The sequence below is a fragment of the Azospirillum sp. UENF 312511 genome (genome assembly GCF_058780635.1).
This window is the reverse complement of the sequence record NZ_JBSNCG010000002.1, coordinates 229,676-283,734: the sequence shown is the minus strand read 5'-3', so window position 1 is coordinate 283,734 and position 54,059 is coordinate 229,676. Positions and strand designations below refer to the sequence as shown.

General features: G+C 70.0%; 55 protein-coding genes and 1 pseudogene (2 of these 56 running past the window's edge). 20 read left to right on the top strand and 36 right to left on the bottom strand.

Going from position 1 to position 54,059, the window contains the following annotated elements; translation table 11 throughout:
- The 7 genes from ACWPN7_RS09710 to ACWPN7_RS09680 all read right to left on the bottom strand — a co-directional run.
- Positions 1 to 719, bottom strand: partial view of a flagellar biosynthetic protein FliR gene (locus ACWPN7_RS09710; protein ID WP_492273262.1) — the 5' portion only. 55 nt of this gene lie to the left of the window's left edge; the window shows 719 of its 774 coding nt (coding positions 1-719); its start codon is at positions 717 to 719; the stop codon falls past the left edge of the window.
- Positions 720 to 729: 10 nt separating this feature from the next.
- Entirely contained in the window at positions 730 to 2,823 is a 2,094-nt protein-coding gene (flhA, locus tag ACWPN7_RS09705; RefSeq protein ID WP_014199657.1) for a flagellar biosynthesis protein FlhA, read from the bottom strand.
- Positions 2,824 to 2,893: 70 nt separating this feature from the next.
- Positions 2,894 to 3,664, bottom strand: coding sequence for a lysozyme family protein (locus ACWPN7_RS09700; RefSeq protein WP_459197263.1), 771 nt, complete (start codon positions 3,662 to 3,664; stop codon positions 2,894 to 2,896).
- Between the two features lies 1 nt (position 3,665).
- Positions 3,666 to 3,932 carry a flagellar biosynthesis protein FliQ gene (gene fliQ / locus ACWPN7_RS09695; protein ID WP_014199655.1) on the bottom strand — a complete coding sequence of 89 codons (267 nt, stop codon included), beginning with the start codon at positions 3,930 to 3,932 and terminating at the stop codon, positions 3,666 to 3,668.
- Positions 3,933 to 4,078: 146 nt separating this feature from the next.
- On the bottom strand, positions 4,079 to 4,444 hold the full coding sequence (fliE, locus tag ACWPN7_RS09690; RefSeq protein ID WP_459197262.1) for a flagellar hook-basal body complex protein FliE: 366 nt from the start codon (positions 4,442 to 4,444) through the stop codon (positions 4,079 to 4,081).
- 13 nt (positions 4,445 to 4,457) lie between these two features.
- Positions 4,458 to 4,877 (bottom strand): flagellar basal body rod protein FlgC, encoded by a 420-nt coding sequence (gene flgC, locus ACWPN7_RS09685; protein WP_040137944.1) that lies wholly within the window; start codon positions 4,875 to 4,877, stop codon positions 4,458 to 4,460.
- A gap of 20 nt (positions 4,878 to 4,897) precedes the next feature.
- Positions 4,898 to 5,290, bottom strand: a complete 393-nt coding sequence (locus tag ACWPN7_RS09680) for a flagellar basal body rod protein FlgB (RefSeq protein ID WP_041814267.1) — start codon at positions 5,288 to 5,290, stop codon at positions 4,898 to 4,900.
- A 125-nt stretch (positions 5,291 to 5,415) separates the two neighbouring features.
- Between ACWPN7_RS09680 and fliI the strand changes: the two genes are divergently transcribed.
- Both fliI and ACWPN7_RS09670 read left to right on the top strand, forming a co-directional pair.
- Complete coding sequence (gene fliI, locus ACWPN7_RS09675; RefSeq protein WP_459197261.1) at positions 5,416 to 6,756, top strand: flagellar protein export ATPase FliI; 1,341 nt, start codon at positions 5,416 to 5,418, stop codon at positions 6,754 to 6,756.
- Entirely contained in the window at positions 6,753 to 7,352 is a 600-nt protein-coding gene (locus ACWPN7_RS09670; RefSeq protein WP_459197260.1) for a hypothetical protein, read from the top strand. Before fliI ends, ACWPN7_RS09670 begins: the two co-directional genes overlap by 4 nt.
- Positions 7,353 to 7,358: 6 nt before the next feature.
- On the opposite strand, the gene ACWPN7_RS09665 is transcribed toward ACWPN7_RS09670, so the two are convergent.
- The gene (locus ACWPN7_RS09665) at positions 7,359 to 8,231 is read right to left on the bottom strand and encodes a LysR family transcriptional regulator (protein WP_459197259.1); all 873 of its coding nucleotides are present in this window, start codon (positions 8,229 to 8,231) and stop codon (positions 7,359 to 7,361) included.
- Between the two features lie 312 nt (positions 8,232 to 8,543).
- On the opposite strand from ACWPN7_RS09665, the gene ACWPN7_RS09660 reads away from it, so the two are divergent.
- Positions 8,544 to 9,740 carry an MFS transporter gene (locus ACWPN7_RS09660; protein WP_451996003.1) on the top strand — a complete coding sequence of 399 codons (1,197 nt, stop codon included), beginning with the start codon at positions 8,544 to 8,546 and terminating at the stop codon, positions 9,738 to 9,740.
- A gap of 24 nt (positions 9,741 to 9,764) precedes the next feature.
- Here the strand turns inward: ACWPN7_RS09660 and ACWPN7_RS09655 are convergent, their stop codons facing one another.
- From ACWPN7_RS09655 to ACWPN7_RS09625, 7 genes are all read right to left on the bottom strand, one after another.
- Positions 9,765 to 10,799, bottom strand: a complete 1,035-nt coding sequence (locus tag ACWPN7_RS09655) for a hypothetical protein (RefSeq protein ID WP_014199647.1) — start codon at positions 10,797 to 10,799, stop codon at positions 9,765 to 9,767.
- Between the two features lie 88 nt (positions 10,800 to 10,887).
- Positions 10,888 to 11,682, bottom strand: coding sequence for a DUF1217 domain-containing protein (locus ACWPN7_RS09650; RefSeq protein ID WP_201043611.1), 795 nt, complete (start codon positions 11,680 to 11,682; stop codon positions 10,888 to 10,890).
- Positions 11,679 to 12,056, bottom strand: coding sequence for a FlaG family protein (locus tag ACWPN7_RS09645; protein ID WP_040137938.1), 378 nt, complete (start codon positions 12,054 to 12,056; stop codon positions 11,679 to 11,681). Before ACWPN7_RS09645 ends, ACWPN7_RS09650 begins: the two co-directional genes overlap by 4 nt.
- Positions 12,057 to 12,060: 4 nt before the next feature.
- On the bottom strand, positions 12,061 to 12,498 hold the full coding sequence (locus ACWPN7_RS09640; protein ID WP_040137937.1) for a flagellar biosynthesis repressor FlbT: 438 nt from the start codon (positions 12,496 to 12,498) through the stop codon (positions 12,061 to 12,063).
- A complete protein-coding gene (gene flaF, locus ACWPN7_RS09635; RefSeq protein WP_040137936.1) occupies positions 12,488 to 12,880 on the bottom strand; it encodes a flagellar biosynthesis regulator FlaF in 393 nt (130 codons plus the stop codon). Before flaF ends, ACWPN7_RS09640 begins: the two co-directional genes overlap by 11 nt.
- A gap of 124 nt (positions 12,881 to 13,004) precedes the next feature.
- Positions 13,005 to 14,249 (bottom strand): flagellin N-terminal helical domain-containing protein, encoded by a 1,245-nt coding sequence (locus ACWPN7_RS09630; protein WP_014199642.1) that lies wholly within the window; start codon positions 14,247 to 14,249, stop codon positions 13,005 to 13,007.
- A 383-nt stretch (positions 14,250 to 14,632) separates the two neighbouring features.
- Positions 14,633 to 15,421 (bottom strand): response regulator transcription factor, encoded by a 789-nt coding sequence (locus ACWPN7_RS09625; RefSeq protein WP_149649348.1) that lies wholly within the window; start codon positions 15,419 to 15,421, stop codon positions 14,633 to 14,635.
- A gap of 355 nt (positions 15,422 to 15,776) precedes the next feature.
- Here ACWPN7_RS09625 and ACWPN7_RS09620 point away from each other — a divergent pair, with 355 nt between their 5' ends.
- The 8 genes from ACWPN7_RS09620 to msrQ all read left to right on the top strand — a co-directional run bounded on the left by ACWPN7_RS09620 (position 15,777) and on the right by msrQ (position 22,782).
- Positions 15,777 to 16,250: a hypothetical protein gene (locus ACWPN7_RS09620; protein WP_149649347.1), complete on the top strand. Its 474-nt coding sequence runs from the start codon at positions 15,777 to 15,779 to the stop codon at positions 16,248 to 16,250.
- Positions 16,251 to 16,417: 167 nt separating this feature from the next.
- Positions 16,418 to 17,371, top strand: a complete 954-nt coding sequence (locus ACWPN7_RS09615; RefSeq protein WP_040137934.1) for a DMT family transporter — start codon at positions 16,418 to 16,420, stop codon at positions 17,369 to 17,371.
- Positions 17,372 to 17,517: 146 nt separating this feature from the next.
- Positions 17,518 to 18,456, top strand: a complete 939-nt coding sequence (locus ACWPN7_RS09610; RefSeq protein ID WP_459197258.1) for a sugar kinase — start codon at positions 17,518 to 17,520, stop codon at positions 18,454 to 18,456.
- 22 nt (positions 18,457 to 18,478) lie between these two features.
- Positions 18,479 to 19,240: a GntR family transcriptional regulator gene (locus ACWPN7_RS09605; RefSeq protein WP_103041260.1), complete on the top strand. Its 762-nt coding sequence runs from the start codon at positions 18,479 to 18,481 to the stop codon at positions 19,238 to 19,240.
- On the top strand, positions 19,237 to 19,872 hold the full coding sequence (gene eda, locus ACWPN7_RS09600) for a bifunctional 4-hydroxy-2-oxoglutarate aldolase/2-dehydro-3-deoxy-phosphogluconate aldolase (RefSeq protein WP_014199635.1): 636 nt from the start codon (positions 19,237 to 19,239) through the stop codon (positions 19,870 to 19,872). The genes ACWPN7_RS09605 and eda overlap by 4 nt, the downstream gene beginning before the upstream one ends.
- A gap of 5 nt (positions 19,873 to 19,877) precedes the next feature.
- Complete coding sequence (locus ACWPN7_RS09595) at positions 19,878 to 20,906, top strand: Gfo/Idh/MocA family protein (protein ID WP_451995996.1); 1,029 nt, start codon at positions 19,878 to 19,880, stop codon at positions 20,904 to 20,906.
- 285 nt (positions 20,907 to 21,191) lie between these two features.
- Positions 21,192 to 22,139: a protein-methionine-sulfoxide reductase catalytic subunit MsrP gene (msrP, locus tag ACWPN7_RS09590; RefSeq protein ID WP_459197257.1), complete on the top strand. Its 948-nt coding sequence runs from the start codon at positions 21,192 to 21,194 to the stop codon at positions 22,137 to 22,139.
- Position 22,140: 1 nt separating this feature from the next.
- Positions 22,141 to 22,782 (top strand): protein-methionine-sulfoxide reductase heme-binding subunit MsrQ, encoded by a 642-nt coding sequence (gene msrQ / locus ACWPN7_RS09585; protein ID WP_040137930.1) that lies wholly within the window; start codon positions 22,141 to 22,143, stop codon positions 22,780 to 22,782.
- Here msrQ and ACWPN7_RS09580 read toward each other — a convergent pair.
- The 3 genes from ACWPN7_RS09580 to ACWPN7_RS09570 are packed head-to-tail and all read right to left on the bottom strand — an operon-like array spanning position 22,770 to position 25,625.
- Positions 22,770 to 23,588 carry an ABC transporter ATP-binding protein gene (locus tag ACWPN7_RS09580; RefSeq protein ID WP_040137929.1) on the bottom strand — a complete coding sequence of 273 codons (819 nt, stop codon included), beginning with the start codon at positions 23,586 to 23,588 and terminating at the stop codon, positions 22,770 to 22,772. The two genes, msrQ and ACWPN7_RS09580, sit on opposite strands and share 13 nt — an antisense overlap.
- On the bottom strand, positions 23,585 to 24,670 hold the full coding sequence (locus tag ACWPN7_RS09575) for a FecCD family ABC transporter permease (protein ID WP_459197256.1): 1,086 nt from the start codon (positions 24,668 to 24,670) through the stop codon (positions 23,585 to 23,587). Before ACWPN7_RS09575 ends, ACWPN7_RS09580 begins: the two co-directional genes overlap by 4 nt.
- Complete coding sequence (locus ACWPN7_RS09570; protein WP_492273261.1) at positions 24,594 to 25,625, bottom strand: iron ABC transporter substrate-binding protein; 1,032 nt, start codon at positions 25,623 to 25,625, stop codon at positions 24,594 to 24,596. Before ACWPN7_RS09570 ends, ACWPN7_RS09575 begins: the two co-directional genes overlap by 77 nt.
- A 357-nt stretch (positions 25,626 to 25,982) precedes the next feature.
- On the opposite strand from ACWPN7_RS09570, the gene ACWPN7_RS09565 reads away from it, so the two are divergent.
- Together ACWPN7_RS09565 and purT are read left to right on the top strand one after the other, a co-directional pair.
- Positions 25,983 to 26,480, top strand: coding sequence for a hypothetical protein (locus tag ACWPN7_RS09565; protein WP_459197254.1), 498 nt, complete (start codon positions 25,983 to 25,985; stop codon positions 26,478 to 26,480).
- A gap of 90 nt (positions 26,481 to 26,570) precedes the next feature.
- On the top strand, positions 26,571 to 27,740 hold the full coding sequence (gene purT / locus ACWPN7_RS09560) for a formate-dependent phosphoribosylglycinamide formyltransferase (RefSeq protein ID WP_040137926.1): 1,170 nt from the start codon (positions 26,571 to 26,573) through the stop codon (positions 27,738 to 27,740).
- Between the two features lie 92 nt (positions 27,741 to 27,832).
- Here purT and ACWPN7_RS09555 read toward each other — a convergent pair.
- The 10 genes and pseudogenes from ACWPN7_RS09555 to ACWPN7_RS09510 all read right to left on the bottom strand — a co-directional run.
- A pseudogene (locus tag ACWPN7_RS09555) lies at positions 27,833 to 28,533 on the bottom strand (SDR family NAD(P)-dependent oxidoreductase); the annotation flags it as partial.
- Between the two features lie 26 nt (positions 28,534 to 28,559).
- Positions 28,560 to 29,273 carry an ABC transporter ATP-binding protein gene (locus ACWPN7_RS09550; RefSeq protein ID WP_459197350.1) on the bottom strand — a complete coding sequence of 238 codons (714 nt, stop codon included), beginning with the start codon at positions 29,271 to 29,273 and terminating at the stop codon, positions 28,560 to 28,562.
- On the bottom strand, positions 29,260 to 30,009 hold the full coding sequence (locus ACWPN7_RS09545) for an ABC transporter ATP-binding protein (RefSeq protein WP_459197252.1): 750 nt from the start codon (positions 30,007 to 30,009) through the stop codon (positions 29,260 to 29,262). Before ACWPN7_RS09545 ends, ACWPN7_RS09550 begins: the two co-directional genes overlap by 14 nt.
- A gap of 38 nt (positions 30,010 to 30,047) precedes the next feature.
- Entirely contained in the window at positions 30,048 to 31,307 is a 1,260-nt protein-coding gene (locus tag ACWPN7_RS09540; RefSeq protein WP_459197251.1) for an ABC transporter substrate-binding protein, read from the bottom strand.
- The gene (locus ACWPN7_RS09535) at positions 31,304 to 32,308 is read right to left on the bottom strand and encodes a branched-chain amino acid ABC transporter permease (protein WP_198129195.1); all 1,005 of its coding nucleotides are present in this window, start codon (positions 32,306 to 32,308) and stop codon (positions 31,304 to 31,306) included. Before ACWPN7_RS09535 ends, ACWPN7_RS09540 begins: the two co-directional genes overlap by 4 nt.
- 5 nt (positions 32,309 to 32,313) lie before the next feature.
- Positions 32,314 to 33,171 (bottom strand): branched-chain amino acid ABC transporter permease, encoded by an 858-nt coding sequence (locus ACWPN7_RS09530; RefSeq protein ID WP_103041252.1) that lies wholly within the window; start codon positions 33,169 to 33,171, stop codon positions 32,314 to 32,316.
- Between the two features lie 100 nt (positions 33,172 to 33,271).
- Entirely contained in the window at positions 33,272 to 34,549 is a 1,278-nt protein-coding gene (locus tag ACWPN7_RS09525; RefSeq protein WP_459197250.1) for a metal-dependent hydrolase family protein, read from the bottom strand.
- 124 nt (positions 34,550 to 34,673) lie between these two features.
- The gene (locus ACWPN7_RS09520) at positions 34,674 to 35,069 is read right to left on the bottom strand and encodes a DUF1636 domain-containing protein (protein WP_149649330.1); all 396 of its coding nucleotides are present in this window, start codon (positions 35,067 to 35,069) and stop codon (positions 34,674 to 34,676) included.
- Positions 35,069 to 35,833 carry an alpha/beta fold hydrolase gene (locus ACWPN7_RS09515; RefSeq protein WP_149649329.1) on the bottom strand — a complete coding sequence of 255 codons (765 nt, stop codon included), beginning with the start codon at positions 35,831 to 35,833 and terminating at the stop codon, positions 35,069 to 35,071. The genes ACWPN7_RS09520 and ACWPN7_RS09515 overlap by 1 nt, the downstream gene beginning before the upstream one ends.
- 50 nt (positions 35,834 to 35,883) lie before the next feature.
- Complete coding sequence (locus ACWPN7_RS09510; RefSeq protein ID WP_103041248.1) at positions 35,884 to 36,765, bottom strand: fumarylacetoacetate hydrolase family protein; 882 nt, start codon at positions 36,763 to 36,765, stop codon at positions 35,884 to 35,886.
- Between the two features lie 222 nt (positions 36,766 to 36,987).
- Between ACWPN7_RS09510 and ACWPN7_RS09505 the strand changes: the two genes are divergently transcribed.
- On the top strand, positions 36,988 to 37,764 hold the full coding sequence (locus ACWPN7_RS09505; protein WP_051658740.1) for a FadR/GntR family transcriptional regulator: 777 nt from the start codon (positions 36,988 to 36,990) through the stop codon (positions 37,762 to 37,764).
- A 33-nt stretch (positions 37,765 to 37,797) separates the two neighbouring features.
- Here the strand turns inward: ACWPN7_RS09505 and ACWPN7_RS09500 are convergent, their stop codons facing one another.
- From ACWPN7_RS09500 to ACWPN7_RS09465, 8 genes are all read right to left on the bottom strand, one after another.
- Complete coding sequence (locus ACWPN7_RS09500) at positions 37,798 to 38,073, bottom strand: cytochrome C oxidase subunit IV family protein (protein WP_149649328.1); 276 nt, start codon at positions 38,071 to 38,073, stop codon at positions 37,798 to 37,800.
- A gap of 4 nt (positions 38,074 to 38,077) precedes the next feature.
- Complete coding sequence (locus ACWPN7_RS09495; protein WP_149649327.1) at positions 38,078 to 38,680, bottom strand: cytochrome c oxidase subunit 3 family protein; 603 nt, start codon at positions 38,678 to 38,680, stop codon at positions 38,078 to 38,080.
- A 138-nt stretch (positions 38,681 to 38,818) separates the two neighbouring features.
- Positions 38,819 to 38,992, bottom strand: a complete 174-nt coding sequence (locus ACWPN7_RS09490) for a hypothetical protein (RefSeq protein ID WP_160174881.1) — start codon at positions 38,990 to 38,992, stop codon at positions 38,819 to 38,821.
- Positions 38,993 to 39,067: 75 nt separating this feature from the next.
- The gene (locus tag ACWPN7_RS09485) at positions 39,068 to 40,273 is read right to left on the bottom strand and encodes a CoA transferase (protein WP_459197249.1); all 1,206 of its coding nucleotides are present in this window, start codon (positions 40,271 to 40,273) and stop codon (positions 39,068 to 39,070) included.
- Between the two features lie 142 nt (positions 40,274 to 40,415).
- The gene (locus ACWPN7_RS09480) at positions 40,416 to 41,168 is read right to left on the bottom strand and encodes a glucose 1-dehydrogenase (RefSeq protein ID WP_040137916.1); all 753 of its coding nucleotides are present in this window, start codon (positions 41,166 to 41,168) and stop codon (positions 40,416 to 40,418) included.
- Positions 41,169 to 41,288: 120 nt separating this feature from the next.
- Positions 41,289 to 42,248, bottom strand: coding sequence for a LysR family transcriptional regulator (locus ACWPN7_RS09475; protein ID WP_014199620.1), 960 nt, complete (start codon positions 42,246 to 42,248; stop codon positions 41,289 to 41,291).
- Between the two features lie 112 nt (positions 42,249 to 42,360).
- Positions 42,361 to 44,061 carry an acyl-CoA dehydrogenase family protein gene (locus ACWPN7_RS09470; RefSeq protein ID WP_459197248.1) on the bottom strand — a complete coding sequence of 567 codons (1,701 nt, stop codon included), beginning with the start codon at positions 44,059 to 44,061 and terminating at the stop codon, positions 42,361 to 42,363.
- A 42-nt stretch (positions 44,062 to 44,103) separates the two neighbouring features.
- Positions 44,104 to 46,773, bottom strand: a complete 2,670-nt coding sequence (locus ACWPN7_RS09465; RefSeq protein WP_459197247.1) for a 2-oxoglutarate dehydrogenase E1 component — start codon at positions 46,771 to 46,773, stop codon at positions 44,104 to 44,106.
- Between the two features lie 389 nt (positions 46,774 to 47,162).
- On the opposite strand from ACWPN7_RS09465, the gene ACWPN7_RS09460 reads away from it, so the two are divergent.
- The 6 genes from ACWPN7_RS09460 to ACWPN7_RS09435 form a co-directional block, all read left to right on the top strand.
- Positions 47,163 to 48,248 (top strand): TRAP transporter substrate-binding protein, encoded by a 1,086-nt coding sequence (locus tag ACWPN7_RS09460; protein ID WP_040137914.1) that lies wholly within the window; start codon positions 47,163 to 47,165, stop codon positions 48,246 to 48,248.
- 103 nt (positions 48,249 to 48,351) lie between these two features.
- Positions 48,352 to 48,999: a TRAP transporter small permease subunit gene (locus ACWPN7_RS09455; RefSeq protein WP_247887661.1), complete on the top strand. Its 648-nt coding sequence runs from the start codon at positions 48,352 to 48,354 to the stop codon at positions 48,997 to 48,999.
- Positions 49,000 to 49,006: 7 nt separating this feature from the next.
- Positions 49,007 to 50,959: a TRAP transporter large permease gene (locus tag ACWPN7_RS09450; RefSeq protein ID WP_103041245.1), complete on the top strand. Its 1,953-nt coding sequence runs from the start codon at positions 49,007 to 49,009 to the stop codon at positions 50,957 to 50,959.
- 25 nt (positions 50,960 to 50,984) lie between these two features.
- Positions 50,985 to 51,968: a ketopantoate reductase family protein gene (locus ACWPN7_RS09445; protein WP_459197246.1), complete on the top strand. Its 984-nt coding sequence runs from the start codon at positions 50,985 to 50,987 to the stop codon at positions 51,966 to 51,968.
- Between the two features lie 153 nt (positions 51,969 to 52,121).
- Positions 52,122 to 53,576, top strand: coding sequence for an aldehyde dehydrogenase family protein (locus ACWPN7_RS09440; protein ID WP_459197245.1), 1,455 nt, complete (start codon positions 52,122 to 52,124; stop codon positions 53,574 to 53,576).
- A gap of 29 nt (positions 53,577 to 53,605) precedes the next feature.
- Positions 53,606 to 54,059, top strand: partial view of an FAD-binding oxidoreductase gene (locus tag ACWPN7_RS09435; RefSeq protein ID WP_459197244.1) — the start only. 1,016 nt of this gene lie beyond the right edge of the window; the window shows 454 of its 1,470 coding nt (coding positions 1-454); it begins with the start codon at positions 53,606 to 53,608; its stop codon lies beyond the right edge, outside the window.

Genomic DNA, 54,059 nt, shown 5'->3' with positions numbered 1-54,059 from the left:
CGGTGACCATGGCGCCGGCCGTCACCAGGAAGACCAGCATCCCGCCGCCGACCATCGCCGGCGTGGCGACGAAGTAGACGGGCATGGAGGGCATCACCCGGTTGACCAGGGCCAGCGCCATGTTGGCGATCATGCCGAACACCAGGAACGGCGCCGCCATCTGCACCCCCAGCCGGAAGGCTGACGCCGACGAGCTGGGCGTAGCGCCCCGCCACCATGCCGGGATCGGGCAGCGTCGCCGCCGGCCAGCTTCCGTAGGAGCGCACCAGCGCGTCGATCATCAGGTAATGCAGGTCGAGCGCGAACAGCAGAGCCAGCCCGGCGATGACCAGCGTGCCCGACAGGATCGACCCGCTCTCGAACCCCGCCGCGTCGGTGCCGAAGGGGTTGGCGAGGCCCATCGCCTGGGCGGCGATGTTGCCGGCGACCTGAAGCGACGCCAGGAACAGCTTGGCCCCCAGCCCGAGGAAGGCGCCGGCCACCGTCTCCGCGAAGATCTGCTCCAGCATCACCGCGGCGTCGGGCGGCAGGCGGTCGGGCAGGCCGGGCACCGTCGGGGTCAGCGCCAGCGCAACGGGAATCGCGATGCACAGCCGCACCCGCGGCGGCACCGCCAGCTCACCGAAGCCGGGCAGCAGGCTGACCGCCGCGGCGACGCGGGCGAAGACCAGAAAGGCGCGGTAGACCTCCAGGCTGAGCAGGTCGGCGAGCGTGTCCATGACCTTTCCTTCAGACCTGGTCGATCGTCTTGACGGACACCTTGCGGTGCAGTTCGGCGTGGCTGATGACCGGGGTCATCGGGCTGACCCGCTCCAGCAGGGAGCGCACGAAGGGCCGCACCTCCGCCCCGACCAGCAGGGCCGGCCAGACCTGCGGCGTGGCGTGCTTCTGGATGGTGATGCGCAGCGCGGTCAGGAATTCCTGCACCTGGGTCGGCGGCATGGCGAAGCGGCGGTCCTCGCCCTCGGCGATGACGCTCTGCTGGAGCGCCTGCTCCCAGCGCGGGGTCAGGACGATGACCGGGACGAAGCCGTCGGGCGCGGTCAGCGACTGGCAGATCTGTTGGCCCAGACGCGCCCGCACATGTTCGGTGACCAGCGTGATGTTGCGCGTCCAGTTCACCGCCTCGGCGATGGCCTCGACGATGGCCGGCAGGTTGCGGATCGACACCCGCTCCGCCAGCAGCGCCTGGAGCACGCGCTGCACCACCACCAGCGTGATGCGCGACGGCACCATGTCGGCGATCAGCTTCTGGTACTCCCGCCCCAGCCCATCCAGCAGCTTCTGCATGGCGGCGAAGGTCAGCAGGGTCGAGAGGTGGTCCTTGATGACCTCGGTCAGGTGAGTGGTGATGACGCTTTCCGGGTCGACCACCGTGTAGCCCTTGGCGATGGCCTCCTCGTGCCGCGCCGGGTCGATCCAGCGGGCCTGGAGGTTGAAGGTCGGCTCCCGCGTCGCCTCGCCGGGCAGGTCGGGGGCTGCCCCGCCGGACGGGTCGATGGCGAGAAGCTGCTTGGGCCGCACCTCGCCGCTCGCCACCTCGACGCCCATGACGCTGACGACGTAGCCCTTGGGCGGCAGGAAGCTGCTGTCCTTGATGCGCACCGACGGCAGGATGAAGCCGAACTCCTTGGCGAAGCGCTTGCGCAGCGTCTTCACCTTGCCGGTCAGCGGCCCGTTCTTGTTGAGGATCAGCGGGACGAGGTGGTTGCCGACCTCCACCTTGACCTCGTCCACCTTCAGCATGTCCTCCACCGCCTCCTCGGCCGGGGCGGTCGGGGCCTTGCGGCTTTCCTCCAGCCGGGCGAGTGCCGCGCGACGCATCTTGCCGCGCATCGCGTACCAGCCCGCCGCGCCGAAGCCCCCGCCCAGCAGGACGAAGGGGGCGGCGGGCAGGCCCGGCGTGACGCCCAGCGTGCAGAGCAGCCCGCCCGCCACCATCAGCGCCTTGGGATAACCGCCGAGCTGGGCGAGCACCGCCTGATCGGCGGAGCCGACGTTGCCACCCTTGGTCACCAGCAGGCCGGCGGCCAGCGAGACGACCAGCGCCGGAATCTGCGTCGCCAGACCGTCGCCCACCGTCAGGATGGTGTAGACCGACGCCGCGGATTCGAAGGACATGCCCTGCTGCGCCATGCCGATGGCCATGCCGCCCAGCACGTTGATGGCGGTGATGACCAGCCCGGCCACCGCGTCGCCGCGCACGAACTTCGACGCGCCGTCCATGGCGCCGAAGAAGGTGCTCTCGTCCTCCAGCTCCTTGCGGCGGCGGCGGGCCTCGACGTCGTCGATCATGCCGGCGGACAGGTCGGCGTCGATGGCCATCTGCTTGCCGGGGATGGCGTCCAGCGTGAAGCGCGCCCCGACCTCGGCGATGCGGGTGGCGCCCTTGGTGATGACCACGAAGTTGATGACGATCAGGATGGCGAAGATCACCACGCCGATCACGAAATTGCCGCCCATGATGAACTGGCTGAAGCCCTCGATCACATGGCCGGCGGCGGACGGGCCGGTGTGCCCGTGGCTGAGGATCAGGCGGGTGGACGCGATGTTCAGCGCCAGCCGCAGCACCGTGACGACCAGCAGCACGGTCGGGAAGGAGGAGAAGTCCAGCGGCCGGGAGATCCACAGCGAGACCATCAGGATCAGCACGCTGACCGCCAGCGACAGCGCCAGCCCGAGGTCGAGGAACCAGGTCGGCACCGGCAGGAACAGCACGGCCAGCACCAGCACGATGGCCAGCGCGAACAGCACGTCGCGGTTCGCCAGCCCGGCATCGCCGAGGCTGGTCATCCGGTTCCGAAGGGTGTCCGTGAAAGCCATGCGGGAACTCCAGGGTGCGGCACCGTTGGTACGCTAGCGTCCCGCGGTAAAACCGGCTTTTACGTCGGGGTCAGTCCGCGCCCGGCAGGAGGGGTTTCACCGCCGCGTTGGCGTAGAGGCTGGACAGGAAGGACAAGCGGCCCAGCTCCGCCCGGCCCCAGGCGGGCAGCGCACCGGGGGCGGCTTGGGAAGTGGCCACTTGCGGGCCGGCGGCCAGCGTCTTCAGGTAATCCATGGCGCCGGCCACCCAGCGCCGGTTGCCGCCGACCCGCTCGCGGTAGGCCGCTCCGCGCTCCGACTGGGCGGAATGGTAGCGGGCGATGGCGGCGTCCAGCGATCCCTGCGCGCGGTGCAGGTCGCCCAGGAAGCGCGCGGCGTAGCGGGCGTTGGCGCGCGGGTCGAAGGCGGTCTCCAGGTCGGGAAAGGCGTCGGGGTGCCATTTCAGGTTCACCTGGAGGCAGCCGACGTCGATGGAGCGCGTGCCCCGCGCCTGCGCGGCGCGCACGAAGGCGATGGCCTCCTCGCGCGTCGGAAAGTACTGGGAGGCGCCTTCGGTGTTGACGGTCCAGGGCCAGACGGTGAACAGCCGGTCGGCGGTCATCCGCCCGGCCTCGGTGAAGCCCATGGCGAGGAGCATGTGGTCGGTCACCCCCGCCTCCCGCTCCGCCGCCAGGATGGCGTCGATGCAGGCGGCCTCCGGCGGCAGGCTGCGCACGGGCAGGACGCGCGGCGCGTAGAGAGCGGTGGACCAGGTGCCGATCTGCGCGGCCGGCGGCTTCACCTCCGCGGCGGTCGCGGTTCCGGCCAGGAGCAGCGCCGCCAGTCCGGCCAGCCGACGCATGTCACCGCACCGAGACGATCAGACTGCCCAGCCGGTCGGCGTAGGTGGTCAGCGCGCCGTACATGAAGGGCAGCGCCAGCACGGTGGTGACCAGGATGGCGACGATCTTCGGCACGAAGGTCAGCGTCATCTCCTGCACCTGGGTCAGCGCCTGGACCAGCGAGATCGCCACGCCCACCAGGACCGCGATGACCAGCGGCGGCGCGGCGATCAGCAGCATCGTCCAGATGCCCGTGCGCAGGACTTCCAGCACGTCGGCTTCGTTCATGGGGGTTCTCCTGGGGAGCGGTTGCCCCCACCCTTCCCGCTTCGCGGGCCCCTTCCCTCCCCCGCTTCGCAGGGGAGGGAATTCGGTCCCTCTCCTGCGAAGCGGGGGAGGGTTAGGGAGGGGGCAATGCGTCCCAACACACGCGCTCAAATCGCCATCCGCATGACGTCCTGATAGGCCTGCACCATGCGGTCGCGGATCGACACCACCGTCTGCACGGTCATCTCGGCGGCGAGCACGGAACGCACGACCTCGTGCGTGCCGGCCTTGCCGGCGACGGCGGCGACGGACATGCGCTCGCCCTCGTTCAGCGTCTCCACCGCCTGCGACACCTGACGGTCGAGGAAGGCGCCGAAGCTGCTCTCCGACGCCGAGGCCCCCGTCTCGGCGGACGGCGAGGCCGCAGCCGCCGCGGCGGGCGGGGTGGCGAGCGAGGCGGCGGGCGCCGGCTGGGCCAGGGGCGCGCGGTGGAGGCCGTAGGCGGCGGCGGCGCGGCCGATGGGTTCGATCATGCTCTGGGTCTCCTCAGCCGCGCAGAAGGTCGATCATGCGGCTCATCATGCTGCGCGACTGCTCGATGACGTTGACGCTCGCCTCGAAGGACCGGCTGGCCTCGCGCATGTCCATCATCTCGATCAGCGGCTGGACGTTCGGGCGCTTGACGTAGCCCTTCTCGTCGGCGGCGGGGTGCGAGGGCTCGTAGACGAGTTGGAAGTCGCTGCGGTCGCGCCCGATCTGCTTGACCTTCACGATCTCCGACCCGGCGGCGCGGTCCATCGTGGTCGCAAAAGACACGGTCTTGCGGCGGTAGGGATCGCCGCCCGCGGTCATGGCGGTGGAGTCGGCGTTGGCGATGTTCTCAGCGACCACGCGCAGCCGGGTGCCCTGCGCCTGCAGGCCCGAACTGGCGATCCGCATCGTCGCGGCCAGGGGATCGGTGAGCATGGGAGGGAACTCCGAGGTCGTCAGCCGGCGCGCCAAGCGGCGCGCAGGATCTGCAGGTTGCGCTGGAACAGGCCGGCGGTCAGGGCGAAGGCGTCGCGCGTCTCGCTGCCCTTGGTCATCTCCTGCTCCAGCGACACGGCGTTGCCGTCCGGCGTGGTTTCCCACTGCTCGGGCTTGCGCGCCTCCTGCACCGCGCCGGACGGGTTGAAGCCGGTCAGATGCATAGGCGAGGTGAGCGCGGGCGCCACCGTCTGCGGGCCATCCATCAACGCCGCGAAGGGCTTCAGGTCCTTCGGCTGATAGCCGGGCGTGTTGGCGTTCACGACGTTGGCGGCGATCAGCTTCTGCCGCTCCGCCAAGTAATCGAGCCGCGCGCCGGTCAGCCGAAACACCGAAATATTGCTAAAATCCATTGGAACGGCCCTATCGCAAAGCCGGAAAGCAAGGCAGGGCCAAGATGACGCCCGCCGTTTAAAACCGGATTTAAAATCCTCGTGGCAGGATCACCGCATTCCGACACGGCGGAGACGTCCCGGCGATGCGTGTGCTTTCCAACCTTCTGTCCGAGATCGAGCGGATGCCGACCCGATCCTGGCGCGGCGAGATCCGCAGCGCCGCCGGCATGACGCTGGAGGTCGAGGGTCTGCGCCGTGTGCTGGCGGTGGGCGACAAATGCTGGGCGGAGACGGCGCGCGGCCAGCGCCTGCTGTGCGAGACCATCGGCTTCCGCCAGGGCCGCACGCTGCTGATGGCCTTCGACAACCTCGACGGCGTGGCGGAGGGCTGCGCTGCGGTCACCGACGACACCGCCTTCACGCTGCGCCCCGGCCCCGGCTGGCTGGGCCGCGTGGTCAACGCGCTGGGCGAGCCGATCGACGGGCGCGGCCCCTTGCGCAACGGCCACCACGCCCGCCCGCTGCGCGCCGCCCCGCCGCCGGCCTACGCGCGGCGCCGGGTCGGGGCGAAGATGGACACCGGCGTGCGCGCCATCGACGTCTTCACACCCATTTGCCGCGGCCAGCGCATGGGCGTCTTCGCCGGGTCGGGCGTCGGCAAATCGACGCTGCTGTCGATGGTCGCCCGCCACGCCGGGGCCGACGCCATCGTGATCGGGCTGGTCGGGGAACGCGGGCGCGAGGTGCAGGAGTTCATCCAGGACGACCTGGGGGCGGACGGCCTCGCCCGCTCCGTCGTCGTCGTCGCCACCTCGGACGAGCCGCCGCTGATGCGCCGGCAGGCCGCCTATCTCTGCCTGACCGTGGCGGAGGAGCTGCGCGACCGCGGCCTGCACGTCCTCTGCCTGATCGACAGCGTGACGCGCTTCGCCATGGCCCAGCGCGAGATCGGGCTGGCCGCCGGGGAGCCGCCGACCGCCAAGAGCTACCCGCCCAGCGTCTTCGCCGAACTCCCCAAACTGATGGAGCGCGCCGGGCCGGGACAAGAGGGCCAGGGCGACATCACCGGCATCTTCACCGTGCTGGTGGACGGCGACGACCATGACGAGCCCATCGCCGACGCGGTGCGCGGCATCCTCGACGGCCACATCGTGCTGGACCGCCGCATCGCCGAGCAGGGACGCTACCCCGCCGTCAACGTGCTGCGCAGTGTGTCGCGCCTGCTGCCCGGCTGCCACACGGCGGAGCAGAACACCCTGCTGCACCGCGCGCGGAGCCTCGCCGCCACCTACGACAACATGCGGGAGCTGGTGCGCATCGGCGCCTACAAGCAGGGCACCGATGCGGAGGTGGACGGCGCCGTCGCGCTGAACCCGGCGCTGGAGGAGTTCCTGCGCCAGGGCAAGGACGACGCCACGCCATCCCCCGAGTCCTTTCACATCCTCGACCGTATCCTCGCCGTTCCCGCCGGAGCCACGCCATGACCAACGCCACCGCGCTCGCCACTCGCGCGCTTGCCCCGACCACCGCCGCACGGGACGCCGTGAAAGCTCCGGCAAAGCAGGAGGCGGCGGACCTCAGCCTGGATTTCGGCGACCTGCTGGACGCGGTGAATCCGCTCCAGCACCTGCCGGGGGTGTCGCAAATCTACCGCCACGCCACCGGCGACGACATCGGCCTGCCGGCGCGGCTGGCCGGCGGCTTTCTGTTCGGCGGCCCCATCGGCCTGCTGGGAAGCGCCGCTATGGCCGCCTTCGAGGCGGTGACCGGCGACGACCCGCTGGGCCACCTCGTCGCGCTGGCGGAGGGCGGCGCGGACGAGACGAAGGCCCCGGCGAAGGACGCGCCGGCCAACGCGCCACCCCTGCCCTTCCTCGCCGGTCCGGCGCAAGAGCCGCCGGCGGACCATCGCTCGTCCCCCGCCGTGCTGGCGGAAGCGCTCGCCCGCAAGACGCCAAACACCGATGCTGCGGCGGACGCGCCGGCGCCAAAGGCGGAGCAGCCCGCCCCGCAAATCCTGGCGAAGCTCTATGAGTTGCACGCCACCCAACCGGCCGATCGCCCGGCCGTCCGGCTCTGACCCGGTTCAGCGCAGCGCCTTCGCCAGCGCGTCCATGAACAGGCGCACCTTCGGCGGCACGAAGCGCGCCGAGGGATGGACGCCCCACACCGCCAGCGGTTCCAACGCCCCGTCGGACAGGCGGAGCGCCACCAGCGCGCCGCGCGCCACCTCGTCGCGCACGTCCCACTCGGACAGGACGGCAATGCCGAGCCCGGCGAGGCAGATGTCGCGCAACCCCTCGATGGAGTTGGCGGTGAAGCGGCCGCGCACCCGGATGCGCCGCTCCCGCCCGTCGCCCACGAAGCTCCAGTGGGTCGTGCCGGACAGGCACAGGCACTCGTGCTCCGCCAGATCAGCGACGGTGGCGGGCGTCCCTCGCGCCGCCAGATAGCCGGGCGTGGCGTAGAGCCCCCGCGGGTTGTCGGCCAGCCGCCGCGCGATCAGCGCGCTGTCCTTCAGACTCGCGATGCGGATGGCGAGGTCGATCCCCTGCCCGACGATGTCCACCACCGTGTCGGTCAGCAGCAGATCGACCGAGACCTGCGGATTGTCCGTCAGGAAGTCGGCGACCACCGGCACCACCACCTTGCGCCCGAAGGCGGCGGAGGCGGTCAGCCGCAGCAGCCCCGACGCCCCGGCGGAGGACGGGCGGACACTGGCCCGCGCCGCCGCCTCGTTCTCCAGCATCGCCTGGGCGAAGGGCAGCATCGCCTCCCCCTCCGGCGTTAGGGCGAGGGAGCGGGTGGTCCGCTGCATCAGCCGCGCGCCCATGGCCTCCTCCAGCGCGGCCAGCCGCCGGGTCGCCATCAGCGGCGAGATGCCCAGCCGCCGCGCCGCCCCGGCAAGGCTGCCGGCCTGGGCGGCTTCCACCAGAACGGCGAGTCCGGCGAGGTCCATTGCTTCATATTCCGACATACAGGCCATTCATTCTGCATGACTGATGCGGATTGTGAAAGTGCGATAGGGTCCGGTTCAGAGATCATCGCCTTGGGCCTCACATAACCCTCTCCCCTCTGGGGAGAGGGTGCCCCGCAGGGCCTCTCGCGCTGGCCAGAGGCCAGCGCTGACGGCAGCAGGCGGATGCCTCTGGCATCCGCTGAGAGCCGGTGAGGGGGTTGCGCTTGTGCCGAACGCACCAGCACGCGCAACCCCCTCACCCTAACCCTCTCCCCAGAGGGGAGAGGGGATGTTGCAAAAGGACCGCATGTCATGAGCATCACCGACACAATGCCCCACACATCAACCCACACACCCGACCAGACCCGGCTCGGGCGCGGGTTGACCTTCGCCATGGCGACCGCCGCGGGGCTGGCCGTCGCGAACATCTACTACAACCAGCCCATGCTGGGGCTGATCGAGGGCGACCTGCCCGGCCCGTTGACCGGCATGATCCCGACCGCCACGCAGCTGGGCTACGCCGCCGGCCTGCTCCTGCTGGTGCCGCTGGGCGATCTGGTGGAGCGGCGGCGGCTGATCGTCGGGCAGTTCCTGCTGCTCGCCGCGGCGCTGGTCGCGACAGCGCTGGCGCAGGGGCCCGCCCTGCTGGTCGCCGCCTCGCTGCTGCTCGGCGTCTCGGCGACGGTGGCCCAGCAGATCGTTCCCTTCGCCGCGCATCTCGCCTCGCCGCAGCGGCGCGGGGCGGCGGTGGGAACCGTCATGTCGGGGGTGCTGACCGGCATCCTGCTCAGCCGCACGCTGGCCGGCTTCGTCGGGACGCACGAGGGCTGGCGCGCCATGTTCTGGCTGGCCGTGCCGCTGGCGCTGGCTGCGGCCGCGCTGATGGCCGTCATGCTGCCGCGCAGCCACCCGAACGCGTCCTTGCGCTACCCGGCGCTGATGCGCTCGCTGGTCCATCTGTGGCGGGAGTTCCCGGCCCTGCGGCTGGCCGCCGTCACCCAGGGGCTGCTGTTCGCCGCCTTCACCACCTTCTGGACCATCCTGGCGCTGCGTCTGGCCGAGCCGCGCTTCGGCCTGGGCGCCGACGCCGCGGGGCTGTTCGGCATCGTCGGCGCGGTCGGCATCCTGGCCGCCCCGATGGCCGGGCGGATCGCCGACCGCAGCGGGCCGCACCGGGTGATCCTGCTGGGCACGCTGCTGACGCTCGCCTCCTGGCTGCTGTTCGGGCTGTGGACGTCGGTCGCCGGTCTGGTCGCCGGGGTGATCCTGCTCGACTTCGCGGTCCAGGCGGCGCTGGTGTCGAACCAGCACATCGTCTACGCTCTGCGCCCCGAAGCGCGCGCCCGGCTGAACACCATCTTCATGGGCGGCATGTTCCTGGGCGGCGCGCTGGGGTCGAGTGCGGCGACGCTGGCCTGGAACGCCGGGGGCTGGACCGCGGTGACCGGTCTGGGCATCGCCGTCGCCGCGGCGGCCACCGCCCTCCAGCTCGCCGCGCGGCGCCGGTAGGAGGTCTGTGGAATGCCGGGGGCCTCAGCGCCCCCCACTCCGCGCCGAGCGTTCCAGGGAGCGGATGTGCGACAGGCCCGGCAGGATCTCGGAGCGGATGAACTCCAAGCGGCGGACCGGGCCGCCGCCGCTGGAGAAACGGGCTTTCCACAGGGCCATCTTCACCGCTAGCCCGCACAGCACCCCGCCGATGGTGACGTGATGGTTGGTGATCAGGTCGCGGATGCTGCGGAAGCTCTGGGCGTTGATGTTGCGCCAGAAGTCCTTGGAGCGGTTGTCGAAGCTCTCGAACCGCCCGGTGATCGAGGCGGCGATCTCCGTCAGGTCGCGGCCCACCTCGTCGAGCATCCGGGCGTGACGGGCGTCGCGGCGGACCTCGCTGAAGCCGCGCACCGCGTCCATCCAGGCCAGGAAGGCCTGCACGTCGGGGACGATCTCGTCCAGGCACTGCTTGAAATAGGCCAGCGACAGGAAGATGTCGCCGTACTCCTCCAGGAAGGCCGGGATGTCGGCCATGGCGATGTCCAGCCGGTCGGCCATCATGGTGAGCCGGCGGCGCACCTCCGCCAGATCGGGTTCGGCGAACAGGCGGATCAGGTCCTCGACATTCTGCACCTGCACGTCGTCGCTGCCGTAGACGCTTTCGATCAACGGGCGGGTGAAGACGCGCATGTAGCGGGTGAGCTGGTCCTTCCGGCGCTGCGACAGGCGCAGGGCGGCGTGCTCGTCAACCGCGATCTTCAGGCGGCGCAGCTCGATGCGCAGGGAATAGACGTCGAAGCTGGCGGCCTGGGCGATCTGCCCAATCATCAGAAGGTCGCGGTCCAGCTCGGGCGAACGGTTGCCGAAATGCAGCGGCAACTGGCTGGGCATCACCTGCCCGCTGCCGGCGTGGACGTCGTTGAACAGCTCCACCACCGTCTGGAGCCGGACGTTCTTGATCAGCCGCGCCCGGCGCAGACCCGGAGTCTCCAGCGGCAGGATGGTCATCGGCAGGATATGAAGGGAGTCGCGGGCGGTGTCCTCGTCCCGGTCGTCCGGGCCGGGCAGCAGGGCCACGACGTGCGGCCAGGTGCCCGGCGGCCTGGCCTGTCGGCTCGGCTGCACAGCCAATCTCCCGGAATTCGGCCTGCCGGAACGCCGCCGCTCAGAAGCGCGGGAAGTTCAGCAGCGACATGGTGATGGACGGGTCGATGGCGATGATCGAGGAGCGTCCGCGGCTGTTGATCGGCCCGATGTAGGGGAGGTTCGTGGAGGCCTCGGCGGGCCCGCCGTTCTTCAGGTCGTACATGGCCGAGAAGCGGTCCAGGAACTTCCCGAGCTTGGCCGGGTCCTTGAAATCGGCGATGTCGAAGCGCTTCTTCAGCTTGTCGACCAGCCGGTCGAGGTCGCCCAGCGCCGACTGCTCGGGAATGTCGAGCGCGGTGAAGACCACCTTTTGCAGCGCGCGGTCGGCCATCACCTGATACCAGTTGGTGATGCGCGGCGCCTTGCGGTCGAAGTAGAGCGCCAGACGGACCGCCGGATTGCTCTCCTCCGCCTTCACCTCCAGCGACACGTCGACGTAGCGGTCGACGATGGCCTTGACGATCGCCGGCTCCTTCAGCGTGGCGCCGCCCGTCTCCTTGAAGGACAGGACGGTGGCCATCTCCTTGAACTTGGCGTCGTTCATGCGGTTGGCCAAAGCCTCCGGGTCCTTCACCCCCTGGTCCAGCACCTTGCGGATGAGGGCCCGTGCGTAGGTCTGGCTTTCCAGGTCGAAGGCCACCATGACGAAGCGGTAGAGCTTGTCGTCCTTCAGCAGCTCCTCGGCGCTGGAGATCTTGCCGATGTTGGCCTCGAAATAGGCGATGTTGCGCTTCACGTCGGGACGCGAGCGGATCATCGCGTCGTAGCGGTCCTGGTTGCGGACGATCTGGCGATAATCCTGGAGCGTGCTCATGCCTTCACCTCCGGGGCCTTCGGCCGCCCGCTCTCCTCCGCCGCGTCCTCCGCCGGGTCGGCGTAGGACGGCGGGATGCGCAGGATCACCTCGCCGGTGTGGGTGTCGAGCACCTCGGTGGACAGGCGGCCCGTGCCGGGGTCGAGGTTGACGCGGTAGGGCGGGATGGGGTCGGGCTGGCGGCCGTTGTCGGATTCCGCCGACGCGCGGGTCTCCTCGACCACCTCGGTGGCCTTGATGGCTTCGGCCTGGGCGGCGCGCAGCCGGTCGGCCTGACGCTGGCGGGCTTCGGCGATCAGGTCGGCGCTGGCGGTGCCGCGCTCGCCGTTGACGCCGGACACGCCGCCGGTCAGTCCCTGGATGGGGGCGGGCATGGCGTCACGCCTCCACGCGAGTCTCGGGAACGCGCTCGTCCCGCGGGGAGCGCTGGGCGTTCAGCAGCCCGTCCTCGTAGGCCATCACCGGCCGCAGGCAGGCCAGCGCCTTGTAGTAGTCGCGGTCGCTGACGTTGCGCATCGCCTGCATGATGCGGTCCTGCATCTCCGGATGCATGAAGGCGGTGTAGAGCTTCGCCATCATGCCGGCGACGACGCTGCCGTACTGTTCCGCGGCCTGAGGGTCCAGAAGCATGCTCTGGATCAGGAAGTAAGCGCGGCGGACGGGGGTGTCGGCCTCGTCCTCCTGCATGATGTCGCTGCCGCGGATGATCTGGGCGAAGTTGCTGACGGTCAGGGTGTAGCGGCGGTTCTCGTTCTGCACGACGCAGCCGTTGATGACCACGCGCTCGCAGGGCTTGAGGCGGAGCTTAAGCGCCATAGGACGCCTCCATCGGAGCGGGGGCCTCCGTGCGGGCCACACCCTGCAGGCCGCGCATGACCGACCGGTTGATGTCGATCAGCGTGCCCGCGTCGGCCTCGCCGCGCAGCACCTGGGTGGTCTGGCGCGCCACCGAGAAGGACAGCGAGACCAGCCCGGCGCGCAGCGCCTCGGGCAGGGCGTTGCCGTCCTCCAGCAGGTCGGCGCGCAGCGTGTTCCAGAGTTCCAGGTTGCGCCACAGCGCGTCCTTCAGCGCCGCCGACCGCCAGCCGGCGTCGCGGTTGGTCTCCAGATCCAGGGTGATGCGGAGGAAGACCAGATATTCGATGCGGCGCGGGTCTTCGCACTCGGCCATCGTCTGCTGGTAGGCGGCGATGCTCATGGTCGCACCTTATGCAACGCGCACGGGGGCGCCGGAATGGGGCTGGGGCGGGAAAAAGGGAGCCGGATCGGTTAGGAAAAAGAGGCCGGCGCCCCCTCGGGAGAGGGACGCCGGCCGGACCGGGTTAGCGGAACAGCGAGAGAATGTTCTGCGGACCCTGGTTGGCGATCGACAGCGCCTGGGTGGCGAGCTGCTGCTGGACCTGGAGGGCCTGCAGGCGGCTCGATTCCTCGTTCATGTCGGCGTCCACCAGGGAGCCGATGCCCTTGTTCATCGAGTCGGTCAGCTTCGACACGAAGTCGTTCTGCACCGACACGCGGTTCTCGATGGAACCGATCACCGCGGCCTTGCCGATCGCCTTGTCGAGCAGGCCGTTGATGACCTCGAGCGACTTGGTGGCGTTGGAGGTCACGTCGATCTGCGTCAGGTCGGCCAAGCCGCCGAAGGCGTCGCTTTCCTTCGAACCGACCCACAGGCTGTCCACCTTGGCGGTGAAGTTGCCGTCGGTGTTCAGGTCCTGGTCGGTGAATTCCAGCTTGTCGCCGTTGAAGGCCACCTGGAAGTCGCCGCCGGCCGCGGTCAGGGCCGTGTTGACCGCGGTCTCGATCAGGCCCTGGGTGGTCGCCAGATCCGTGGTGTAGTCGATGCCCGACAGGTCCACCGTCACGGCGGTCTTGGTGCCCGCCTCGTTGGTGACGTTCAGGGTCAGGTTGCCCAGGCCCAGGTTCTGGCCGTCGATGAAGGTGGTGTCCGGCGCACCGATGGCGATGCCGACGCTGGCCTTCAGGTCGTTGGTGGAGTCCACCTGCTGCTCGATCGTGGCCTTGCCGACGATCGAGGTGACCTGCATGTCCTGGCGCTGGAAGCTGATGTAGCTCGGATCGACCGTGCCGGCGCTGCGGCTCAGCGACGCCAGGATGTCGACGTTCTGGTCCTTGGCCGTGCCGTCGTTGGAGTAGGTGATGCGCAGCAGGTTGTCGCCGTTGAAGGAGGCGTCGGCGGCGGCGCCCTTCACCAGCTTGACGAGCTGGTCGATGTCGTTCTGGATCAGCGACTTGTCGACGCCGTTGGTCTGGCCGGCGATGACGCGGGCCTTCAGCGTCTGCAGGTTCTCGACGATGTTCTTGGACGCCACCGACGCGGTGTTGGTCGTGCCCGAACCCAGTTCCAGCGATTCCTTCACCGCCTTGAAGCCGGCGACGTCGGCGCGCATGGTGGTCGCAATCGACCAGTAGGCGGCGTTGTCCTTGGCGTTGTTGACCTTGAGACCGGTCGAGATGCGATCCTGGGTGGTCGCCAGATCGTCGGTCACGCGGCGCAGCGTCTGCAGCGCGGTCATCGCCGAGGTGTTGGTCATGATCGAGGCCATGTGTATCTCCATTCGCGAGATGCAGAGCGCCTTTCTGACGCTGGGGCCGGGTGCGCGGGCCTTCCCACTTGGTTCTTATGGGCGCGCAACCGACCATTCGACTGTGACCGACCCCGTTTAAACCGGAGTAAAAAACCGCAGCCTTTCCAGGGTGACGCAGTCGTCTTTCAAAGATGGGCATCTTTTAAAAGTAATAGCGCATTTTATAAAAATGCGCCCGCTTACAAAAATACGATTGCCGCGCAAAGCGGCTCAGCCGCCGTCCCCCGGAGGGCCGCGGCCGTGGCGTCTTTCAAAATTTGGGGCAAAATGTCGGAAGCAGAAGGTCGGGCGGAACTTTGAAATTAAGGCGCCGTCACTCGGCGGCAGTCACTCGGCGGCAGTCACTCGGCGGCGACGAGACAGCCGGGATGCAGGCCGGACGCGGCGAAGGGGATGGCCGGGAAGCGGCGGGCCGCGGACGCGGCGGCCGGAACGGCCTCTTCATGCTCGGGCGGGGCCTCGAACTTGTAGCCGCGTCCGTAGACGGTCTCGATGTAGCGGGCGCCGCCGGTGGCCTCGGCGATCTTCTTGCGGAGCTTGCAGATGTAGACGTCGATGACCTTGTCCAGCGGGTCGGCGCCGGACAGGCCGTAGACCTCGTCGTAGATGTGCTCCTTGGACACGACGCGGCGGTGGTGGGCGGCCAGCACGCCGAGGATGGCGTGCTCGCGCTGGCTCAGCCGCAGCCGCTCGCCACCGACCTCCGGGTCGCGCCCGTCGAGGAACACCGTGAGCTGGCCCACCCGCACCGCGTTGCTCAGCAGGCCGCGCGAACGCCGCCGCGCCACCTCGATGCGCGCCCGCACCTCGGCGCTGACCACCGGCTTAACCAGCACGTCGTCGGCCCCGGCGTGGAGCAGTTCCACCGTCGTCGCCACGCAGCGCCGGTCGAGCAGGCAGAGGATCGCCGCCCCGACCTGATGCGCCCGCAGCGCCGCCACACAGCGCGCCGGATCGTCGACGCTGCCCAGGACGATGGCGTCGTAGCCGAGTCCTTCCACGCCCTGCTCCCGCAGAAGCTCCTCCAGCCCGGCCCAGTCCTGGCGGTCGTAGCGGATCTTCCCCATGCCGAGCTGACGGCCGAGCGCGTCGGCGATCAGGGGGTTCGGTTCAACCAGGACAGCGCGCATGGGATTCTCCGCAACAGGGGTTTCAACTAGAGGGCGGGAGGACAAGGCACTTAAAATTTTCCTTAATTCCGAGTGCTTTATTTTCTCACACCCTCAGGTAATAGCCTTCCTGTACCGCGAGTCAACCATTCGGCTTACCTCAAGGGATAATGTTACGGCCCGCTTTTATATGACTTTTAATATCCGTTAAGGCGTAGATTCTTGGCTGCTCTTTGCCTCGAAATTCGAAGCATTTTCCTCCCGAGTTGCCCGCAACGCCGCACCTCCCCGGCCCTCCCCGCTCCGGCTTGAACCGGGCTTTAATCCGGCTGTATTTCACTGGTGGCGAGAGGATGCGAACGGGGGAGAGGAACCGATGCCGCGCAACAGACAGGCGATTGCCGGAACCGCCCTTGCGGGCGTCCTCCTGCTGGCGGGCGGCTGCGCGATGACCAGACCGGCACCCGACACCGCCTACCGGCAGGCGCTGGAGGCGGCGGTGGTGGCCGGGCGGTGCGAGGGGCCGACGGTGGAGGCGTTGTGGACCGCCTATGACCGCTGGTTCGCCGTGGCGGCCAGCCTCACCTCCTACCATCGCGGGACGGAGGCCGGCGCCCTGTTGCGGCAAGGAGAGGCGTTCCGCATCCTGGGCTGCCCCGCCGCGGCGCGCGACACCTACGAGACGCTTCTCCAGCGCTTCCCCGATCCCGATTACGAGCTGGAGCGCAACGCCGCCCGCCGCGGCCTGATGGACTTGCCGATCAACCCGCCGACGCCCCTGATGCGCCCGGCGCCGGCCGTAACCTCGGCCCTGCGCGGCAGCGCCGGCACCGACCGCGGCGACGGTTGACCCACGGGCCCGTGTTGTGGATTCACGGGGCCGGGCCGTATGGCTGCCATGACGCTCCGCACCATTGTTCCCAGGCATGATATATCAGTAACCTGACGGTAAACCGGGCGAGAGACCCGGGCCATCCTTCCGCTTGCCGCCCTCCTGCCTGGAAGCGCCCTCCGGCCATGCCCGACTGCTCCCGACCCCCGGAAGGGGTGTCCGCCGCCCAGACCGTGTCGTCCTATGGCCGCGAGCGCCGCGACGATCCCGTGCGCGGGATCCTGATGGTCGTCGCCGCGGTCTTCTTCTTCTCCTGCTCTGACGCGACGGCGAAGTATCTGGCCCAGACGCTGCCCTCCATCGAGATCGGCTGGATGCGCTATGTCGGCTTCACCACGCTGCTGCTGCCGCTGATGATCCGCGGCGGCCCACCGGTGATGAAGACCGCCAGCCCCGGCCTCCAGGTCCTGCGCGGGCTGGGCATGCTGGGCTCGGCGCTGTTCTTCATCATGGGCATGCACTACCTGCCCCTGGCCGAGGCGGCGGCGACCAGCTACGTCTCGCCGGTCTTCGTCACGGTGCTGTCGATCCTGGTGCTGGGCGAGAAGATCGGGCCGCGCCGCTGGGCGGCGGTGCTGGTCGGGCTGCTCGGCGTGCTGATCGTCATCCGGCCCGGCGGGGCGGCCTTCCAGCCGGCGGCCATCTTCCCCATCCTGTCGGCGATGAGCTGGGCGACCGGCGTGGTCATCACCCGCAAGATGACCGGGCAGGAGCACCCCACCACCACCCTGATCTGGTCCGCCCTGACCGGCCTCGCCGTGCTGACCGTGATGCTGCCCTTCAACTTCACCATGCCGACCGCAACGGAGGTGGCGCTGGGCGCCTTGGTCGGGCTGGTCTCGACCATGGGGCAATGGCTGATGGTGCAGGCCTACCGCTTCGGCGAGGCGTCGGTGCTGGCGCCCTGCTCCTACGTGCAGATCGTCTGGTCCACGCTGCTGGGCTTCCTGATCTTCGGTGCGCTGCCCGACCACTGGACCTTCCTCGGCACCGGAATCATCATCGCCAGCGGCCTGTACACCGCCCACCGCGAGCGGCTGCGCAAGAAGCAGAAAAACACCGCAGCGTCCGCGCCATGACCATTGTCCGGCAGGACGAATCCCCGAAAAGCCTTGCTTCCGACATTGATATATTAGTATACTTGCCCTCGGGAGGCACGGGACTAAAAACCCGTGTTGTTCGAACTCTTTAGCACAGACTGGCGGATCGGACCGCCGGACGGGGGATGGCGATGGGTGAGTCCGCACGCCGGGTTGCGGCCCTTGGCGAATGCATGATCGAACTGGTGCGCCGTCCCGACGGGACCTTCACCATGGGCTTCGGCGGCGACACCCTGAACACCGCCGTCTACATGGCGCGGCTGGGCGTGGCAACCGATTACGTGACGGCGCTGGGCGACGACGGCAACAGCGACGCCATGGTCGCCACATGGGAGGCCGAAGGGGTCGGCACCGGTCATGTGCTGCGCGTGCCCAACCGCGTCCCCGGCCTCTACATGATCGAGACGGACGACAGCGGCGAGCGGCGCTTCCTCTACTGGCGCGATTCCGCGCCGGCCCGCGACCTGTTCGTGCTGCCCGACAGCCCGGCGCTGGTCGCCGATCTGGAAGGCTACGACCTGCTCTACATGTCAGGCATCAGCCTGGCCATCTGGGGCGAGCGCGGGCGGGAGGTGCTGTTCCCCATGCTCGACCGCCTGCGCGAGCGCGGCGGCCGCGTCGCCTTCGACACCAACTGGCGCCCCCGCCTGTGGCCTGACCGCGAGACGGCGCAGCGCGCCTACGACGCGATGCTCCGGCGCACCGACATCGCCCTGCCGGGCGTCGAGGACCTGCGCGGCCTCTACGGCGACGCCGATGCCGACACCGCCATGGCCCGCGTGCGCGGCGCCGGGGTGACGGAGATCGTGCTGAAGCTGGAAAAGCCGGGCTGCATCGTCTCCGCCCCCGGCCTTGAGGAGACCGTGCCGTCGGAGAAGGTCGCCAAGGTCGTGGACACCACCGCGGCGGGCGACAGCTTCAGCGCCGGCTATCTCAGCGCCCGCCTGAAGGGCCTCGGCCCCGTGGAGGCGGCGCGCTCCGCCCACCGCATCGCCGCCGTGGTCATCCAGCACCGCGGCGCCGTCATCCCGCGCGACGCCATGGCGTCCGTGCTGGACGGCTGATCCCCTGACGGAGGGACCCTCCATGCCACCAGACCAAATCCTCACGGGCCAAGCCGCCGTCGCTCCCGCCGCCGTCCCCGCCGCCGTCAAGCCGCCCCGCGCGTCGCAACGCGGGACCACGGCGGCGGCGGCGATCTACCGCGACCTGCGGGCCGACATCGTGTCGCTGGCCCGCAAGCCGGGCGACCCGATCGTGGAGAAGCTGGTGGCCGAAGCCTTCGGCGTCAGCCGCACCCCGGTGCGCGAGGCCGTCCTGCGGCTGGCCGACGAGGGGCTGGTGGAGGTCTTTCCGCAGTCGGGCACCTTCGTGGCGCGCATCCCCATCGCCGCCCTGCCGGAAGCCAACCTGATCCGCAAGACGCTGGAGCAGGCGACCGTCCGCTTCGCGGCGGAACGCGCGACGCGCAGCCAGGTCGCCGCCCTCCAAGCCAACCTGGAGCGCCAGCGCGAGGTGGACGCCTCGGGCTGCGCCGACGGCTTCCATCAGGCGGACGAGGCGTTCCACGCGCTGATCGCCGACATCGCCGGCTATCCCGGTTTCTGGCCGATCACCCAGCAGGTGAAGGTGCAGATTGACCGCTGCCGCCACATGACCCTTCCCTATCCCGGCCGCCTGGCGACCGTCATCGCCGAGCACGAGGCCATCGTCGCCGCCATCGCGGACCATGACCCCGACCGCGCGGTGAAGGCGCTCGGCGACCACATCGACGGCCTGCTGCTGACCATCGACGACATGCGGCACGCCACCCCACTGTACTTCTCTCCTGCCGAGGCCCTGACATGACCCACCCGCGTCTTGAACCCTCCCTGTCCGGCCCGCGCATCGTCCCGGTCCTCGTCCTCGACGAGCCGGACACCGCGGTCGCCCTGGCCGAGGCGCTGGTCGCCGGTGGCCTGACCACGCTGGAGGTGACGCTGCGCACCCCCGCGGCGCTGGCTTGCGCGGAGGCCATCGCCGCCCGCGTTCCGGGCGCCCTGGTCGGACTCGGCACGCTGATCCGGCCCGAGCAGTTCGCCCAGGCCCGCGACGCCGGCGCCCGCTTCGTCGTCAGCCCTGGCCTGACCGACCGTCTGGCCGAAGCCGCCAAGACTGCCGGCCTGCCCTATCTGCCGGGCATCGCCACGGTGGCCGAGGCGCTGATCGCCATGGAGCACGGCTTCCGCGAGCTGAAGTTCTTCCCGGCGATGCTGAACGGCGGCGCCCCGGCGCTGCGCGGCATGGCGCCGCTGATGCCGGAGATCCGCTTTTGCCCGACCGGCGGCCTCAAGGCCGAGCATGTGAAGGAGATCCTGTCGCTCCCCAACGTCTTCGCGCTCGGCGGCACCTGGCTGACCCCGGCCGACGCGGTCAAGGAGCGCCGCTGGTCCGAGATCGAGCGGCTGGCCCGCGAGGCCTCCGCCCTCGCCCAGGGCTGAGCCGGATGCGGCGGCGCGTCGGCGTGATCGGGCTGGGCATGGCGGCGACGCCGCACGCCCAGAGCCTGCTGGATCTGGCGGACCGCGTCGAGGTGGCGGGCTGTTTCAGCCCGTCCGCCGAGCGGCGGGCCGCCTTCGCGGCGCGCTTCGGCCTGCCGGCGGTGGACCGGGCGGAGGCAATCCTCGACGATCCCACCGTCTCCGCCGTCCTGCTGCTGACCCCGCCGGACACCCACGCCGACCTCGTCGCCCGCTGCGCAGCCGCCGGCAAGCACGTCCTTCTGGAAAAGCCGCTGGACGCCACGCCGGCCGGCTGCCGCGCCGTGGTGGAGAGCATGGAGCGCGCCGGGCTGACACTCGGCGTCATGCTCCAGCACCGCTTCCGCGCCGCCGCCGAACGGCTGGCGGAACTGCTGCGCACCGGCACGCTGGGCCGCCCGCTGTCGGCCTCCGTCGTGGTGCGCTGGTGGCGCGACGACGCCTACTACGCCCAGCCGGGGCGCGGGATGAAGGCACGCGACGGCGGCGGCGTGCTGCTGACCCAGGCCATCCACACGCTGGACCTCTATGTCAGCCTGCTCGGCCTGCCGCGGGAGGTCGCCGCCTTCGCCAACACCAGCGGCCTGCGCCCCATCGACACCGAGGACGTTGTCTGCGCCGCCCTGCGCTACGACGGCGGGCTGCTCGCCACGGTGGACGCCACCACCGCCGCCTATCCCGGCTATCCGGAGCGCATCGAGATCGCCGGAACCGCCGGCTCCGCCCTGCTGACCGGTGATCGGCTGGAGGTGCAGCTGCGCTCCGGCGAAACGGTGCAGGCGGGGGAGACGGCGGGCACGCTGGGCGGCGGGGCCGACCCCATGGCCTTCTCCAACGCCCACCACCGCGCCGTCCTGGCCGACTTCCTCGACGCGCTCGACCACGGCACCCAGCCGCGCGTGTCCGGGCGGGAGGCGCTGAAGGTCCACCGGCTGATCGAGGCGATCCTCAAATCCTCGGAAAGCGGCGCCGTCACGGCGGTTCCGGAAGGCTGAGACGGATACGTCAACCCCCTCTCCCGCCCCGGGAGAGGGTGCCCGCGCAGCGGGCGGGTGAGGGTCGTGCGAGGATCAGGTGTTGATTCTCGGCAGGCCCCTCACCCTCCCACCGCTTCGCGGCGGGCCCCTCCCTCTCCCGGAGCGGGAGAGGGGCGCGAAGCCTCTTCACCTTTCGCTCACGAACTCGTGTCCCGCGCTTGATTTGCCGGGAGCGGCGACCAAGGCTAGATGAGGGACGGGAGGCGCTGTCGCCTTCCGGCGGCTTTCCTGTGGAGAGTGTTCATGCTCATCAAAGTCCGGAGCGCGTCGCAGGCCAGCGAGAACGAGGTGACGCCCCGCGGCCTGTTCCTGTCCCGGCGTTCGATCATGGCTGGCGGCGCCGCAGCCTTGGCACTCGGCGGCACGGGTGTCCTGCCGGGCACGGCGCTGGCCGCGCCTTTCCAGGCCCCGCTGACGGTCAGCCCGAAGGACCCCAAGATGGACGCCCAGACTCCCATGAAGTCGGCGACCAGCTACAACAATTTCTACGAGTTCGGGACGGACAAGACCGACCCGTCCGAGAACGCCGGCACGCTGCGCACCCGCCCGTGGGAGATCGCGGTGGACGGCGATGTCGGGAAGTCCACCACCTTCAGCATCGAGGACCTGCTGTCCTTCCCGCTGGAGGAGCGCGTCTACCGCCTGCGCTGCGTCGAGGGCTGGTCGATGGTGATCCCCTGGGTCGGCTTCCCGCTGGCCGAGCTGCTGAAACGCGTCGACCCGACCGGCAACGCCAAGTACGTCGCCTTCCAGACGCTGGCCGACCGCTCGCAGATGCCCGGCCTGAAGTATCCCGTGCTGCAATGGCCCTATGTCGAGGGGCTGCGCATGGACGAGGCCATGCACCCGCTGACCCTCCTGGCGGTCGGCATGTACGGCGAGACGCTGCCCAACCAGAACGGCGCGCCGGTGCGGCTGGTCGTGCCGTGGAAGTACGGCTTCAAGTCGATCAAGTCGATCGTCCGCATCACCCTGACGCAGGACCAGCCGCCGACCTCCTGGAACCGCTCGCAGCCGCGCGAGTACGGCTTCTATTCGAACGTGAACCCGGAGGTCGACCACCCGCGCTGGAGCCAGGCGACGGAGCGCCGCGTCGGCGAGTTCTCGCGCCGCAAGACGCTGCCCTTCAACGGCTATGGCGAGGAGGTTGCGTCGCTCTACGCCGGCATGGACCTGCGGAAGAACTACTGAGATGGCCGCAACGTCGAAAGGCCCGGTCGCCCTGGCGCTGTCCTCGCGCTGGGCGAAGCCGGTGGTGTTCGCCCTGGGGCTCGTCCCGCTCGGCTGGATGGTCTGGCTGGGCGTCAGCGGCGGGCTGGGGGCCGAGCCGGTGGCCGAGGCGGTGCGGCAGAGCGGGCTGTGGGCGCTGCGCCTGTTGCTGGTCGCGCTCGCCGTCACGCCGCTGCGCATCCTGACGGGTCAGGCGGGACTGGCGCGGTTCCGCCGGATGATCGGGCTGTTCGCCTTCTTCTACGCGCTGCTTCACGTCTCCGTCTATGTGGGGGTGGACCAGTTCTTCGACTGGGCGGCGGTGTGGAAGGACATCGTGAAGCGGCCCTACATCACCGTCGGCATGGGCGCCTTCGTGATCCTGACGGGGCTGGCCGCGACCTCGACCAACGGCATGGTGCGGCGGCTCGGCGGGCGGCGCTGGAAGGCACTGCACAAGGCGGTGTTCGTCGCCGGGGCGGCGGGCTGCGTCCACTACGTCATGCTGGTCAAGGGCTGGCAGTACCCGCCCTTCGTCTACGCGGCGATCCTCCTGGGGCTGGTCGCGCTGCGCTATACGAAGGCGCCGGCGGCGGGGCGGCTCTCCCCGTCCTACCGGACCTGAGCCCGCACCGCCCGCTTCAGCCCAACTGGCAGGCACACCCGCATGCCGTCCGCCCCCACGGCCACCACCTCGACCTCCGTCCCGTAGACCTCGCGCATCATGGCGGCGGTGATGACCTCCTCCGGCGTGCCGAAGCGGGCCAGCCGCCCGCCGTGCAGCAGCGCCACCCGGTCGGCGATGGCAAAGGCCTGCTCCGGGTGGTGGGTGGAGAAGACGACCGTCAGCCCCTCGCCGCCCTCGCCGTCCGCCAGCCGCCGCACCTGCTCCAGAACGCGGACCTGATTGCCGAAGTCCAGGCTGGCGGTCGGCTCGTCGAGCACCAGCACGCGCGGCGCCTGGGCAAGCGCGCGGGCGATCAGGGCCATCTGCCGCTCGCCGCCGCTGATGCGCAGCCAGTCGCGCTCGGCCAGATGCCCGATGCCCAGCCGCTCCAGCGCGGCCTCGGCGGCGGCGTGGTCGGATGCGGCGGGGGCGCTGAAGGCGCCGCGGTGGGCGGTGCGGCCCATCAGCACCATCTCGCGCACGGTGAAGGGGAACTGCCCGGCCCCCGCCTGCGGGACATAGCCGAAGGCCAGCGCCCGGCGGCGCGGCGACCAGCCGGCGGTGTCCTCGCCATCGACCCGCACCCGCCCGCCGCGCGGCGGCAGCAGGCCAAGGAGCGTCTTGAACAGCGTCGTCTTGCCGCCGCCGTTGGGGCCGAGCAGGCACAGCACCTCCCCCGCCGGCACGTCGAAGCCGACCCCGGCGCCGACCACCCGCTCGCCGTAGCCGAAGGCGAGGTCTTCCACCGACAGCCGCGCGCTCATGACCAGCCGCGCTTTCCGAAGGCGAGCAGCCAGAGGAAAACCGGCGTGCCGATGACCGCGGTCAGCACGCCCAGCGGCAGTTCCACCGGCCCCAGGCTGCGGGCCAGCGTGTCCACCGCCAGCAGATAGGCCGCCCCCAGCAGAACCGCCGTGGGCAGCAGCCGGACGAAGGCCGGGCCGACCATCAGCCGGGCGAGGTGCGGCACCAGAAGCCCGACCCAGCCGACGATGCCGCTGACCGACACCGCGGCGGCGGTCATCAGCGTCGCCGCCACGATCACCACGATCCGCACCACCCGCACCGGCACGCCGAGCGCCGTCGCCTCCTCGTCGCCCAACGTCATGACGTCCAGCCGCCAGCGCAACAGCACCAGCGGAACCAGCGCCACCGCCACCGGCGGGACCAGCGCCGCGAGGTCGCCACGGTTGACCGCCGACAGGCTGCCGAGCAGCCAGAAGGTGATCGCCGGCAACTGGTTGTAGGGGTCGGCCAGATACTTCAGCAGAGCCACGCCGGAGCCCAGCAGCGCCCCGATCACCACGCCGCCCAGCACCAGGACCAGCACGGGGTCCCGCCCCCGGATGGCCGAGGCGACGGCCAGCACCACCCCCACCGCCAGCAGCCCGCCCGCGAAGGCCATGCCCTGGATGGCGAGGACCGGCAGCGAGGCGAAGATGCCCAGCACCGCCCCCAGCGCCGCCCCCGACGACACGCCGAGGATGTCCGGCGAGACCAGCGGGTTGCGGAACAGCCCTTGGTACGCCGCACCCGAGGCGGCCAGCCCCGCCCCGACCAGCATGGCGGTCAGCACGCGCGGGCCGCGGATGTCCCAGATCACCGTCTCCACCGCCGGGGCGACGGCGGCACTCCCGAGCCCCAGCTTCGCCGCGAGCAGTCCGGCCAACTCCCCCGGCGTGACGGGATAGGCGCCGGTGCTGAAGGCGACGCAGACCGCGGCGACCAGCAGCGCGGCCACCCCGCCCAGAGTCAGCGCGAAGGGGACCTCACCCCGGCGGGCGGCTGCCGGCGAGGAGGGCGTCGATCTGCTCCGCGGTGGGCTCCCGGTGGTAGAAGAGGGCATAGAAACGTCGCGTCTCCTCGCGCAGATCCTCCGGAAACAGCTCCGGATAGAGGACGGCGCCCAGCCAGCGCAGGCCGAGCAGGCGGTTGGCGGCGGGCGGGGAATCGATCCAGGTGAAGGGCAGCCCCGGCGAAAGGTAGACGCGCCGGTCGCGCACCGCCTTCACCCCCTGCCACAGCGGGTCGGTCCATACGCTCTCGTAAAAGCCGCGGTCGATGGTGACGATGGCGTCCGGCTGCCAGGCCAGAACCTGCTCCATCGACACGTTGACCAACCCGCCGTTGCCGAGATTCTCCGCCGCGACGTTGCGCACCCCGGCGACGTCCAGCGCCTCGACGTTGATGGAGCCGCGGATGCCGGTCTGCAGGCCGCGCGGCCCGCGCGCCATGTAAACCTTCAGCCGCTTGCCCTCCGGCACGTCGTCGAAGCGGCGGCGCACGTCGTTCAGCGTCCGCTCGGCGTAGCGGGCCAGCTCCTCCCCCCGCTCCGCCACGCCCATCAGCGTGCCGAGCGTACGGAAGGTGCGCGCGGAGTCGGCGAGATGCCCGTCGATCAGCAGGGTCGGTACCCGCGTCTGCTCCTGCACCCGGTCGGCCAGCGAGACGAAGGTCGGGGCGGTGCTGCCGACATCGACGACGACGTCCGGTTTCGCAGCCACCACGGTTTCCAGGTTGACGGTGTTGCCGCGCCCCGTCAGCCGCCCCAGCTCCGGCAGGTCGGCGTAGCGGTCGGGGAGGAAGGGCCGCTCCGGCGGGCTGATCGCCCGCGTCCAGCCCAGCAGCTTGTCGGGCGCCAGCATGTAGACGACGACGGAGGCCGGCGGCCCGGCGGGAAACACGCGCTCCACCCGGTCCGGCACGATGACGCGGCGTCCGGAGGAGTCGGTGACGATCCGCTCCGCCGCCGCCGGCCCGGCCAGCAGGGCGAGCAGCAGCCCGGCTCCCACGCCCGCCATCCATCTGCGTCTGCCCACGCCACTGTTCACTCGCCGTCACCCCATGTATCTGCACTCAAAGTCCCCTCTCCCCTCTGGGGAGAGGGTCAGGGTGAGGGGGTTGCGCTTTTGCCGGACGTACCGCCATCCGCACCCCCCTCACCGACCCTTCGGGCCACCCTCTCCCCAGAGGGGAGAGGGCTAGATCGACTGCCTTGCCACCCAAAGCATGGGGTTTGGACTCGCCACCGTCCATAGGGCAGACGAGCCAAACAGTGAGGTGAAGGTCACGCTTTGACCACGGGCGGCCTCCCCATCCGAACGGATAGGGTGCCGCAGTCCGCCCCCAAGCCCCGCTCACCACCCCCGTGCCGCTCCATGATCGCATCCCCGCTCCGTCGCGCCGTCCTCCTCCCCGCCGCCCTGCTCGCGCTGTCCGGCTGCGCCGGGTTCGGCTCGGCGGTCACCGGGGTGACCTCGGCGGGCGTGGCGGCGACCGTCGGCTCGGCCACCGGCAACCCGGTGCTTGGCGTCATCGCCGGCGCCGGGGTCAGCTACGGCATCGACCAGGGCGTGAAATACGCGGAACGGCGGATCACCGACAACGTCCACAACGCCGTCGCCCGCGCCGCCGGCCCGCTCGCCGTCGGCCAATCGGCGACCTGGACGGTGGAGGAGAAGCTGCCGCTGAGCGGCAAGACCGGCACCGTGCAAGTGGCGCGCGGCTTCGGCGAGGCGATCCCCTGCAAGGACGTGGTCTTCACGCTGGACGACGCGCCGGACTTCAACGTCACCACGGTCTGCCGGGCCAAGGACGGCCAGTGGCGCTGGGCGCTGGCCGAGCCCTCGACGCGGCGCTGGGGAAGTCTGCAATAACGCATGCAGTCGGCCATGTACGCACGGCCCGCGTTGGGGTAAAGCTCCGCGGGCAGTTGCGTCACGGGTTTGCGTCACGGGAGTCCGCGCATGTTCACGGCCAAAATTCTTCTTCTCGGCTCGGGCGAACTCGGGAAGGAGTTCGTCATCGCCGCCAAGCGCCTCGGCTGCGAGGTCATCGCCTGCGACAGCTACGCCAACGCCCCGGCGATGCAGGTCGCCGACGCGGCGGAGGTGTTCTCCATGCTCGACCCGGACGCCCTGCGTGCGGCCATCGCCAAGCACACGCCCGACTTCATCGTGCCGGAGGTCGAGGCCATCCGCACCGAGGTGCTGCACGAGTTCGAGGACGCCGGCCTGACCGTCGTCCCCTCGGCCCGCGCCGCCACCATGACCATGAACCGCGACCGCATCCGTGAGGTCGCCGCGGTGGAGCTGGGCCTGCGCACCTCCAAGTACCGCTACGCCGAAAGCCTGGAGGAGGTGGTCGCCGGGGCGGAGCACACCGGCCTGCCCTGCGTCATCAAGCCGGTCATGTCCTCCTCCGGCAAGGGGCAGAGCACCGTTCGCACCGCCGAGGAGCTTGAGACCGCCTGGACCTACGCCGTCGCCAACATGCGCGGCGACCGCCGGAAGGTCATCGTCGAGGAGTTCGTGCCCTTCGAGTACGAGATCACCCTGCTGACCGTCCGCACCCGCGAGGGCATCCTGTTCTGCGAGCCGATCGGCCACCGGCAGGAGCGCGGCGACTACCAGGAATCCTGGCAGCCGGTGCCGATGCCCGCGGCGCTGCTGGACGACGCCAAGGATATGGCGGCGAAGGTCGTGGACAATCTCGGCGGCTACGGCATCTTCGGCGTCGAGTTCTTCGTTACGAAGGACGAGGTGGTCTTCTCCGAACTGTCGCCGCGCCCGCACGACACCGGCATGGTGACCCTGCTGTCGCAGAACCTGTCGGAGTTCGACCTGCACGCCCGCGCCATCCTGGGCCTGCCGATCCCGGCGATCCACGTCCGCGGCCCGGCCGCCTCCGCCGTCATCCTGGCCGACCGCGAGGCCGAGCGCTTCGCCATCGAGGGGCTGGCCGACGCGATGCGCGTGGGCAGCGCGGAGCATGATGTGGACGTCCGCCTGTTCGGCAAGCCGACAACCCGCAAGAACCGCCGCATGGGCGTGGCGCTCGCCGCCGGCACCGACACCGACGACGCGCGCGACCGGGCGCTGAAGGCGGCCTCGGCGGTCAGCATCCGCTACGAGTGACGCGATCCCGCGATCGGCGGCGGTCAGGTAATCGTCAGGCCGCCGTCGATCGCGAAGACCGCCCCGGTGGTCCAGGCGGCCTCCGGCGAGGCCAGGAAGACGGCGATGCCGCCGAGATCGCCGGCCTTGCCGATGCGGCCCAGAGGGTAGAGCCGCTTGACCAGCTCCGCCATGGCGCGCTGGTCGTCCTCGGGCATCGCGGCGATGGTGCGGCGGCGCAACTCGGTGTCCACCGTGCCCGGAGCGATGGCGTTGACGCGGATGCCGCGCGGCGCCAGTTCGTAGGCCATGGCCTTGGTCAGGGAATTGAGCGCCCCCTTGGTCAGCGAATAGAGGCTGGACGGCCGCCCCGGCAGCATCTTCCCGGCGAAGTAGGACGAGATGTTGATGACCGCTCCCCCTCGGCGGGCATAAGCGGCACCAGCGCCTGCGTCAGGAAGAAGGGTGCGGTGACGTTCAGGGCGACGCTGTGCTCGTACTGCGTCCGGTCGGCCTCCAGATAGGGGACGAAGGTCGCCGTGCCGGCGTTGTTGACCAGCGTATGGACCGCCCGGCCGAAGCCGCCGATCTCCGCCGCCGCCCGCTCCAGCCCGTCCGGCTGCCCCAGATCCGCGGCGACGGTCACCACCCGCGTCCCGTTCACGGCGAGCCGCGCCGCCGCATCGGCGAGCTTCTCGGGGTTGCGCGCAACGAGGCAGAGATCCGCCCCCTCCCGCGCGAAAGCCTCCGCGATGGCGCAGCCGATGCCGTCCGACCCGCCGGTGACGACGGCGAATGTGTTTGCAAGCCTCATCCGGTCCCTGTCCTTTTCCGGTGGAGTCAATGGGCCGACACGCCGAGATAGCGCTGCTGCAGGCCGTCGTCCTCCCACAATTCCCTGGATGACGTGACCAGCGCGATCTGGCCGCCGGACATGATGGCGACGCGCTCCGCGGCGCTGGTGCCGACGCGCAGGTTCTGCTCGACGATCAGGACCGACGTGCCGTCGTGGCGCAGACCGCCCAGCACCTCCAGCAGGTGATCGACGATTTTCGGGGCCAGCCCCTCCGACGGTTCGTCGAGGATCAGCAGGCGCGGGTTGGTCAGCAGTGCTCGCCCGATAGCCAGCATCTGCTGCTCGCCGCCGGAGAGCTGGTTGCCGAAGTTGCGGCGGCGCTCGGCCAGCCGCGGGAAAACGGTGTAGACGCGCTCCACCGTCCAGGGGCCGGGCCGCCGGCCCTGCATCAGGCGCAGATGCTCGTCCACGGTGAGCGAGGGAAACACCCGTCGTCCCTGCGGGACGATGGACACGCCCTGCCCAGCGATGTCGTGCGGCTTGCGCCCGGCCAGCTCCACGCCGTTGAAGCGGATCGACCCCCGCCCGGCGGGCAGCAGCCCGATCAGCGCGCTGCACAGCGTCGTCTTCCCCGCCCCGTTGCGGCCGAGAATCGCCAAGCTCGGTCCATCGAGCCGCAGCTCGACGCCGTGCAGCACCGGAAGCGCGCCGCGCCGCACCTCCAGCCCGCTGACGACCAGCGCGTTAGTGCTTTCCACCAAGATAGATCTCCCGAACCAGGGGGTTGGCGCGAATCTCGGACGGGGTGCCCGAGGCGACCACCGCGCCGTCGCGCATCACGGTGATGCGGTCGGCCAGCGACAGCGCCACGTCCATGTCGTGCTCCACGAACAGCATGGTGATGCGGCGCGGCAGCCCACGCAGGATCTCGACCAGACGGCCGCGGCCCTGCGGGGACATGCCGGCGGCGGGCTCGTCCATCAGCAGCAGTTCCGGTTCTCCGGCCAGGGCCATGGCGATCTCCAGCTCGCGCTGCTGGCCGTAGGACAGGGTGGCAACCGGCTGGGCCAGCACCTCGTCCAGCCGAAAGCGCGCCGCGCAGGCCCGCGCCGCCTCCACCTGCTCCCGATGGTGCCGCCAGGGGCGGACGCTGAAGCGCGGCCCCCGGCTGCCCATCACCGCGACACGGAGGTTGTCCTCCACCGAGCGGTCGGCGAAGGTCAGGCTGGTCTGGAAGGTGCGCCCAATGCCCAGCCGCGCCCGCTGGTGCGGGCGCAGGCGCGAGATGTCGCTCCCTTTGAAGGCGATGCCGCCGGTGGTCAGCGGTACCTCCCCGGAGATGGCGTTGAACAGCGTCGTCTTGCCGGCGCCGTTGGTGCCGAGCAGGGCGTGGCGCTCCCCCGGCGCCAGCGCCAGGGACACCCCGTTCACCGCGCGCACGGCACCGAAGCTGATGGACACATCCTGAACGGTCAGGATCGGCGGCGTGGGCATGGCGGGCCTCCGGAGGACGCGACGCTCTGGAGCGGCGGTCAGTTGCAGGACGGGTTGTCGCGGGAGGCTGTGCCGAGCGCCAGGAACTTGGCCCGGTCCATGCCCAACGCCTGATCGACGCCCTTCGCCACCTTGACCACCTTGCTGTAGAAGGCGCCGTCGGGCCGCTGGGCGACCTCCGTCACAAAATTGTCGGCGATGGCCTGCCGGTTCTCATCCAGCCGGATCGCGCCGGTCGGCGAGCGGTCGGTCAGCTCGGTCTTCGCCAACGCCGCCTGGAACGCCTTCTGCCCGTCGTCCAGCGTACCGCCGACCTGATCCAGCGCCTGGAGCACCGCCAGCGTGCTGACGTAATAGCCGTGGGCGAACAGCGAGGGCGATTCCAGCCCGTCCGGGAACTTCGCCTTGTAGGCCTTCACGAATTCCACCCACTTCGGGTCGTCGTTGGAATCGGCGACCGGGCCGGCGGCGATCATCCCCAGCACCTTGTTCTTGAAGGCGCCCTTCGAGCTGAGGACGGTCTGGTCCACGGTGACGCTGCTGCCGATCAGCGGCGCCGTGCCGCCGGACTGGTAGTATTGCGTCAGGAAGTTCACCGCGTCCGCCCCGCCCAGCAGGACATACACGGCGTCCACGTTGTCCGGCAGCTTGGCGATGACCGAGGTGAAATCCTTGGTGCCGACGGGCACCCAGTTCTTCTGGGCGATCTTGCCGCCGCGGCTGCAATATTCCGCCTGGAAGCCCATCACCTGGGAATAGGGAAAGGAATAATCCTCCGACACGACGGCGATGTTGCGGTAGCCCTTGGTCTCGTAGGCGTAGCTGCCCAGCCCGGCCTGCCACTGCGCGCCGTCCAGCGTGAAGCGGAAGAAGTTCGGCGCCGGGTCGCGCAGCGTCGTGTCCTGCGCGCCCGAGGTGCCGTTGACGAAGGTCTTGGACGGGACCGACTTGGCGTATTCCTTGACGGCGATGCCCTCGCCGCCGGACAGCGGGCCGACGACGATGTCCACCTTGTCCTGCTCGATCAGCTTGCGGGTCTTGGCGACCGCCACATCGGGCTTGGCGTTGGAGGATTCCTTCACCAGCACGATCCGCTTGCCGGCGACCTGCCCCTGGAAGGCGTCCACCGCCAGCTCGACGCCGCGCATGCCGTCCAGGCCGGACTGCGCGAAGGGTCCCTCCAGCGTGGCCAGCGCGCCGATGCGGATGTCCTGGGCGAGAGCCGGGGACAGGGCCGTGCCGGACAGGAGAGCCGCGACGCCGGCGGCGCCCAGCACCGTGTGCAAGGTCGTCTTCATACCGTTTTCCTCCCATTCTTGGCGCACACGCCGGTCCAGGCCGGCTTGATCTGCGCGCGCAGTTGTTGGATCAGTCCGATCAGGCCGTCCTTCGCGAAGAGGACGATCACGATGAAGACGGCCCCGATCACCAGATTGAAGCGCTCGCGGTCGATGACCGAGGCGGCGTAGTTCTCCAGAAGGACGAAAGCGGCGGCCCCCAGGAAGGCGCCCAGCGGGTGCCGGATGCCGCCCAGCACCGCGACGACCAGCAGGTTGACCGCCGCGTGCACGTCCACCGCCCCCGGCGACATCTGGCCGCTGAACCACGTGTTGAGGACGCCGCCGACCGAGGCGATCAGCCCGGCGATGCCGAAGGCGGCGATGCGCAGCAGCGTGGTGCTGAAGCCGAGCGCCGCGACCCGCCGCGGGGCGTTGCGCAGGGCGTGCAGCTGCAGGCCGAAGGGCGTGCGGTCCAGATGCATGACCGCGGCGGCCGACAGGACGGCGGCGGCCAGCGCCATGCCGTAGAAGGGGATGGGCGCCCGCAGGTCGATGCCGAACAGCTCCGGCGGCTTCAGCCCGTTGATGCCGTCGAAGCCGTTGAAGACCTCGGTGTTCTGCGAGACGAGGTAGAACAGGCTGACCGACATCGCCAGCGTGATCATCAGCAGGTAGATGCCGCTGGACCGCACCGACACCCAGCCGACCAGCAGGCCCGCCAGCGTCCCCATGCCCAGCGCCGCCCCGACGGCGAGCGGCCAGGGCACCGCCATGCCGACGCCGGTGATGTTGGGCGACAGCAGCGCCAGCGTGTAGCCCGCCACGCCCGCCACCCCGGCCTGGGCGAAGGACACCAGCCCGGCGCTGGAGGTCAGGAAGGTCAGGCTGAGCGCCATGGTGCCGATGATCAGCACACGGGCGGCGACGGTGCCCACCCAGAAGTCGCCGGCGACCAGCGGAAAGGCCAGACCGGCCAGGGCCAACCACAGCACGGGATGGCGAAGGAGTTGCCGAGGCATCGTCGTCATCCCCGTCCGAGAAGGCCCTGGGGCCGGACCGCCAGCACCGCGACCATCAGCAGGAAGGTCAGCAGCGTCGCGTAGTTCGGGATGAAGGCGAGGCCGAACTGTTCGGCGAAGCCGATCAGCAGCGCGCCCAAGGCCGCCCCGGCCAGACTGCCCATGCCGCCGATGATGACGACGACCAGCGAGGACAGCAGGAATCGCGCGTCCTCCCCCGGCGAGATCGACAGGGCGCTGCCGCCGATCACCCCGGCCAGCCCCGCCAGACCGGCGCCCAGCGCGAAGACGAGCAGGAGCACCCGCTGCACGTTGAAGCCCATGGCCGACAGGATGTCGCGGTCGTCCACCCCGGCGCGGATCAGCATGCCCACCTTGGTCCGGTGGATCAGCAGCCACAGCCCCAGCCCGACCAGGAGCGCGCTGGCAATGACCACGAGGCGGATCGTCGGGTAGCCGCGGACCACCGGCAGCGGCGTCGTGCCGTAGAGGATTTCGGGCGGGGTGAACTGGTAGGTGATGCCGCCGTAATGGGCCAGCAGCAGGTCGCCGACCACGATGGCGAAGCCGATGGTGACCAGCGCCTGCCGCAGCTCGTCGCCGCCCAGCGTGCGCAGCAGCGTCAGGTGCATCGCCAACCCGACAACGGCCACGGCGACCGCCGCCCCCACCAGCCCGAGCAGCCAGGACCCCGTGTAGGACGCGATGTCGTACCCGACATAGGCGCCCAGGAGATAGAAGGCGCCGTGCGCCATGTTGACGGTCCGCAGCAGCCCGAAGATCAGCGAGAAGCCGCTGGCCACGAGGAAGTACAGAGACGCCACGGTCAGCGCGTTCAGCGACAGGAGAATGTAAAATCTCATGCTCGGCGGCCCCGATGCTGGGGATGGCGGGCGCAAAGCCCGCCCGTTCCCTCCCCCACGGCTGTGGAGGAGGGTCGCGGCAGGGGCAGGAGGCGCCGCCTCAGGCGGCGACGCTGACCTGCGCGCGGGCCGGCGGCGTCATCTCCTTGTGGAAGGAGCCGTCCTTCATGATCGCCAGGATGCGGCTGCGGTCCTGGAACAGGGTGATGTCCTGCAGCGGGTCGCCGTCGAGCAGGATCAGGTCGGCCAGATAGCCGTTGCGCACCAGCCCCAGCTCGCCCGGACGGTCCATGATCTCGCCGCCCAGCAGGGTCGCCGACTGGATCGCCTCCATGGGGGTGAAGCCCAGCAGCTCGACGAAATACTCCAGGTCCTTGGCGTAGGTGCCGTGCGGGGTCCAGGCGAAGCCGTAATCGCCGCCGGGCAGCACGCGGATGCCGCGCTTGCGCATCGCCTTCATGGTTTCGACCGCGGCCTCAAGCTCGCGGAAATAGCCCATGTTGCGGGCGACCTCCTCGGTGATGCCCCAGTCGGCGGCGGCGTAGCAGGTCTGGTAGACCCAGGCGAGGCCGGGCGCGACGAAATGCTTGTCCTTGTTGGCCTCCAGCAGGTCCAGCGCCTCCTCGTCGGCGAAGCTGGCGTGGTAGACGATCTCGATGCCGTGCTTGACGCAGAGCTTCACGGATTCCGCGCTGCGCGCGTGGGCGCAGATGCGCACCCCCCGCTTGCGATGGGCCTCGCGGACCGCCTCGGCGATCTCGTCCTCGGCCATCGGGGTGTCTTCCGCCTTGCACTTGGTGATCTCTTCGCCGGACAGGTTCAGCTTGATGAGATCGACGCCCTCCTTCAGCAGGCGGCGGACGCAGGCGCGCATCTCGTAGGGGCCGTTGACGACCTCCACGAAGGTGTAGGCACCGACGTGACTGGGATTCAGGTCGCCCAAACCGCCGATGGTGGCGATCTCCGGCCCGTTGGCGAGGTAGCGCGGCCCGGCGATGCGGCCCTTGTTGATGTAGTCGCGGACGACGACGTCCAGGCGCGGCTTGGCCGCCGCGGCGCCGACGCACATCGTGTAGCCGCAGTCGAGATAGGTGCGGGCGTTGTCCGCCGCCTCCAGGACGTGCTCCTCGACCGGCATCAGGCCGATGGGGTCGAGGCCGGCCTGGTTGATCCAGCTGAAATGGGTGTGGGCGTCGCACAGGCCGGACATCAGCGTGGCGCCGCCGCCGTCGACCACCCGGTGCGCCTCGCGGGAGATGGCGCCGGCCTGCCGGGAGACCTCGGCGATCCGGTTGCCCTGGACGAGCACTTCCCCGGCGAAGGGCTTCTCACCGGTGCTGTCGAGAATCTGGACGTTGGTGAACAGGGTTGTGGGCATCGTTTCCTCCGGTTGCGGGGGCAGCTTCTTTGTCTTGGCGCCTCGCCGCGGGTGATGGTGGATTCGGGTGATCGTTCGTGGATCGTCGCCTTGGTCTGTTGTGGGCTTCAGTTGGACTTGGGCTTCAGTTCGATTGGAAGGGCGGTGGGACGGCGGAGGCGATGCGGGCCTCCAGCCCGAGCGGCCCCGCCTCCCCCCGCACCTCGCCGCCGGCGCTGTCCAGATAGCGGCGCGCCAGGACGACCAGCGGCTCCGCCTGCTCCGGCCCGACGTTGTTGAAGCGCAGCCGGGTCTTGCCGAAGGCCGACAGCGACACGTTGCAGGGGTGGCGGCAGCCGCTGAGGCATTCGACGCGCCGCAGGGTCAGCCGCTCGGCCAGCGCGGTCCCGGCGATCAGCGCTTCCAGCCGGTCGGCCAGCCGCTCGCCGGGTGTCGGCTCGCCGGGGCTGCGCGCCGCGTAGCGGTGGCAGGTGCGGCACACCGACAGGATGTGCCGCACCGGGGCCGGCGGCCTGTCCATCAGTCCACCGAGAACAGGAAGTTCACCAGCGCCTCGTTCACCTCGGCGGGGCGTTCGAAGGTCGTCCAATGGCCGCAGCGGTCGAGGATGCGCAGGGACGATCCGGCGATCTTCCGGTGCAGCGCCCGCACGGCGGTCGGCGGCGCCGTGCCGTCCTCGTCGCCGGTGACCAGCAGCGTCGGGCAGGCGATCCGCGCGACGTCCGCCGGCTCCGCGGCGGCCAGCGCCTCGCAGGTTCGGGCGTAGCCCTCCGGGTCCTGGCGCATCAGGATTTCGCGGACCAAGGCCGCGACCTCCGGCCGGTTGGCCTTGGTGTCCGCCGAGGTCCCGGCCTGGACGATGGCGTCGGCGATGCCGACCATGCCCTCCGCCCGCGCCTTGGCCGCGCGGTCGCGGATGACCGGACGGGCGGCGTCGGGCGGCGCGTGGAGCGGGCCGATCAGGGCGAGGCTCCGGACGCGGCTCGGACGGCGCGCCGCGACGTGCTGGCAGACGATGGTGCCGAGCGAGTGGCCGACGAGATGGACGCGGTCGAGCCCGCGCTCGTCCATCACGCCCTCGACCGCGTCGGCAAGCCCGGCGATGGACAGCGGCCCGTCGGCGGAGCTGCGTCCGGAGCCGGGAAGGTCGGGCCGGATGCACTGGAAGAAACGCGACAGAACGCCCACCTGCGGACCGAACACGTTGGAGGTTCCGCCAAGCCCGTGGACCAGCAGGACCGGATCGCCGTTGCCGTGCACCTCGACGGCCAATTGCGGTGCCATATGCCCCTCTCTTCGGTTGATGGTTGTCTTACTGCCGCTCAGGCACCCAATCAGGCGAGCGTGTTGCTCAGCGCGCCGATGCCGCTGACCTCGACCGTGACGCGGTCACCGGGGAACAGGAATTTCGGCGGCGAGAAGCCCAGCCCGACGCCGGCCGGGGTGCCGGTGGCGATGATGTCGCCGGGGTACAGCGTGATGCCGGCGGACGCCGTCGCGACGAGGGTCGGGATGTCGAAGATCAGGTCGCGGGTGCTGGCGTTCTGGCGCAACTCGCCGTTGACCCAGGTCTTCACCTGGAGGTCGGTCGGGTCCAGCTCGTCGGCGGTGACGACCCACGGTCCCATCGGGCAGAAGGTGTCGAAGGACTTGCCGAGCAGCCACTGCTTGTGCCGCTTCTGGACGTCGCGGGCGGTCACGTCGTTGATGACGGTGTAGCCCCAGACATGCCGGTAGGCGTCCTCCGGCGCGATGTTCTTGCCGCCCTTGCCGATCACCAGCGCCAGTTCGACCTCGTAGTCGATCTGCTCGCTGATGCCGCGGGGGTAGAGGATCGCCTCGTCCGGCCCGATGACGCTTTCCGGAACCTTGGTGAAGAAGATCGGCAGCGCCGGCACGGCGTCCGCGGCGCCGGTGGCGCTGCTGTCGTAGCCGCTACCGGCGAATTCGCGGGCGTGGTCGTGGTAGTTCTTGCCGACGCAGAAGATGTTGCGCGCCGGACGCGGGATGGGAGCCTCCAGCCGGACGCGGGAGAGGCCGATGCCCTCCCCTTCGACATTGATGCGCCCCTTGATCTCGTCATAGCGGCGGATGACGTCGAGGAGATCGTCCACCGGCTCGCCGAGCAGCGATTCCAACGGCCAGACCCGCTCCTTGTCCGGATCGATGACCGCGACGGCGCGGCGTCCGTCAAGCTGGATGGTCGCAAACTTCATGGCGTTTCCTTCTCGCCCATTGTTGAGCCAATTTCTCACCAAACCAGAACCGCGGATCGGCTTGTGAGCCAATTAGGCCGGCTTGGTGATTGTTTGGTCAACTGAAAAAATGGAAGTATGACGTTCGGCCGTGATGAAAATTTGAGGTTTGCGTTGCGAAACGCCCAAGAGCTGGCTAGAATTGGATCACGTTTGGATCATCTCCTCGGAACGAGGACGGGAATGGACACGCTGAATCTCAGGGACCGGGCCGCCAACGGCGCCAACGCCGTCGTGCAGTTCATCGAGCGCAACATCGCCGATGGCAGCTGGGGGCCCGGCACCAAGCTGCCGACGGAACGCGATCTGGAAAAGCGCTTCGGCGTGTCCCGCAACACGCTGCGCAAAAGCCTGCGTCAGTTGGAGGACCAGGGGAAGATCGTCCGTCACGTCGGCCGCGGCTCCTTCGTCGCGGGCGGATTGGAGCCGGCGCTCGGCGCGGCGATCCGCCTGCTCGCGCCGCAGGACGGCGAGAACCTTGTCCGGCGCATCCACGGCGCCAGCCCGACCGAGGTGATGGAGGTGCGGCTGATGGTCGAGCCGCTGGCGGCGGAGCTGGCGGCCAGCCGGGCGAACGCCGCCGACCTGCAACGGCTGGAGGAGTGCCTGCTGCGCGCCGATCAGGCGCGCGACGTGCCCGACTTCGAGCATTGGGACGGGATGCTCCACGTCGCCATCATCGCCGCGACGAAGAACGGCCTGCTGATGGACATCTACGATGCCATCAACGACATCCGCAACCAGCCCGAATGGGGCCGGCTGAAGGCGCGCAGCGTCACTCCGCAGCGCCGCGCGATCTATCAGGAGCAGCACCGCCGCATCGTCTCGGCCCTGCTCGACCGCGACGGGGCGAAGGCCCGCGCCGAACTGCTCCAGCATCTGACGCTGGTCCGCGCCAATCTGCTGGCGGCGTCGAGTCAGGGAGCCGCGGCGGGGCCGGACACCACCATGGACCTGTGACCGCCCGGCCCGACGACGGGTCCGAACCGCCTCTCAGCGAAGGGCCGGACCGATCATCGGGACAAGCACGTAAATCCCGAAGATGGCCATTCCCAGCAGCGTGAGCAGGCTCCGGAACGCCGCGCGCCAGCCGCCGTCCGCGCGGTGAAGGTCCAGGTAATGGGTGAGGATCCGGTCGGCCTTGAGATTGGCCGCGGCGAGGACGAGTCCGACCCCGAGCGGCCCGAGACCGCCGCTGCCATGCCCCGCCCACATCGAGACGGCGGTGAGCAGCATCAGAACCATCCAGGTGCGCGTCAGGAGCGCCATCGCTTCACCTCAGCAGATAGACGATGGGGTAGAGCAGCACCCAGATCAGGTCCACCATGTGCCAGAAGGCGGCCCCGGTCTCTAGATTCTCCAGGCTGTCCCACCACGTGACGATGCCCAGGATCACGATGCCCGCGGCGACGTGCATCGCGTGAAAACCGGTCAGCAGATAATAGAGCTGGAAGAAGCTGTTGGTCTCCAGCGTCAGGTCCCGGCCGATCTTGTCGCCGTACTCGACCGCCTTGATGGCAAGGAACAGGCCGCCGAGGGCCATCGCGCCGAGCATCGCCGCCCGATAGGAGCGGCCCGAGGCCCGGCGCCGCACGGCGACCGCGACCAGCCAGCCGCTCGTCACCAGGACCATGGTGTTCATGCCGCCGAGCAGACGGTCCAACTGCGCCTGCGACGCGTCGAAGGTCGCCGGGTCCAGCGCGCGCGCCACCGCGAAGCCGATGAACATCGCCCCGAAGGCCGCCAGCTCCCCCAGGATGAGAATCCACATCATGGGGTTGCCGGGCAGGCTGGAGAGAGGCCCCCAATCGGCGGCCTCGCCGTCCACAGCGCCATCCGCAGCGACCACCGCCGTCGGTACGGGAGTTTCCGTCATGTCCGCTGTGCCTCCGGAAGTGATGACCGGAAGGGACCATGACGCGGGAGACGGACGCCGTCTTTGCCCGGGGGCAAACTCGCGGACCGTTGCCGTTCAGCTGGTGCCGTTCAGCTGGTGCCGATCAGGTGACGCCGGTCACTGATAGCCGCCCTTGTCCGCACGCTCACGCGCGGCGTCCTCCTGGGCCTTGGTCATCTCGTCCTTGGTCGCCGCCGGCTTGTCCTCGGGCTTGCCGGTCGCGCGGTCCTTCTCGGCTTGCGGTTGGGAGTCGGTGTTGCGGTTGTCGCCCATCGCGTCATCCTCCGGCATCAGGCGGGCCGATGCGGCCCGCCGTAAGCCTCACCAACACCCCCGCGCGCCGGTCGTCTCGCCCCGCTCACAGGATCAGGCGACGATGCCGGCGTCGTGCAGGCGGCCGATCTCGGCCGACGGCAGGCCGAGCAGGTCGGCCAGCACCGCGTCGGTGTCCTGCCCCAGGACGGGCGCCGGGCGGTGGTCGGTGCGCTCGCCCAGACCGGGGAAGCCGAGGGGCGAGCCGGGAACCAGCAGCGGCCCGACCTCCGGCTGCTCGACCTCGCGGAACAGCGGGTTGGCGGTGGAGCAGCGCGCGTCCTCCGCCACCAGCTGGCCGAAATCCCGGTACGGCCCCCACAGCACGCCCGCCCCGGCGAAGGCGCTCTCCACCTCGGACAGGGTGCGGGCGGCGAACCAGGGGGCGAGCACGGCGGAGATGGCGTCGCGCGCCACGAAACGCCCGCCCTCGTCGTTCATGTCCACGTCCATCAGCGGGCCGATCATCGCCAGCCGCTCGGTCAGCCCGGTCGCCTTGCCCAGCGCCTTCCACTGGCGGTTGGAGATGGCGACGACCATCGCCCGCCGCCCGTCGGCGGTGGCGAAGTCGCGGCCATAGGCACCGTAGAGGTCGTTGCCCATCGGCGGCCGCACCGCACCGTTCACCCGGACATCGGCGAGGTAGCCGAGGTTGCCGACCGTCGCCAGCATCACGTCGGCCAGCGCCACCGTCACCTCCTGCCCCCGCCCGGTGCGGCGGCGGTGCCGCTCCGCCGCCAGCAGACCGGTCGCCAGATAGAGGCCGGCGGCGACGTCCCAGGCCGGCAGCACATGGTTGACCGGCTCGCCGCCGCGGCCGGTCGCCATCGGGAAGCCGCTGGCGCAGTTGACGGTGTAGTCGACCGCCGCCGACCCGTCCGGGTTGCCGGTCAGCCGCAGCATGATCAGGTCGTCGCGCTTGGCCGACAGCGCCTCGTAGCCCATCCAGCCGCTGGCCGGCAGGTTGGTCAGCAGGAATCCCGCGTTCTCGCCCGCGGCGGTGATGATCGCCTGAGCGATTTCCCGCCCCTCCGGCCGGTCGAGCGCCAGCGTCACCGACCGCTTCGCCTTGTTCAGCGCCGTCCAATAGAGGCTGGTGCCGTTCGGCGCCACCGGCCAGCGCCGGTAGTCGATGTTGCCGCCGATGGGGTCGATGCGGATCACCTCGGCGCCCAGCTGGGCCAGCGTCATGCCGCCCAGCGGTGCCGCGATGAAGGCTGACACCTCGACGACGCGCAGATCGGAGAGAAGCGAGGACATGGGAGTCTCGATCCAGATAGAAACAACGTGGTGGACGGAGTGCCCCCACCCCGACCCTCCCCCGCTTCGCAGGGGAGGGGACCATTCTCCCTCCCCTGCGGGAGCGGGGGAGGGTCGGGGTGGGGGCAACAATCGACGCGCTTTACACGCAACGCCCGCCGTCGATCTCCAGCACCACGCCGGTCAGGAAGGCCGCCTCGTCCGACGCGAGGTAGAGGGCGGCGTTGGCGACGTCGGTCGGCTGGCCCAGGCGGCCCAGCGGCACGATGCCCATCATGCGCGCCCGCTTCTCCGGGGTGTCGCCGCCCATGAAGGTGGCGAGCAGCGGCGTCTCGGTGGCGACCGGGGCGAGCGCGCAGACGCGGATGTTGTCCGGCGCCAGCTCCAGCGCCAGCGACTTGGTGATGTTGTGCACGGCACCCTTGGTCGCGTTGTACCAGACCAGGCCCGGACGCGGCCGCAGGCCGGCGGTGGAGCCGAGGTTCAGGATCACGCCGGACTTCTGCGCCCGCATGGTCGCGACGACCGCCTTGGAATAGAGGTAGATCGACTTGACGTTCAGCGCGAAGACGCGGTCGAACTCCTCCTCCGTCACGTTCTCGAACGGGCCGTTGGCGTGGGTGGAGCCGGCATTGTTGACCAGGATGTCCAGCCGCCCGAACTTTTCGACGGTGGCGGCGATGGTCATCTCGACGTCGGCCATCTTGGTGACGTTGGCGGCGATGCCGATGGCGGACTCGCCCAGCCGTTCGGCGACCGCCTTGGCGGCGTCGCCGTTGATGTCCACGACCGCGACGCGGCCGCCCTCGCGCACGAAGGTCTCGGCCATCGCGAGGCCCAGCCCCTGCGCCGCACCGGTGATCAGGGCGACCTTGCCGTCCAGACGCTTCGTCATTCTTGTTTCCTCCCCAAGGGATTATGTGGTGATGGGGAGGCTATCCGCGCCGCACCGGCCGTGCTATGGACCATCCGTCATAGCTGCTATCAGCCCGCACAGCCGGTCATGACCGTCGCGTCAGGGAGCGCTGTTCTCCCCGGCGCTGCCGGGGGCGACGACCTTGCCCTTCAGCACGCCGTTGGCGACGCATTTCGCCACCTCGGCGTGGATCAGCCGCAGCAGGGCGCGCGTCGCCTTCGACACCGGCTGGTGCAGCGGCGTCGCGGTGACGAGCATGGCGTGCATGTCCTTCGAGCTGATTTCGCGGGCGATCAGCCGACCCTGGCGCACCTCGCGGTGGACGGCGCCGAAGGGCAGGATGGTCGAGCCCATGCCCTCCTCCACCAACTGCTTGATGGCGGTGACGGAATCGATCTCCATGTCGACCTGCAGGTCGATGTCGGCCCGCCGCACCGCCGCGTCGACCACCCGGCGCAGGCCGTTCTCCAGCCCCGGCAGGACGAAGCGCAGGCCGCCCAGCGTCTCCACCTCGACCGGCCCGTCGTCCCCGGCCACCGCGTCCTTGGCGGGCTGGACGAGCAGCAGATTCTCGACGAGCAGCGGCGAGGACAGCATGCTGCGCCCGCGCCGGGCGTCGTAGAGCACGGCGAGGTCAAGCCGCCCGCCCTCGACCCATTCGAGCAGCGTGCCGCTGAACACCTCGTGGATGCGCAGCGTGGCGTCGGGGTAGTTTTCATGGAAACGGCGGGCCAGCGGCGCGCCCAGCGTGGCGCAGATCGACGGAGGGAGACCCAAAGTGACCGACCCGGTGAGCCGTTCCGACTGGTCCTGGATCTCCTCCTTGATCTCCGACAGCGCGCCCAGCAGATGGCGCACCACGTCGTAGAGCTTGCGCCCCTGTTGGGTCAGCGAGACGCCGCGGCCATGGCGGTAGAACAGGCTGGTGCGCAGCTCGTGCTCCAGCTTCTGGACCTGCCGGCTGAGCGCCGGCTGGGTGATGCCAAGCTTGACCGACGCCTTGGAAAAGCTGCCAAGGTCGGCCACCTGAACAAAGTAGCGCAGTTCCAGAAGTTCCATCGCGGGACAGGTCTCGTCGTTCGGTCTCCGGGTCGGATAGCGAATACGCCGGTATGGCACAAGCGGAGTCCTGGCAGGTCAGTCCTGCCCGGTCCTCCGCCGTGTCTCGCGATCAATTGCGCCGGGTGAGCAGGCCGCGCGCCACAACCTGGGCCTGGATTTCCGCCGCTCCTTCGAAAATATTCAGAATACGGGCGTCGCACAGCACACGGCTGATCGGATACTCGACCGCGTAGCCGTTGCCGCCGTGGATCTGCACCGCGTTGTCGGCGTTCGACCAGGCGACGCGCGCGGCCAGCAGCTTAGCCATGCCGGCCTCGATGTCGCAGCGGCGGTCGCTGTCCTTCTCACGCGCGGCGAAATAGGTGAGCTGGCGGGCGATCATCGTCTCCACGGCCATCCAGGCGATCTTGCCGGCGACGCGCGGGAAGGCGGCGAGCGGGCGGCCGAACTGGACGCGCTCCTGGGCGTAGCGCAGGCCAAGCTCCATCGCGTTCTGCGCCACGCCGACGGCGCGGGCGGCGGTCTGCACGCGAGCGGATTCGAAGGTCGCCATCAGCTGCTTGAAGCCCTGGCCCTCGACGCCGCCCAGCAGGTTCTCGCGCGGCACGGCAAAGCCGTCGAAGCCGATTTCGTACTCCTTCATGCCGCGATAGCCGAGAACCGGGATCTCGCCGCCGCTCATGCCCTCGGCCGGGAAGGGGTCCGCCTCGGTGCCGCGCGGCTTCTCGGCCAGCAGCATCGACAGGCCCCGGTAGCCGGGGGCGTCCGGATCGGTGCGCACCAGCAGGGTCATCAGGTCGGAGCGGCTGCCGTGGGTGATCCAGGTCTTCGCCCCGGTGACGCGGTAGGTGTCGCCCTCCAGCACGGCGCGGGTGCGCAGGCTGCCCAGGTCGGAGCCGGTGTTGGGCTCGGTGAAGACGGCGGTCGGCAGGATTTCGCCGGACGCGAGGCGCGGCAGCCAGCGCGCCCGCTGCTCAGCGGTGCCGCCCAACCGGATCAGTTCGGCGGCGATCTCCGCGCGGGTGCCCAACGAGCCGACGCCGATGTAGCCGCGCGACAGCTCTTCCGTCACCACGCACATGGCGAGCTTGCCCATGCCGAGCCCGCCATCCTCCTCCGGCACGGTCAGGCCGAAGACGCCCATCTCGGCCATCTGCTCGACGACCGGCATCGGGATCAGCTCGTCCTTCAGGTGCCACTCGTGGGCGTGCGGCTCCACCACGTCGGCGACGAAGCGGCGGAACTGCTCGCGCACCATGTCGAGCGCCTCGTCCTCCAGCGCCGCCTCGCCGAAGCCGCCGCCGTGCAGCGCGTCGGCCAGCAGCTCGGCGATGCGCAGCCGCAGGGCGGAGGCGTTGCCGGCGGCGATCAGCCGGCGCACCGCGTCGGTGTGGAAGGCCGCCCGCTCCGCGTCGGCCAGCCCGAAATCGGCGGGGCGGACGATCTCGCCCTGGCTCATCGCCAGACCACCGTCGAGCTGGGCCAGATACTCGCCGAAGGCAGCCTGGAGCATGCAGGCCTCCAGCTCGCCCAGCCGACCGGCGCGGTCCAGCCGCTCCGCCCAGCCCTGCATCTGGCGCAGCGCTTCGGCGTAGGTCGCCACCCAGGCGAAGCCGTGCGCCGCCACCTGATGGCGGTCGAGCGCCGCCGCATCGACGCGCCCGTCCGGCGCCACCAGCGCGGCGACGCCGCGCTCGGCGGCCTCGGCCAGCCGCGCCACCGCGTCCAGCGCCGCCGCCGTGGTGGACAGCAGCTCGGGCAGAAGGTCGGAGAGCGGAAGCGGGCCGTTGGAGGTTGGTGTGGACGACATGGCGCGTTTCCTCGGTGCGTGTTGTTTTGGTGTTGTTCTTGCTCAGTCCGCCGCGATCGTCTCGCGGGGCGGGAGGGACGCGGCGATCCCGGCGAAGGCCTGCTCCACCAACCGGCGCTGGTCGGCCTCGTGGTCGCCGTGGAAGCTGCCGGCGGGCGACGCCGCCTCGTCGCGGGCCACGCAGGCAACGCGCGGCTCGGCGCAGCCGGCCGCCGCGCGCAACGCCTCCAGACGGCGGTCCAGATAGGTCCAGGCGCCCATGTTGCACGGCTCCTCCTGCACCCAGGCGCAGGACGCGCCCGGCCAGCGGCGGAACAGCGCCGACAGCGTGGCGTCGGGCAAAGGGTACAGCATTTCCAGCCGGACCACCGCCACCGCGTCGGCCCCCCGCTCGGCCCGCTCGCGTTCCAGTTCGTAGGCCAGCTTGCCGCTGCACAGCAGGATGCGCTCGACCCGCGCCCCGGCGGTGGCGATCACCGGCTGGAAGGCGGTGCCCGGCGCGCAGTCGGCCAGCGTCGACACGGCGGCGGGCAGGCGCAGCAGCGTCTTCGGGCTCAGCACCACCAGCGGCTTGCGGTCGCGGCGCAGCATCTGCCGGCGCAGCAGGTGGAAGTAGTTGGCCGGGGTGGAAGGGTGGGCGACGCGGATGTTGTCGCGCGCCGCCATCTGGAGGAAGCGCTCCGGCCGGGCGGAGGAGTGTTCCGGCCCCTGCCCCTCCAGCCCATGCGGCAGCAGGATGACGAGGCCGGAAGGCTGGCGCCACTTGTCCTCGGCGCTGACGATGAACTGGTCGATCATGATCTGCGCGCCGTTGGCGAAGTCGCCGAACTGCGCCTCCCAGATCACCAGCGCGTCGGGCCGCTCCAGGCTGTAGCCGTACTCGAAGCCGAGGACGGCGTATTCCGACAGCGGGCTGTTGACCACGTCGAACCGCGCCTGCTCCACACCCAGGTGATTCAGGCTGACATGGCGGCGCCCGGTGACGGTGTCGGTCAGCGCGAAGTGGCGGTGCGAGAAGGCGCCGCGCACCACGTCCTGGCCGGTCAGCCGCACCGGCGTGCCCTCGGCCAGCAGCGTGGCGAAGGCCAGCGCCTCGCCGGTCGCCCAGTCCAGCGGCTCCTCGGCGCGGCGGCGGATGACGCGCTCCACCTTGCGGTCCACGGCGAGCCCGTCGGGAATGGCGGCCAGCGCCGCCAGCAGCCCGCGCAGCCGGTCGTCGGCGATGCCCGTGTCCGGTTCGGCGGGAAGCGCGCCGGCCGGCGCGAAGGGCGCCCAGCGCCCGCCGGGGAAGCCGTCGTGGTTCGGCCGGTGGTCGGAGGCCGCGGCCAGCGCCTCCTGGAAGCGGGTCTTGTGCCCGGTGGCCAGCGCCTCCGCCTCTTCGGGACCGACCAGCCCGTCGGCGGCCAGCCGCTGCGCGTAGAGCGCGCGGGCCGGCGGGTGGGCGTCGATCGCCTTGTAGTCGAGCGGCTGGGTGAAGCGTGGCTCGTCGATCTCGTTGTGGCCGTTGCGGCGGTAGCCGACAAGATCGATCACCGCGTCGCGCCCGTGCGCCTGCCGGAAGGCCACGGCAAGGTCGGCGGCGCGCAGCGCGGCGTCGGGGTCGTCGGCGTTGACGTGCAGGATGGGGCTGTCCACCGCTTTCCAGAGGCCGGTGCAGTGGAGCGAGGTCCGCGCCTCCTCCCGCTCGGTGGTGAACCCGATCTGGTTGTTGACGATGACGTGGATGGTGCCGGCCACGGTGAAGCCGGGAACGCCGGACAGTTGCAGCGCCTCCGTCACGCTGCCCTGGCCGATCACGCTGCCGTCGGTGTGCAGCAGCACGCAGAGCACCCGCCTGGCCTCGCCGCCCTGTGCTCGCTCCAGGTCCTGGCGCGCCCGCGCGCGGCCCAGCGTGACCGGGTTGATCGCCTCCAGATGCGACGGGTTGGGCGACAGGGTCAGGGCCAGCGACCGCTCGCCAAAGGAGAGGGTGCTCTCCACCCCCATGTGATAGGGCACGTCGGCGGGGACCGGCGGGTCGGCCAGGAAGGGGTGCATGCCCTTGATGCCGGCGAACAGCTCGACCAGCGGCTTGCCCAGCGCGTTGGCCATCAGGCTGAGCCGGCCGCGGTGCATGGTCCCGACTTGGACCTCGGTGACGCCCGCCGCCGCCGCCGCCGCGAGGATGCGGTCGAGCAGCGGGATCAGCGTCTCCATGCCCTCCGCCCCGAAGCGCTTCTTGGTCGGATAGCGGACGCCGAGCAGCCGTTCGAACTCCTCCGCCGCGGTCAGCAGCGCCAGGGCGCGGCGGCGCGCCTCGGCCGGCGGGGCGGGCTCCGCCCCTTCATAGGCGTCGCGCAGCCAGGAGCGCAGGGCCGGATCATCGATGTGCGCGGTCTCCAGCGTCAGCGTGCCCTGATAGAGCCGGCGCAGGCGCGCGGTTTCAGTGTCCTCGGACACGGAGGATGCGGAGGGCGCGGCACGGCCCAACGGGTCGAGGGCGGCGGTGGCGTGGCCGCGCTGGCGGATCTCCTCCTGCCGCAGCGGAACCGTCGGATCGCCGGCCGGACCGCCCGGCGGTGCCCCGGCGGGAACGGCGCCCAGCTCGTCCAGGATCTGGAAGACGGCGCGCCAGCTCACGTCCACCGACGCGGGGTCCTCGCGGAAACGTTCCTGCAACGCTTCGAGATAGGCGGCTCCGGCGGCGTTGAGCGGAGAGGACAGCCTAGACATGGCGCACACCGTTCATGCGATTGAACATCCGTCGGTTTGATGGCGGTCGGAGACCAGTTGCCCCCAGCTTATCGACCCATCGCGCGGCGCGGAGCGCATGGCGTGCCTGTAGCAGATATTCATTGCGGGCATAGCAAACCGTCCGCGCCCGCACCGTTTGGGGCGGGCCGCCGCGGGTTTCGGGTGAAACCGTTCGTGTCGCTGATGGCTTGCCGCGCTTATGGCTGATATGCCGGCAATACGCATTCCGCTGTGCGGCCGCCTGATCCACTGTCAGGGTCACCACACTCTCCCCGGCCATCCACCGGGGGCCAAGCGCCTCGGGCCGGCATCGCCTCGTCCGGGCAACAAAAATCTCGGCCACAAAAATTCTCGGGAGGAAGATCCACATGAAGCGCCGTCAATTCTTCAAGGGTGCCGCCGTCGTTGCCGGCGCCTCCACCCTCGCCGCCCCGGCCATCGCCCAGTCGGAGCCGACGATCCGCTGGCGCTGCGTGTCCAGCTTCCCGAAGAACATCGAAGTGCTCTACGGCAGCGCCGAGGTCATGGCGAAGAACATCGCCGAGGCCACCGACGGCAAGTTCCAGATCCAGGTCTTCGCCGCCGGCGAGCTGGTCCCGGCGCTGCAGGCGCTCGACGCCGCCAGCAACGACACGGTGGAGATGGCCCACACCGCGTCCTACTACTATGTCGGCAAGGACCCGAGCTTCGCCTTCGGTTGCTGCCTGCCCTTCGGCCTGAACACACGCCAGCAGAACGCTTGGTTCTACCACGGCGAGGGCGGCAAGCTGCTGGAGGAGTTCTACGCCGGCCACAATCTGAAGGCGCTCGCCGGCGGCAACACCGGCGCCCAGATGGGCGGCTGGTTCCGCAAGGAGATCAAGAGCGCCGAGGACCTGAAGGGGCTGAAGTTCCGCATCTCCGGCCTGGGCGGCCAGATCCTGTCCAAGCTGGGCGTCGTGCCGCAGCAGGTCAGCGGCGGCGACATCTACCCGGCGCTGGAGCGCGGCACCATCGACGCCGCCGAGTTCAACGGCCCGCATGACGACGAGAAGCTCGGCCTCTACAAGATCGCGCCGAACTACTATTACCCGGGCTGGTGGGACGGCACCTCGCTCCAGCATTTCTTCATCAACACGAACCGCTGGAACAGCCTGCCCAAGCATTACCAGGCGGCGCTGACTTCGGCGGCGGCGCTCGCCAACGTCGACAGCGTGGCGCGCTACGATGTGCTCAACCCGGCGGCGCTCAAGCGCGTGGTGGAGAAGGGTGCCAAGCTGCGCGCCTTCCCGCAGGACGTGCTGCAGGCCAGCCACAAGGCGGCCATGGAGCTTTACGACGAGCTGTCGGACAAGAACCCGACCTTCAAGAAGTTCTACGAGAGCTACCGCCGCTTCCAGACGGACTCGAACCTGTGGAACCAGGCGTCGGAATACGCCTACGACAGCGCCACCCTGCGTCTCGCCCGGCGCTGATCCGGCACGTCCTCAACCATGACCGGGGGGCGGGGCCACCGTCCTCCGGCCGTGGCATTGTCGCGCCGAGCGCGACCGGCTTTTTCGGGAGGGCCTGCCCACCATGCCGAGCCCCAACGCTTCCCCTTTCATGACGGCCCTGGTCGGGGCCTGCCGGCTGGTCGACGCGGTCACCGCGCGGCTGGGCAAGGCGATATCCTGGCTGATCGTGCTGGCGATCCTGGTGTCGGCCGTCAATGCGGTCGTCCGCAAGATGTTCGACATCAGCTCGAATTCGTGGCTCGAACTGCAATGGGTGCTGTTCGCCGCCGTGTTCCTGCTCTGCTCCCCCTGGACGCTGAAGGAGGACGAGCACATCCGCATCGACATCGTGAACGCGCAACTCGGCAAGCGCGCCCGCGACACCATCGACCTGTTCGGCCATCTGACCTTCCTGCTGCCCTTCAGCTTCGTGATGATGGTCACCTCCTGGCCCTTCGCCATCGCCTCCTACGCGATCGAGGAGCAGTCGATGAACGCCGGCGGCCTGCCGCAATGGCCGGCGAAAATGCTGATTCCGCTGGGCTTCACCGTGCTGTTCATCCAGGGCCTGTCCGAGCTGGCCAAGCGCGCCGCGATCATGTCCGGCCATCTGGAGGACGACAACCACCGCGCCGGCGGCCATCAGGCGGCGGCCGAGGCCGAGGCGGAACGGCTGCTGGCGGCCGAACGCGAGCGCACCACCCACCCCGACACCCTTCCCAGCCGGTGACCGCGCGATGAGCACGACCTCCCCCACCCCTTCGCCGCGCGCCGTCCGGCTGTCCGTCATCTCCCTGGTGCTGCTGGCGGTGGTCGCCGTGGCGCTCTACGTGCTGCCGGTGCCCGGCGCCGCGGCGCTGGCCGAACAGGACGGCTGGCGCGGCTGGTTCGGCCACAACATGGCGCCGATCATGTTCGCCACGCTGGTCGGCATGCTGCTGCTGGGCTATCCGGTGGCCTTCGCGCTGGCCGCCAACGGGCTGCTGTTCGGTCTGATCGGCATCGAGATCGGGCTGTTCCGCCCCGACCTGTTCCAGGCGCTGCCCGAGCGCGTCTACGGCACGATGAACAACGACGTGCTGCTCGCCGTGCCCTTCTTCACCTTCATGGGTCTGGTGCTGGAGCGGTCCGGCATGGCCGAGGATCTGCTCGACACCATCGGGCAGCTGTTCGGCTCGATCCGCGGCGGTCTGGCCTACGCCGTCATCTTCGTTGGCGCGCTGCTCGCCGCGACGACGGGCGTGGTGGCCGCGTCGGTGATCTCGATGGGCCTGATCTCGTTGCCGATCATGCTGCGCTACGGCTACGACCGCCGCTTGGCGTCGGGCGTCATCGCGGCGTCGGGCACGCTGGCCCAGATCATCCCGCCGTCGCTGGTGCTGATCGTCATGGCCGACCAGCTCGGCCGCTCGGTCGGCGACATGTACGAGGCCGCCTTCATCCCCGGCCTGCTGCTGGCCGGCCTCTACGCCCTCTACGTCTTCGTCGTCTCGATGATCTGGCCCAAGGCCGCCCCCGGCCTGCCGCCGGAAGCCATCGCCCACCGCGAGCCGAACGGCGCGCGCGGCGTCTGGCAGCTCGGCCTGCTGGCCCTGTTCTCGGGCGCGGTCGCCACCTGGGTGATGGGCCGCACCGACGTGAAGTCCGGCGCCGACTACGTCGTGCTGATGCTGTCGGTGGCGGTGCTGGTCGCCTTCCTGGCGGCGGCCTTCAACCGCGGCTTCGGCGCGCAGCGCCTCGTCCTGCAGACCGTCGCCACGGCGGCGCTGACCGCGGCGGCGGCGTGGCTGACGGTCAACGAATGGACCACCCTGGCCCTGATCGGTGACTCCATCGCGGCGGGCGCGCTCTACGCCCTGGCGGTGGCGGTGGTGGAGCGGGCGACCGGCCGGCGCCTGATCTCCCGCATGGCCGAGCAGGCGACCTTCGTCATGGTGCCGCCGCTGGCGCTGATCTTCCTGGTGCTGGGCACCATCTTCATCGGCCTCGCCACCCCGACCGAGGGCGGCGCCATGGGTGCCGTCGGCGCGCTGGCGCTCGCGGCCATGAAGAAGCGCCTGAACTTCGACATGGTGCGGCAGGCCACCTATTCGACGGCCAAGCTGGCGGCCTTCGTGCTGTTCATCCTGATCGGCGCGCGGGTGTTCTCGCTGACCTTCTACGGCGTCAACGGCCACATCTGGGTCGAGGAGCTGATGGTCTCGCTGCCCGGCGGGCAGATGGGCTTCCTGATCGCCGTCAGCGTGATGGTCTTCCTGCTGGCCTTCTTCCTCGACTTCTTCGAGCTGGCCTTCATCGTCATCCCGCTGCTGGCCCCGGCAGCGGATCGTCTGGGCATCGATCTGGTGTGGTTCGGCGTCATCCTGGCGGTGAACATGCAGACCAGCTTCATGCACCCGCCCTTCGGCTTCTCGCTGTTCTTCCTGCGCTCGGTGGCGCCGAAGGTACCTTACATCGACCGCATCACGAAGAAGGAGACGGCCCCCGTCCTGACCAGCCAGATCTACTGGGGCGCGGTGCCCTTCGTTGTCATCCAGCTCGTCATGGTGGCCCTGGTGATCGCCTTCCCGCAGATGGTCATGCACTACAAGTCGACCGCCACCAAGCTCGACGACAAGCAGATCGAGGAGCAGTTCAAGGGCCTCGGCGGCGACCTCGACGACGACCTGCCGCCGCTGGAATTCAAGTAATCGGGACTGAGGAAGGGAGAGCGACATGCGCATCGCCGTCGTAGGAGCCGGGGCCGTTGGCGGCGCGCTGGCCGGGTATCTCGCCGCCACGGGCCGGCACGAGCTGTCGCTGCTGGCCCGCGGCGCCCATCTCGCGGCGATCCGCGAGGGCGGGCTGACCGTGCAGACCCCGAAGGGGACTCTGACCAGCCGCCCGCGGGCCAGCGATTCCGCCGCCGACCTCGGCCCGCAGGACGTGGTGATCGTCACGGTGAAGGGGCACGGCTTGCCGGCCCTGGCCGCGTCCTTCCCGGCGCTGTGCGGGCCGGACACGCTGGTGGTGGCGGCGCAGAACGGCATTCCCTGGTGGTACCTGTACGGCGCCGGGGACGGCGTGACGCCGGAGCCACTGGAGGTCGTCGATCCCGGCGGCGCCATCTGGTCGGCCATCGGGCCGGAGCGGGTCGCCGCCTGCGTGATGGAGGTGCTGCCCGCCCGCATCGTCGGGCCGGGCGTGGTCGCCCACACCGCTATGCCGGTGCTGGCCTTCGGCGCCCCCCGGCCCGGCGATCACGCGGAGAAGCTGGAGGCCCTGGCCGACTCCTTCAACACGGCCGGCGCCACCGCCCGCCTGCCCGCCGACATCCGCGTGCCGCTGTGGAGCAAGCTGATGCTCAACATGGCGGTCGGCCCGACCAGCGTGCTGACCGGCGCCACCATGGGCGCCATGGAGCAGGCCCCCGGCATGGCCGCCGTCCAGGGCCGGCTGATGCGCGAATGCCTGAACGTCGCCCATGCCTGGGGCGTCGCCCTGCCCGACGACATCGACGAGCGGCTGAGCCGGGGCAGCGGCGTGCCCGGCCATAAGCCGTCGATGCTCCAGGATTTCGAGGCGGGGCGCAGCATGGAGATCGACCCCATCGTGACCACCGTCCTGGAGCTGGCCCGCCGCCGCGGTGTGCCGGTGCCGACCATCGAAACATTGTGGGCGCTGACCGCCCTGAAGGAGTGGGTGGCGCGCGCCGACTGAGCGCACTTGCCCCCACCCTAGCCCTCCCCCGCTGTCGCAGGGGAGGGGACTGCCGCCGCTTCGCCTAAGGCACCCTCTCCCGCAAAGCGGGGGAGGGCCGGGGTGGGGGCAAGGGCCAGCGCCACCAAAGAACGTCCCCGGAGAAAAAACGACATGTCCCCCGCTTCCGATCGCATCACCAACTTCATCGCAGGCTCCTGGCGTCCGGGCCGCGACCGGCTCGACATCTTCAACCCGTCGAATCTGGACGAACTGGCCGGTTCCTACTCGCTGGCCGGTGCCGACGACGTGACGGAGGCTGTCGCCGCCGCGCGCGCCGCCCAGCCGCAGTGGCGCGCCGCCACGGTGGAGCAGCGCTCGCTGGTGCTCGACGCCATCTCCCGCGCGCTGTTCGACCGCAAGGACGAGCTGGCCCGCATCGCCGCGACCGAAGGCGGCAAGACCATCCCCGACGCGCTGGGCGAGATCACCCGCGCCGCCCACCTCGCCCGCTTCTTCGCCGCCGAGGCGCTGCGCGCGCCCGGCGAGACGCTGGGCTCGGTCCGGCCCGGCGTCGAGGTCGACGTGACGCGCGAGCCGGTCGGCGTCATCGGCCTCGTCACGCCGTGGAACTTCCCGGTCGCCACGCCGATGTGGAAGATCGCCCCAGCGCTGGCCTTCGGCAACGCGGTGATCTGGAAGCCATCGGAGAAGACCCCCGGCATCTCCATCGCCGTCACCCGCCTCATCGCGGAGGTGCTGGAGGCCCACGGCATGCCCAGCAGCCTGTTCAATCTGGTGATCGGCGCCGGCCCCAACGTCGGCGCCGCGGTGGTCAACGCGGTGGACGCCGTGTCCTTCACCGGCTCGGTCAACACCGGGCGGCGCATCGCCGTGCGCTGCGCGGAGCGGATGATCCGCGTCCAGCTCGAACTGGGCGGCCAGAACCCGCTGGTCGTGCTGGGCGACGCCGACCCGGAGCGCGCCGCCGAGATCGGCGTCAACAGCGCTTATTTCCACGCCGGTCAGCGCTGCACCGCCACCGGCCGCTTCATCGTCGAGGATTCCATCCACGACGCCTTCGTCACCGCGATGACGGAGCGGATGGCGGCGCTGCGCGTCGGCCACGCCCTGCTGCCGGAGACGCAGATCGGCCCGGTCATCGACGAGTTCCAACTGACCAAGAACCTGCAATACATCGATACCGGCCTGAAGGAAGGCGCGCAGTTGGCCTCCGGCGGCGGGCGGCTGGACCGGCCGACGCGCGGCTGGTTCCTCGCCCCGACGCTGTTCACCGAGACCAGCAACGCCATGACCATCAACCAGGAGGAGGTGTTCGGCCCGGTCGCCAGCGTCATCCGCGTCAAGGATTACGAGGAAGCCCTGCATGTGGCCAACGACACCGACTACGGCCTGTCGTCGGGCATCATCACCAACTCGATGAAGCACGCCCGCCACTTCCAGGCCAACATCCAGGCCGGCATGACCATGCTGAACCTGCCGACGGCCGGCGTCGACTACCACGTCCCCTTCGGCGGCCGGAAGATGTCGAGCTACGGCCCGCGCGAGCAGGGACGCTCCGCCATCGAGTTCTACACCATCATCAAGACGGCCTATCGCGCGCTGTGACGCGGAACCGAAGCCCAGGGAGAGCCTCCTTGTCCAAAGACATCCCGACGTCCAACGACACCCTGACCACCGGGCGGCCGGACTTCGCGACGGCCGTGCTCGCCCCCATCCACGCCATCGTCGGCGACCGCGGGCTGATCACCGATCCCGGCACCATGCAGCCCTTCATGGAGTCCTGGCGCGACGGCTGGGTCGGCCGCTCCCCCGCCGTGGTTCTGCCCGACAGCACCGAGGCGCTGGCCGCGGTGGTGCGCATCTGCGCCGAGACGCGCACCCCCATCGTGCCCCAGGGCGGCAACACCGGCCTGACCGGGGCCAGCCAGCCGCACGCCGACGGGTCGGAGATCGTCCTCTCGACCAACCGGCTCAACCGCATCCGCGAGATCGACATCGACAACGACACGATGACGGTGGAGGCCGGCTGCATCCTCGCCAACATCCAGAACGCGGCGCGCGACATCGGCCGGCTGTTCCCGATGAGCC

Excerpts from the sequence above, each read along its gene's own strand:
- ACWPN7_RS09480 (WP_040137916.1), bottom strand. The coding sequence starts at position 41,168 with ATGACGAAGCGTCTGGACGGCAAGGTCGCCCTGATCACCGGTGCGGCG.
- ACWPN7_RS09525 (WP_459197250.1), bottom strand. The coding sequence starts at position 34,549 with ATGCCCACAACCCTGTTCACCAACGTCCAGATTCTCGACAGCACCGGT.
- ACWPN7_RS09660 (WP_451996003.1), top strand. The coding sequence starts at position 8,544 with ATGAGCATCACCGACACAATGCCCCACACATCAACCCACACACCCGAC.
- ACWPN7_RS09455 (WP_247887661.1), top strand. The coding sequence starts at position 48,352 with ATGCCGAGCCCCAACGCTTCCCCTTTCATGACGGCCCTGGTCGGGGCC.
- ACWPN7_RS09645 (WP_040137938.1), bottom strand. The coding sequence starts at position 12,056 with ATGCCCGCCCCCATCCAGGGACTGACCGGCGGCGTGTCCGGCGTCAAC.
- flgC (WP_040137944.1), bottom strand. The coding sequence starts at position 4,877 with ATGCTCACCGATCCCCTGGCCGCGACGATGCGGATCGCCAGTTCGGGC.
- ACWPN7_RS09650 (WP_201043611.1), bottom strand. The coding sequence starts at position 11,682 with ATGAGCACGCTCCAGGATTATCGCCAGATCGTCCGCAACCAGGACCGC.
- msrQ (WP_040137930.1), top strand. The coding sequence starts at position 22,141 with ATGGCCGCAACGTCGAAAGGCCCGGTCGCCCTGGCGCTGTCCTCGCGC.
- fliQ (WP_014199655.1), bottom strand. The coding sequence starts at position 3,932 with ATGAACGAAGCCGACGTGCTGGAAGTCCTGCGCACGGGCATCTGGACG.
- ACWPN7_RS09470 (WP_459197248.1), bottom strand. The coding sequence starts at position 44,061 with ATGTCGTCCACACCAACCTCCAACGGCCCGCTTCCGCTCTCCGACCTT.
- ACWPN7_RS09670 (WP_459197260.1), top strand. The coding sequence starts at position 6,753 with ATGACCAACGCCACCGCGCTCGCCACTCGCGCGCTTGCCCCGACCACC.
- ACWPN7_RS09475 (WP_014199620.1), bottom strand. The coding sequence starts at position 42,248 with ATGGAACTTCTGGAACTGCGCTACTTTGTTCAGGTGGCCGACCTTGGC.
- ACWPN7_RS09575 (WP_459197256.1), bottom strand. The coding sequence starts at position 24,670 with ATGCCCTCTTCTACCACCGGGAGCCCACCGCGGAGCAGATCGACGCCC.
- ACWPN7_RS09440 (WP_459197245.1), top strand. The coding sequence starts at position 52,122 with ATGTCCCCCGCTTCCGATCGCATCACCAACTTCATCGCAGGCTCCTGG.
- ACWPN7_RS09540 (WP_459197251.1), bottom strand. The coding sequence starts at position 31,307 with ATGAAGACGACCTTGCACACGGTGCTGGGCGCCGCCGGCGTCGCGGCT.
- purT (WP_040137926.1), top strand. The coding sequence starts at position 26,571 with ATGTTCACGGCCAAAATTCTTCTTCTCGGCTCGGGCGAACTCGGGAAG.
- fliE (WP_459197262.1), bottom strand. The coding sequence starts at position 4,444 with ATGATCGAACCCATCGGCCGCGCCGCCGCCGCCTACGGCCTCCACCGC.
- ACWPN7_RS09570 (WP_492273261.1), bottom strand. The coding sequence starts at position 25,625 with ATGGCGGGCGTGGGAGCCGGGCTGCTGCTCGCCCTGCTGGCCGGGCCG.
- ACWPN7_RS09565 (WP_459197254.1), top strand. The coding sequence starts at position 25,983 with ATGATCGCATCCCCGCTCCGTCGCGCCGTCCTCCTCCCCGCCGCCCTG.
- msrP (WP_459197257.1), top strand. The coding sequence starts at position 21,192 with ATGCTCATCAAAGTCCGGAGCGCGTCGCAGGCCAGCGAGAACGAGGTG.
- ACWPN7_RS09545 (WP_459197252.1), bottom strand. The coding sequence starts at position 30,009 with ATGCCCACGCCGCCGATCCTGACCGTTCAGGATGTGTCCATCAGCTTC.
- ACWPN7_RS09620 (WP_149649347.1), top strand. The coding sequence starts at position 15,777 with ATGCCGCGCAACAGACAGGCGATTGCCGGAACCGCCCTTGCGGGCGTC.
- ACWPN7_RS09445 (WP_459197246.1), top strand. The coding sequence starts at position 50,985 with ATGCGCATCGCCGTCGTAGGAGCCGGGGCCGTTGGCGGCGCGCTGGCC.
- ACWPN7_RS09485 (WP_459197249.1), bottom strand. The coding sequence starts at position 40,273 with ATGTCCTCGCTTCTCTCCGATCTGCGCGTCGTCGAGGTGTCAGCCTTC.
- flaF (WP_040137936.1), bottom strand. The coding sequence starts at position 12,880 with ATGAGCATCGCCGCCTACCAGCAGACGATGGCCGAGTGCGAAGACCCG.
- ACWPN7_RS09580 (WP_040137929.1), bottom strand. The coding sequence starts at position 23,588 with ATGAGCGCGCGGCTGTCGGTGGAAGACCTCGCCTTCGGCTACGGCGAG.
- ACWPN7_RS09515 (WP_149649329.1), bottom strand. The coding sequence starts at position 35,833 with ATGGCACCGCAATTGGCCGTCGAGGTGCACGGCAACGGCGATCCGGTC.
- ACWPN7_RS09680 (WP_041814267.1), bottom strand. The coding sequence starts at position 5,290 with ATGGATTTTAGCAATATTTCGGTGTTTCGGCTGACCGGCGCGCGGCTC.
- flhA (WP_014199657.1), bottom strand. The coding sequence starts at position 2,823 with ATGGCTTTCACGGACACCCTTCGGAACCGGATGACCAGCCTCGGCGAT.
- fliI (WP_459197261.1), top strand. The coding sequence starts at position 5,416 with ATGCGTGTGCTTTCCAACCTTCTGTCCGAGATCGAGCGGATGCCGACC.
- ACWPN7_RS09610 (WP_459197258.1), top strand. The coding sequence starts at position 17,518 with ATGGCGATGGGTGAGTCCGCACGCCGGGTTGCGGCCCTTGGCGAATGC.
- ACWPN7_RS09605 (WP_103041260.1), top strand. The coding sequence starts at position 18,479 with ATGCCACCAGACCAAATCCTCACGGGCCAAGCCGCCGTCGCTCCCGCC.
- ACWPN7_RS09450 (WP_103041245.1), top strand. The coding sequence starts at position 49,007 with ATGAGCACGACCTCCCCCACCCCTTCGCCGCGCGCCGTCCGGCTGTCC.
- ACWPN7_RS09495 (WP_149649327.1), bottom strand. The coding sequence starts at position 38,680 with ATGACGGAAACTCCCGTACCGACGGCGGTGGTCGCTGCGGATGGCGCT.
- ACWPN7_RS09465 (WP_459197247.1), bottom strand. The coding sequence starts at position 46,773 with ATGTCTAGGCTGTCCTCTCCGCTCAACGCCGCCGGAGCCGCCTATCTC.
- ACWPN7_RS09615 (WP_040137934.1), top strand. The coding sequence starts at position 16,418 with ATGCCCGACTGCTCCCGACCCCCGGAAGGGGTGTCCGCCGCCCAGACC.
- ACWPN7_RS09460 (WP_040137914.1), top strand. The coding sequence starts at position 47,163 with ATGAAGCGCCGTCAATTCTTCAAGGGTGCCGCCGTCGTTGCCGGCGCC.
- ACWPN7_RS09630 (WP_014199642.1), bottom strand. The coding sequence starts at position 14,249 with ATGGCCTCGATCATGACCAACACCTCGGCGATGACCGCGCTGCAGACG.
- ACWPN7_RS09665 (WP_459197259.1), bottom strand. The coding sequence starts at position 8,231 with ATGGACCTCGCCGGACTCGCCGTTCTGGTGGAAGCCGCCCAGGCCGGC.
- ACWPN7_RS09700 (WP_459197263.1), bottom strand. The coding sequence starts at position 3,664 with ATGCGTCGGCTGGCCGGACTGGCGGCGCTGCTCCTGGCCGGAACCGCG.
- ACWPN7_RS09500 (WP_149649328.1), bottom strand. The coding sequence starts at position 38,073 with ATGGCGCTCCTGACGCGCACCTGGATGGTTCTGATGCTGCTCACCGCC.
- ACWPN7_RS09505 (WP_051658740.1), top strand. The coding sequence starts at position 36,988 with ATGGACACGCTGAATCTCAGGGACCGGGCCGCCAACGGCGCCAACGCC.
- ACWPN7_RS09510 (WP_103041248.1), bottom strand. The coding sequence starts at position 36,765 with ATGAAGTTTGCGACCATCCAGCTTGACGGACGCCGCGCCGTCGCGGTC.
- ACWPN7_RS09535 (WP_198129195.1), bottom strand. The coding sequence starts at position 32,308 with ATGCCTCGGCAACTCCTTCGCCATCCCGTGCTGTGGTTGGCCCTGGCC.
- ACWPN7_RS09625 (WP_149649348.1), bottom strand. The coding sequence starts at position 15,421 with ATGCGCGCTGTCCTGGTTGAACCGAACCCCCTGATCGCCGACGCGCTC.
- ACWPN7_RS09520 (WP_149649330.1), bottom strand. The coding sequence starts at position 35,069 with ATGGACAGGCCGCCGGCCCCGGTGCGGCACATCCTGTCGGTGTGCCGC.
- ACWPN7_RS09595 (WP_451995996.1), top strand. The coding sequence starts at position 19,878 with ATGCGGCGGCGCGTCGGCGTGATCGGGCTGGGCATGGCGGCGACGCCG.
- ACWPN7_RS09530 (WP_103041252.1), bottom strand. The coding sequence starts at position 33,171 with ATGAGATTTTACATTCTCCTGTCGCTGAACGCGCTGACCGTGGCGTCT.
- ACWPN7_RS09490 (WP_160174881.1), bottom strand. The coding sequence starts at position 38,992 with ATGCCGGAGGATGACGCGATGGGCGACAACCGCAACACCGACTCCCAA.
- eda (WP_014199635.1), top strand. The coding sequence starts at position 19,237 with ATGACCCACCCGCGTCTTGAACCCTCCCTGTCCGGCCCGCGCATCGTC.
- ACWPN7_RS09640 (WP_040137937.1), bottom strand. The coding sequence starts at position 12,498 with ATGGCGCTTAAGCTCCGCCTCAAGCCCTGCGAGCGCGTGGTCATCAAC.